Origin of the sequence: Paenibacillus sp. FSL R7-0273, assembly GCF_000758625.1 — a bacterium.
Classification (GTDB): Bacteria; Bacillota; Bacilli; order Paenibacillales; family Paenibacillaceae; genus Paenibacillus_AQ.
The window spans coordinates 6,652,501-6,710,171 of the sequence record NZ_CP009283.1 but is presented as its reverse complement, the minus strand read 5'-3'; the positions used below and the strand labels follow the sequence as shown (position 1 = coordinate 6,710,171).

Annotated in this window: 44 protein-coding genes, 1 rRNA gene and 1 riboswitch (1 of these 46 running past the window's edge); of the genes, 32 read left to right on the top strand and 13 right to left on the bottom strand. The window is 47.3% G+C overall.

The genetic code is table 11. The features are described 5' to 3' along the window. Window positions 1-64: 64 nt before the first annotated feature. The 6 genes from R70723_RS28890 to gcvT form a co-directional block, all read right to left on the bottom strand. On the bottom strand, window positions 65-283 hold the full coding sequence (locus R70723_RS28890; protein ID WP_039877488.1) for a hypothetical protein: 219 nt from the start codon (window positions 281-283) through the stop codon (window positions 65-67). 26 nt (window positions 284-309) lie between these two features. Further along, entirely contained in the window at window positions 310-528 is a 219-nt protein-coding gene (locus tag R70723_RS28885; RefSeq protein ID WP_039877486.1) for a hypothetical protein, read from the bottom strand. A 37-nt stretch (window positions 529-565) separates the two neighbouring features. Then, on the bottom strand, window positions 566-1,042 hold the full coding sequence (locus R70723_RS28880) for a GyrI-like domain-containing protein (RefSeq protein ID WP_039877485.1): 477 nt from the start codon (window positions 1,040-1,042) through the stop codon (window positions 566-568). A 375-nt stretch (window positions 1,043-1,417) separates the two neighbouring features. Beyond that, complete coding sequence (gene gcvPB, locus R70723_RS28875) at window positions 1,418-2,878, bottom strand: aminomethyl-transferring glycine dehydrogenase subunit GcvPB (protein ID WP_039877483.1); 1,461 nt, start codon at window positions 2,876-2,878, stop codon at window positions 1,418-1,420. After that, window positions 2,875-4,227 (bottom strand): aminomethyl-transferring glycine dehydrogenase subunit GcvPA, encoded by a 1,353-nt coding sequence (gene gcvPA / locus R70723_RS28870; RefSeq protein ID WP_039877482.1) that lies wholly within the window; start codon window positions 4,225-4,227, stop codon window positions 2,875-2,877. The genes gcvPB and gcvPA overlap by 4 nt, the downstream gene beginning before the upstream one ends. Further along, entirely contained in the window at window positions 4,224-5,348 is a 1,125-nt protein-coding gene (gcvT, locus tag R70723_RS28865; protein ID WP_039877480.1) for a glycine cleavage system aminomethyltransferase GcvT, read from the bottom strand. The genes gcvPA and gcvT overlap by 4 nt, the downstream gene beginning before the upstream one ends. Before the next feature lie 248 nt (window positions 5,349-5,596). After that, a riboswitch (glycine riboswitch) is annotated at window positions 5,597-5,692 on the bottom strand. Between the two features lie 230 nt (window positions 5,693-5,922). Here gcvT and gcvH point away from each other — a divergent pair. After that, on the top strand, window positions 5,923-6,315 hold the full coding sequence (gene gcvH / locus R70723_RS28860) for a glycine cleavage system protein GcvH (protein ID WP_039877479.1): 393 nt from the start codon (window positions 5,923-5,925) through the stop codon (window positions 6,313-6,315). Between the two features lie 124 nt (window positions 6,316-6,439). Here gcvH and R70723_RS28855 read toward each other — a convergent pair whose 3' ends face one another. Together R70723_RS28855 and R70723_RS28850 are read right to left on the bottom strand one after the other, a co-directional pair. Then, complete coding sequence (locus R70723_RS28855) at window positions 6,440-7,315, bottom strand: OmpA/MotB family protein (RefSeq protein WP_039877478.1); 876 nt, start codon at window positions 7,313-7,315, stop codon at window positions 6,440-6,442. Beyond that, the gene (locus tag R70723_RS28850) at window positions 7,312-8,091 is read right to left on the bottom strand and encodes a flagellar motor protein (protein ID WP_039877476.1); all 780 of its coding nucleotides are present in this window, start codon (window positions 8,089-8,091) and stop codon (window positions 7,312-7,314) included. The genes R70723_RS28855 and R70723_RS28850 overlap by 4 nt, the downstream gene beginning before the upstream one ends. Window positions 8,092-8,271: 180 nt before the next feature. Here R70723_RS28850 and uvrB point away from each other — a divergent pair, with 180 nt between their 5' ends. The 3 genes from uvrB to R70723_RS28835 all read left to right on the top strand — a co-directional run bounded on the left by uvrB (window position 8,272) and on the right by R70723_RS28835 (window position 14,030). Continuing rightward, window positions 8,272-10,263 carry an excinuclease ABC subunit UvrB gene (gene uvrB / locus R70723_RS28845; protein WP_039877475.1) on the top strand — a complete coding sequence of 664 codons (1,992 nt, stop codon included), beginning with the start codon at window positions 8,272-8,274 and terminating at the stop codon, window positions 10,261-10,263. A 353-nt stretch (window positions 10,264-10,616) separates the two neighbouring features. Beyond that, window positions 10,617-13,490 (top strand): excinuclease ABC subunit UvrA, encoded by a 2,874-nt coding sequence (uvrA, locus tag R70723_RS28840; RefSeq protein ID WP_039877473.1) that lies wholly within the window; start codon window positions 10,617-10,619, stop codon window positions 13,488-13,490. 330 nt (window positions 13,491-13,820) lie between these two features. Then, entirely contained in the window at window positions 13,821-14,030 is a 210-nt protein-coding gene (locus tag R70723_RS28835; RefSeq protein ID WP_039877472.1) for a hypothetical protein, read from the top strand. Between the two features lie 178 nt (window positions 14,031-14,208). Here R70723_RS28835 and rfbC read toward each other — a convergent pair whose 3' ends face one another. Both rfbC and rfbA read right to left on the bottom strand, forming a co-directional pair. Further along, entirely contained in the window at window positions 14,209-14,763 is a 555-nt protein-coding gene (gene rfbC, locus R70723_RS28830; RefSeq protein ID WP_039877471.1) for a dTDP-4-dehydrorhamnose 3,5-epimerase, read from the bottom strand. A gap of 20 nt (window positions 14,764-14,783) precedes the next feature. After that, window positions 14,784-15,662 carry a glucose-1-phosphate thymidylyltransferase RfbA gene (gene rfbA, locus R70723_RS28825; RefSeq protein WP_039877470.1) on the bottom strand — a complete coding sequence of 293 codons (879 nt, stop codon included), beginning with the start codon at window positions 15,660-15,662 and terminating at the stop codon, window positions 14,784-14,786. Between the two features lie 264 nt (window positions 15,663-15,926). Here rfbA and R70723_RS28820 point away from each other — a divergent pair, with 264 nt between their 5' ends. Together R70723_RS28820 and galU are read left to right on the top strand one after the other, a co-directional pair. Then, window positions 15,927-18,446 (top strand): U32 family peptidase, encoded by a 2,520-nt coding sequence (locus R70723_RS28820; RefSeq protein WP_039877468.1) that lies wholly within the window; start codon window positions 15,927-15,929, stop codon window positions 18,444-18,446. A 215-nt stretch (window positions 18,447-18,661) separates the two neighbouring features. After that, complete coding sequence (galU, locus tag R70723_RS28815; RefSeq protein ID WP_039877467.1) at window positions 18,662-19,552, top strand: UTP--glucose-1-phosphate uridylyltransferase GalU; 891 nt, start codon at window positions 18,662-18,664, stop codon at window positions 19,550-19,552. An 88-nt stretch (window positions 19,553-19,640) separates the two neighbouring features. Here the strand turns inward: galU and R70723_RS28810 are convergent, their stop codons facing one another. Next, on the bottom strand, window positions 19,641-22,097 hold the full coding sequence (locus R70723_RS28810; protein ID WP_039877466.1) for an O-antigen ligase family protein: 2,457 nt from the start codon (window positions 22,095-22,097) through the stop codon (window positions 19,641-19,643). 222 nt (window positions 22,098-22,319) lie between these two features. Here R70723_RS28810 and R70723_RS28805 point away from each other — a divergent pair, with 222 nt between their 5' ends. From R70723_RS28805 to R70723_RS28685, 25 genes are all read left to right on the top strand, one after another. After that, window positions 22,320-23,117 (top strand): ABC transporter permease, encoded by a 798-nt coding sequence (locus R70723_RS28805; RefSeq protein WP_039877465.1) that lies wholly within the window; start codon window positions 22,320-22,322, stop codon window positions 23,115-23,117. After that, complete coding sequence (locus tag R70723_RS28800; RefSeq protein ID WP_039877464.1) at window positions 23,107-24,450, top strand: ABC transporter ATP-binding protein; 1,344 nt, start codon at window positions 23,107-23,109, stop codon at window positions 24,448-24,450. The genes R70723_RS28805 and R70723_RS28800 overlap by 11 nt, the downstream gene beginning before the upstream one ends. Before the next feature lie 43 nt (window positions 24,451-24,493). Beyond that, window positions 24,494-26,479 (top strand): class I SAM-dependent methyltransferase, encoded by a 1,986-nt coding sequence (locus R70723_RS32645; RefSeq protein ID WP_063837776.1) that lies wholly within the window; start codon window positions 24,494-24,496, stop codon window positions 26,477-26,479. A gap of 18 nt (window positions 26,480-26,497) precedes the next feature. Further along, on the top strand, window positions 26,498-27,511 hold the full coding sequence (locus R70723_RS28790; protein ID WP_039877462.1) for a glycosyltransferase family 2 protein: 1,014 nt from the start codon (window positions 26,498-26,500) through the stop codon (window positions 27,509-27,511). Beyond that, the gene (locus tag R70723_RS28785; protein ID WP_039877460.1) at window positions 27,501-28,547 is read left to right on the top strand and encodes a glycosyltransferase family 2 protein; all 1,047 of its coding nucleotides are present in this window, start codon (window positions 27,501-27,503) and stop codon (window positions 28,545-28,547) included. The genes R70723_RS28790 and R70723_RS28785 overlap by 11 nt, the downstream gene beginning before the upstream one ends. A 12-nt stretch (window positions 28,548-28,559) precedes the next feature. Beyond that, a complete protein-coding gene (locus tag R70723_RS28780; RefSeq protein ID WP_039877459.1) occupies window positions 28,560-31,952 on the top strand; it encodes an acyltransferase family protein in 3,393 nt (1,130 codons plus the stop codon). 25 nt (window positions 31,953-31,977) lie between these two features. Further along, window positions 31,978-32,895: a glycosyltransferase family 2 protein gene (locus R70723_RS28775; RefSeq protein WP_039877458.1), complete on the top strand. Its 918-nt coding sequence runs from the start codon at window positions 31,978-31,980 to the stop codon at window positions 32,893-32,895. A gap of 40 nt (window positions 32,896-32,935) precedes the next feature. Further along, on the top strand, window positions 32,936-33,346 hold the full coding sequence (locus R70723_RS28770; protein WP_039877456.1) for a sugar 3,4-ketoisomerase: 411 nt from the start codon (window positions 32,936-32,938) through the stop codon (window positions 33,344-33,346). Between the two features lie 39 nt (window positions 33,347-33,385). Continuing rightward, entirely contained in the window at window positions 33,386-34,393 is a 1,008-nt protein-coding gene (locus tag R70723_RS28765) for an acyltransferase family protein (RefSeq protein ID WP_039877455.1), read from the top strand. Window positions 34,394-34,428: 35 nt separating this feature from the next. Then, window positions 34,429-35,004, top strand: coding sequence for an acyltransferase (locus R70723_RS28760; protein WP_039877454.1), 576 nt, complete (start codon window positions 34,429-34,431; stop codon window positions 35,002-35,004). Window positions 35,005-35,014: 10 nt separating this feature from the next. Next, complete coding sequence (locus tag R70723_RS28755) at window positions 35,015-36,112, top strand: DegT/DnrJ/EryC1/StrS family aminotransferase (RefSeq protein ID WP_039877453.1); 1,098 nt, start codon at window positions 35,015-35,017, stop codon at window positions 36,110-36,112. Then, entirely contained in the window at window positions 36,093-37,028 is a 936-nt protein-coding gene (locus R70723_RS28750; protein ID WP_039877452.1) for a glycosyltransferase family 2 protein, read from the top strand. The genes R70723_RS28755 and R70723_RS28750 overlap by 20 nt, the downstream gene beginning before the upstream one ends. Continuing rightward, a complete protein-coding gene (locus tag R70723_RS28745; protein ID WP_039877451.1) occupies window positions 36,979-37,383 on the top strand; it encodes a GtrA family protein in 405 nt (134 codons plus the stop codon). The genes R70723_RS28750 and R70723_RS28745 overlap by 50 nt, the downstream gene beginning before the upstream one ends. Window positions 37,384-37,507: 124 nt before the next feature. Continuing rightward, window positions 37,508-38,530 (top strand): dTDP-glucose 4,6-dehydratase, encoded by a 1,023-nt coding sequence (gene rfbB, locus R70723_RS28740; protein ID WP_039877450.1) that lies wholly within the window; start codon window positions 37,508-37,510, stop codon window positions 38,528-38,530. Between the two features lie 8 nt (window positions 38,531-38,538). Next, window positions 38,539-39,402 (top strand): dTDP-4-dehydrorhamnose reductase, encoded by an 864-nt coding sequence (rfbD, locus tag R70723_RS28735; RefSeq protein WP_039879396.1) that lies wholly within the window; start codon window positions 38,539-38,541, stop codon window positions 39,400-39,402. 160 nt (window positions 39,403-39,562) lie between these two features. Next, window positions 39,563-40,516, top strand: coding sequence for a glycosyltransferase family 2 protein (locus tag R70723_RS28730; protein ID WP_039877449.1), 954 nt, complete (start codon window positions 39,563-39,565; stop codon window positions 40,514-40,516). Beyond that, window positions 40,513-41,913: an undecaprenyl-phosphate glucose phosphotransferase gene (locus R70723_RS28725; protein WP_039877448.1), complete on the top strand. Its 1,401-nt coding sequence runs from the start codon at window positions 40,513-40,515 to the stop codon at window positions 41,911-41,913. The genes R70723_RS28730 and R70723_RS28725 overlap by 4 nt, the downstream gene beginning before the upstream one ends. Before the next feature lie 99 nt (window positions 41,914-42,012). Continuing rightward, window positions 42,013-42,879 (top strand): phosphatidylinositol-specific phospholipase C/glycerophosphodiester phosphodiesterase family protein, encoded by an 867-nt coding sequence (locus R70723_RS28720; RefSeq protein ID WP_039877447.1) that lies wholly within the window; start codon window positions 42,013-42,015, stop codon window positions 42,877-42,879. A 133-nt stretch (window positions 42,880-43,012) separates the two neighbouring features. Beyond that, the gene (locus tag R70723_RS28715) at window positions 43,013-43,732 is read left to right on the top strand and encodes a heptaprenylglyceryl phosphate synthase (protein WP_039877446.1); all 720 of its coding nucleotides are present in this window, start codon (window positions 43,013-43,015) and stop codon (window positions 43,730-43,732) included. Window positions 43,733-43,774: 42 nt separating this feature from the next. After that, window positions 43,775-46,138, top strand: coding sequence for a DNA helicase PcrA (gene pcrA / locus R70723_RS28710; protein ID WP_039877444.1), 2,364 nt, complete (start codon window positions 43,775-43,777; stop codon window positions 46,136-46,138). A gap of 98 nt (window positions 46,139-46,236) precedes the next feature. Further along, the gene (ligA, locus tag R70723_RS28705) at window positions 46,237-48,249 is read left to right on the top strand and encodes an NAD-dependent DNA ligase LigA (RefSeq protein WP_039877443.1); all 2,013 of its coding nucleotides are present in this window, start codon (window positions 46,237-46,239) and stop codon (window positions 48,247-48,249) included. A 230-nt stretch (window positions 48,250-48,479) separates the two neighbouring features. Further along, on the top strand, window positions 48,480-50,201 hold the full coding sequence (locus R70723_RS28700; protein WP_039877442.1) for an alkaline phosphatase: 1,722 nt from the start codon (window positions 48,480-48,482) through the stop codon (window positions 50,199-50,201). A 12-nt stretch (window positions 50,202-50,213) separates the two neighbouring features. Beyond that, window positions 50,214-50,933: an ABC transporter ATP-binding protein gene (locus R70723_RS28695; RefSeq protein ID WP_047171258.1), complete on the top strand. Its 720-nt coding sequence runs from the start codon at window positions 50,214-50,216 to the stop codon at window positions 50,931-50,933. Further along, window positions 50,930-52,153: an ABC transporter permease gene (locus R70723_RS28690; RefSeq protein WP_039877440.1), complete on the top strand. Its 1,224-nt coding sequence runs from the start codon at window positions 50,930-50,932 to the stop codon at window positions 52,151-52,153. The genes R70723_RS28695 and R70723_RS28690 overlap by 4 nt, the downstream gene beginning before the upstream one ends. Before the next feature lie 12 nt (window positions 52,154-52,165). Next, entirely contained in the window at window positions 52,166-53,116 is a 951-nt protein-coding gene (locus R70723_RS28685; RefSeq protein ID WP_231574793.1) for a hypothetical protein, read from the top strand. 70 nt (window positions 53,117-53,186) lie between these two features. Here R70723_RS28685 and R70723_RS28680 read toward each other — a convergent pair whose 3' ends face one another. Continuing rightward, window positions 53,187-54,461: a molybdopterin-dependent oxidoreductase gene (locus R70723_RS28680; protein WP_039877439.1), complete on the bottom strand. Its 1,275-nt coding sequence runs from the start codon at window positions 54,459-54,461 to the stop codon at window positions 53,187-53,189. Window positions 54,462-54,657: 196 nt separating this feature from the next. Beyond that, the gene (locus R70723_RS28675) at window positions 54,658-55,914 is read right to left on the bottom strand and encodes an MFS transporter (RefSeq protein ID WP_039877437.1); all 1,257 of its coding nucleotides are present in this window, start codon (window positions 55,912-55,914) and stop codon (window positions 54,658-54,660) included. A 458-nt stretch (window positions 55,915-56,372) separates the two neighbouring features. Between R70723_RS28675 and R70723_RS28670 the strand changes: the two genes are divergently transcribed. Continuing rightward, window positions 56,373-57,671 (top strand): 16S ribosomal RNA (locus R70723_RS28670); it runs 249 nt beyond the window's last position.

The following is a 57,671-nucleotide window of genomic DNA, read 5'->3' as shown; positions in this document are numbered from 1 at the left end:
TATATGAAATATGAATATAAGAGACATTCTTCAGCGTACATAATGGAAGAATGTCTCTTACGGTTTAGAATGAGGAGCCTACAAGATATCCGGAAGCTACAGTACCAGCAATATAAACAATTGCAGCCGGCACAGCAACAGGTGCGGCAGCTACTGCAGACATAATAGTAACCATCCCGAAGATTCCAGCACCAATGTTACCCCAATTGACTTTGGATCCGCCATTAATGTCCAGACTGTTTTCATGAGTCAGTTCAGTAAAGCCAGCAGAATATACAAGCATTAATAATTCTCTCCTTTAAGTTGTAATTATGGCCGTAATCCTGTACCTACTAAGTATCCTGATACTATCGATCCACCTACTGCCATTGCTGCTAAAGGCAGTGTTACGGGGGCCGTAGTTACTGCCGCCACAACAGTTACCATACCTAGAATTCCATAACAAACATCATTCCAATTTTTCCCTCCTACAACATCAAGCATCTCATCATAAGATAAAAGTTCAAATCTGTTCATTCCGAGTTCCATTTCTTCACCTCCCTTCATGATGAAATGTTAACCCTGACTAGAGAATTGAAGGGTTAATTCCTATAAATATATCTATAATTAAATCTTCCGGGGATTGAGAAGGACTCAGTTCATTTACATTCACACTATAGCCTGCAGTGATGGGTTGTAAGTCATTGGAAGTTATAAAAGACATTGCATCCCGATATGTATTTTCTAATGATGCGGGGTTACCTGTATGTCTTGCATAGACAGCATTTACAAGATGGAATTTTTCTTTGAAGGTATACGGCCCTTCAGGTTGGAAACGTTTGTCTGTAGGAATCAAGATCTCTATATCAACTATATTTCCCGTAGATATTTGCTCTACTCCAAAAGTTGCTGTAACAATTGGACCTTGTTTTTGAATATTGACTCTCTCTAGATATTGTCCAATCTGTTTTAATGTCAGTTGTATATCTTCCTGTTTGATTTTTGCTCTCAATGAAAGTACGTTATCCAGCTTCAATTCTTGGCCAACTGCTATTTTTACCATTGGATTCTCCTTTCAGGTTCTGTTGCGGTATCAGATATTTATATAATTAATATTTATCTAACCCGACTTGGTAAGCATAACAGTGCAATAATTATATACAAATATCCCATTCTAGATATTTGATAAAAATCCCAAATATGATATATTATATGTTTGTTTTTTTAATGGAACGATCGTTGACTCAAACGAGTTTCTGAATAAACGCCAATTTGCACGAACAAATTGATACAGATTTATCGGGCTGTATAACTTCGGTTCCATCTTCCTTTATTTTGACTTGTGCGAGAAGGAGACATATAAGAAAAAGCGGCTAACCGCCAAAGACATAGGTTCTTTGGGATTAGCCGCCTTTATTAGTGAATCATTGTTTATAAATTAACCGCAAGAGCAGTTCAGGACCGGCTTGCGCGCAGCCTGGGTTTCATCCAGACGGCTGATTTCGGTCGTGTGCGGAGCGTTGATGACAATCTCCGGCGTCTCCTGGGCTTCCTTGACAATCTGGATCATTGTATCAATGAAGCCGTCGAGCGTTTCCTTGCTTTCGGTCTCGGTCGGCTCAATCATCATGCACTCCTCGACGGTTAGCGGGAAGTAGACAGTTGGCGGGTGGTAGCCGAAGTCAAGCAGCCGCTTGGCTACGTCGAGCGTACGCACCCCGTATTGCTTGAGATTACGGCCGGACATTACGAATTCATGCTTACAGACGCCCGGGTACGGAATTTCGAAATGCGGCGCCAGCCGGTGCATCATATAGTTGGCGTTCAGCACGGCATTTTCGGACACCTCGCGCAGGCCGTCCGGCCCATAGGTGCGGATGTAGGCATAGGCACGGACAAGAATGCCGAAGTTGCCGTAAAAGGCCTTGACCCGGCCGATGGATTCCGGTCCGCCATAGTTCAGCGAGTAGCTGCTGTCTTCATTCTGTACCACGGAAGGCTGCGGCAGGAAAGGAATCAGGATCGACTTCACGCCGACAGGTCCGGCCCCCGGGCCGCCGCCGCCGTGCGGGGTGCTCATGGTTTTGTGCAGATTTAAGTGTACCACGTCGAAGCCCATGTCGCCCGGACGGGTAATGCCCATGATGGCATTGGAATTCGCTCCGTCGTAATAGAGCAGGCCGCCGGCTTCATGAACGATTTCAGCAATCTCGACAATCTGCGTCTCGAACAGGCCGAGTGTGCTCGGATTGGTCAGCATCAGCGCAGCGGTATCGCTGCCGACTGCTGCTCTCAGTGCTTCAAGATCGACCATGCCTTTGGCGTTGGACGGGATCGTTACGGTATCAAGGCCCGCAGCTGCGGCGCTGGCCGGGTTAGTGCCGTGCGAGGAGTCCGGCACGATGACCTTCGTACGCTTCTCACCGCGGCTCTCGTGGTAGGCGCGGATCATCATCAGGCCGGTCCATTCCCCGTGGGCGCCGGCGGCAGGCTGAAGGGAGACGGCATCCATGCCGGTCAGGGCGGCGAGATCTTTTTGCAGAGTATGCATTAATTCAAGCGCGCCCTGAATGCTCTCCTCCGGCTGGTACGGGTGAATCTTGGCCAGACCCGGGAAGCGGGCAACATCCTCATTAATCTTTGGATTGTATTTCATCGTACAGGAGCCGAGCGGGTAGAAGCCGTTATCGACACCGAAGTTACGGCGGGAAAGGGCAGTATAGTGGCGGATCACATCCACTTCAGACACTTCCGGCAAAAGCACAGGCTCACTGCGCAGCAGTCCGGCCGGAATCAGCGAATCGATGGCCTCCTCCTCAGGAACATCGCACACCGGCAGGGAATAGGCTGAGCGGCCGGGACGGCTAAGCTCAAAAATCAGACTTTGTTCCGGTTTCATAAACAGCCCTCCAATAGCTTGGCGAATTGGTCGATTTCCGACTTGCTTCTTTTCTCCGTAACGGCAACCAGCATATGTCCGGCCAGCTCCGGATAATCACGGCCTAGATCGTAGCCGCCAAGGAAGCCTTCCTTGACTAGCCTGGAATTAATTTCACTGACGCTGCTTCCCTCCGGGAGCTTCAGCACGAACTCATTAAAGAACGGTGCGGTAAATGCAGGAGCTGCGCCTGTAAGCTCTCCGAGCTTGCCTGCAGCATAATGGCTCTTGCGGATATTCAGCTCGCCGACCTCGCGCATGCCCTCTTTACCCATAACGGACAGATAGACAGAAGCGCACAGCGCCAGCAGCGCCTGATTGGAGCAGATGTTGGAGGTCGCTTTTTCACGGCGGATATGCTGCTCGCGGGCCTGCAGTGTGAGCACGAATCCGCGTTTGCCGTTACGGTCAACGGTCTGGCCGACAATACGGCCCGGCATACGGCGCATCAGCGGCTCGGCTACAGCGAAGAATCCGCAGGTAGGACCACCAAGCGAAGCCGGAATGCCCAGCGGCTGTGCGTCACCAACTACAATGTCGGCTCCGAGCTTGCCGGGCGTTTCCAGAACGCCCAGTGCCAGCGGGTTGGCGCTGACTACAAGCAATCCTTTGACCGCATGGATCAGCGGTTCGATTGCCCCGAGATCCTCGATCGCTCCGAAGAAGTTCGGTGACTGAACCAGTACAGCTGCAGTATCCGCGTCAATTGCTTTAGCCAGCTTGGCTTGATCGGTTACGCCGTCTTTATAATCAATTTCCACAACCTCCAGTCCCCAGGCTCCGGCCGATGTAGCCAGTACTTGGCGGGCTTCGGGATGGACGGTACGGGAAACAATCAGCTTTTTGCGTTTGGTTGCGCCTGCTGCCAGAACAGCCGCTTCTGCGAAGGCAGTAGCGCCGTCGTACATGCTGGCATTAGCCACCTTCATCCCGGTAAGCTCGCAGATATAGGATTGAAATTCAAAAATCGCCTGCAGCTCGCCCTGGCTGATCTCCGGCTGATACGGGGTGTAAGCTGTATAGAACTCTGAACGGGAGATCACATGGTTGATGACTACCGGGATATGATGATCATAGATCCCGGCGCCGAGGAAGCTGGCGTGAGTATCAAAATTGGCATTCCGGTCGGCCAGTTCCTTCATATGGCGGAGCAAAGCATATTCATCCAAAGCCTCTGACATCGGCATGGTGCCCTGATAGCGTACAGACTGCGGAATATCGATAAACAGCTCCTCCATGGACTGAATCCCGACAGTCTCCATCATCTCCTGGCGGTCCTGCTCAGTCATAGGCAGATAGCGGTGCTTCATTGCGGCTTCACTCCTTGGCTCTTTTTATAAAACGGTGCTTTGACCACAGCGGCCTTAAGCTGCTTGCCGCGGATCTCCACATAAATCTCTGTGCCGATTTCACTGTAGGCTGCATCGATCAGCGCAAGCCCCAGATTGCGCTTCAGCGTCGGGGACTGGGTTCCGGTTGTTACCTCGCCGATTTTGACGCCGTCTGCGTAGACGGGGTAATGGGAACGCGGAATGCCGCGGTCAATCATCTCAAGCCCGACCAGACGGCGGGGCAGCCCGGCTTCCTTCTGCTTCACCAGCGCATCCTTGCCGATGAAGTCTGCCTTATCCAGCTTGACGAAGAATTGCACGCCGGCTTCCAGAGGAGTGATATCTGCCGACAGCTCCTGGCCGTACAGCGGTAGCTTGGCCTCGAAGCGGAGCGTATCGCGTGCGCCAAGACCGGCCGGCGTCAGACCGTGAGGAGCACCGGCCGCAAGCAGGCCGTTCCATAAGGCGGCGGCTGTGTCCGCCGGAGCATAGAGCTCGAAGCCGTCTTCGCCGGTGTAGCCGGTGCGGGAGAGCAGCACCTCTGCGCCGCAGACCTCGGCACGTTCGATGAAGTGGAAGGGCTTCAGCTCGGCGACAGGAGTGGAGGTAACTTTGCGGAGAATGGTTTCCGCCAGCGGACCCTGCAGCGCCAGGAGCAGGGTATTATCCGAGACATTTACCAGACTGACTCCGCAGAATTCGGCAGTGAGATGCTCCTGCAGCCACTGGAAGTCCTTATCGATGTTGGAGGCATTGACAACAAGCATATAACGTTCTTCACCGAGGCGGTAGACGAGCAGGTCATCCACCACTCCGCCGTCCGGATACAGCATCAGGGTGTATTGTGCGGCACCGTCAGCCAGCCGGCTGACATCGTTGGTGGTCATTTTTTGCAGAAAAGCTTCCGAGCCGCTTCCGCTGACCATGAATTCCCCCATATGCGAGACATCGAATAGCCCGGCCTGATGGCGGACCGCTTCATGCTCCTTGACGATTCCTGTAAACTGAACCGGCAGCTCCCAGCCGCCGAAATCAATGCATCTGGCCTCCGCATAAGCGGAATAAAGGCTGTAAAAAGGCGTTCTCTTCAAAGCTTCCATGTGCTCACTCCCCTGATCTGATTACACAAGCCTAAGGCGGCTGTTCCGTGCCTCTCCGGGCGGTGTCTGCCCGTGATAGACAACAAAAAAAGGACAGAACGGTCGCTAAAATACACACTTAACGTGCATAAAAAGCGTTCCGCTCTGTCCTTTGTACCTGAGAGTTACCCCGCACGGACCCATCCGGCAGGTTTCCCCGTTGGTGATCAGTGTGCTGTAGCAGCAGGTACTGATGCTCTCCAGAGATGCGTCCGGCAAAGGTCCTTTTGCCTGAGAGATTCACCCGCCCGGGGCTTACTCCTTCGGCGCTGTCTTCGGGAGGCAGTCTCTCCCTATGCCATCATTCGCAAAGCATATGTGATTGTCCTGAACAAACATGATCTGAGCGGCGCTTATCAGCGCCATGAAATCTGCTGTCTCCATTAAACCGGGTATTCAGCCGTCCGTCAACATAAAAAACGTCAAAAAGATGACAAAATTAATTTTCCTGTCAGTTATATTGACATTGCGTAAGCTGGTATTTTAGTCTATAACTACATTTACAACACCAAATTCGGAAATGAGGCGGCTTGAAATGAGTGAAGTGTTAGACAACCTGCGGTACAGTGAAGAGCACGAATGGGCTCAGCAGGGTGAAGGACGCGTAGTACGGGTCGGAATTACGGATCATGCCCAGCATCTGCTCGGAGATATCGTATTTGTGGAGTTTCCTGAAGTGGGAGCTGCTATTTCCGCCGGCGACAGCGTGGGCAGCATCGAGTCGGTAAAGACAGTTTCCGAATTATATTCACCCGTCTCGGGAAAGGTGACCCGGATCAATGATGCACTGGAGGCCAGCCCGGAGCTGCTTAACGACGAGCCATACAGCGGCGGCTGGATTTTTGAGCTTGAGCTTGACGCTGAATATAGCGAAGCTGTAGCAGGACTGCTGGATGCGGCTGCCTACCGCGAACTGGTCGGGGAATAATATAATATATTCACATAAAAGCGGCTGCCGGCACCTTTTCTTAAGGATGCCGGGCAGCCGCCGTATAAAGGGCAGTCTTCACACATGGTCGATACTAATGTGCGGGGTCTGTCTTTTTGTGCTGTTATTCCTCTTCCTGCAGCTGCCGGAGCACAATCAGCTCCACCCGGCGGTTCCTCTGGCGTCCCTCGGCAGTAGCATTATCGTAGGCGGGCCGGGTGTCGGCATATCCCGCATACTGAAAGGTGCCGGGATCTAGCCCCTCGCTGTCCAGAAAGAAGCGCAGAACCGAGAGCGCGCGTGCCCCTGACAGATCCCAGTTATCATTGTACTGTGAGCCGGCAGATACAGGGGTGTTATCTGTATGGCCTTCGATGCTGACCGATGCGCCTATGCCGCTGAATAACCCTGAGAGCTGGCGGAGTGCCGGAAAGGCGGGCGGCTTCAGCTCAGCCCGGCCGACATCGAACAAAAAGCGGTCGCTGAGCGTAATGGCAATACCCTGCGGCTTGTCCGCCACAAAGATCTGGTCGCCGAGATTATTGTCCTCAACATACGTTGTTATGACGTCCATCAGGGCGTTAAGCTTGGCTTCCTGTTCGCGGAAAGCGAGCTCGCGCGCAGACGGCGGCTCACTTTCGTCCTGTTCTTCTGAGGCCGGTGTATTTCCGGAGCCGCTGCCTGAATTTTCTGTCCCGCCGTTCCCTGAATTACCGGTTCCGTCTGTGTTGCTTCCTCCGGCAGCAGGCGGGTCCTGAATCCCGTCATCCCCATCCAGCACACCGCTTCCGCCTTCAAGAACAGGGTTGCCGCTCCGGAATGTTTCTGACAGGGAGCCTGTTACAATCCTGTACTTCTCGCTATCCAGACTGCTCATCGCATACATGACGACGAAAAAAATCAGCAGCAGCGTAATCAGATCCGCATAGGTAATCATCCAGCGGTCCCGGGGCTCGTGCTGCCCGTCCGCCTTGCGGCTGCGCCGGTTCCTCTGCTTCATGACAGGCCTCTGAAGGATCTCTCAATATCCGATGAATCGGCGATAAAGGAGCCCAGCTTCTTGCGGACCAGATGCGGGGGATCCCCGTTCTGCAGGGACAGTATGCCGACCAGCAGCATCTCCATGCTGCTTAGCTCTGCCTGGGCACGGGATTTGATTTTGGAGGCGATGGGTAAAAAGATTAGATTGGCGCTGGCTACACCATATAATGTCGCTGTAAAGGCGACGGCAATGGAGGAACCGAGACCCGACGGGTCAGAAAGATTGCTGAGGACATGAATAAGTCCCATGACAGTACCGATAATTCCCATGGTCGGGGCGTATCCCCCGGCAGCTTCAAAAATTTTGGCATAGCCTTCATACTTCAGCTCTTTGGCATCCATATCCAGCTCAAGTATCTGGCGGACCTGGTCCGGATCAGTACCGTCGACGATGAGCAGCAGCCCTTCACGCGTGAACGGGTCAGGATGCTCCTCCGCCTGCTTTTCCAGTGCAAGTACACCGCCCCTCCGTGTAATAGCTGCCATCGAGATCAGCTCCTGGACTTTATCCAAGTCTGTATCAGGCTGTCTTCCAAAAGCCAGGCGCAGCGCAGCGGGAACAGAGCGCAGTCTGGAGGCGGGAAAGCTAATCAGCACCGCAGCGAGCGTGCCTCCGAATACAATAAGGGCGGCGTTTGGCTGAAGCAGTCCGGAAAGGTTGCCGCCTTCCCAGAAAAAACCGCCGATAAGCGCGGCCAGACCGGCCAGGAGGCCGATAATTGAGGTAATATCCATAGGATCAGTCTCCTTAGATTTCTATATATTATGGTTTGCATCCATGTAGGCAACGCTGTATAATAAACGGGAACACGCATTCTTATCTTCCATATTTTTATTACCGTATGGGATTAGAGCATTCAGACCACAATTAGTGGTATATTAATATATTTTAGACGATAGAGGGGAGACGGGCAAATGAGTGATATTGTCGTCAGTACGAAGACTTTTAAACTGGAGTCCGAGTATACACCCCAGGGCGATCAGCCTCATGCCATAGAAGAATTAGTGAACGGCATCCGGCAGGGCAAGAGACACCAGACGCTGCTGGGAGCAACAGGTACAGGCAAGACCTTTACCATTGCACAAATGATTTCCAAGCTTAACCGTCCTACACTGGTTATTGCCCATAACAAGACGCTTGCTGCACAGCTGGCCAGTGAATTTAAAGAGTTCTTTCCAAGCAATTCCGTCGATTACTTCGTCAGCTACTACGATTATTATCAGCCTGAAGCCTACATTCCCTCCTCCGACACCTACATCGAGAAAGATTCCAGCATTAATGAAGAGATAGATAAGCTGCGCCACTCGGCAACGAGCTCACTGTTTGAACGGCGTGATGTTATTATTGTGGCGAGCGTATCGTGTATTTACGGCCTCGGATCGCCGCAGGAATACGGCAGCCTTCTGCTCTCTTTACGTGTCGGTATGGAGAAGCCGCGCAACCAGATTTTGAGCCGGCTGGTGGATATCCAGTATCAGCGCAATGATATGAACTTTGTGCGCGGTACCTTCCGCGTACGCGGTGATGTGGTCGAAATCTTCCCGGCCTCCCAGGGAGAGCATGCAATCCGGGTTGAGCTGTTCGGTGATGAGATTGAGCGAATTACCGAAATTGATGTGCTGACCGGAGAGCTGATCGGCGAGCGCGATCATATTGCGATTTTTCCGGCCTCTCACTTTGTTACCCAGGAAGAGACGATGCGAGTCGCTATTGTGAATATTGAGCGTGAACTTGAGGAACGGCTGGCTGTTCTGCGTGATGAAGGCAAGCTGCTCGAAGCACAGCGTCTGGAGCAGCGGACACGCTATGATATTGAGATGATGAAGGAGGTCGGCTTCTGCTCCGGAATCGAGAACTACTCCGGACCGCTGACCTTCCGTGAACCGGGAGCTACTCCGTACACGCTACTGGATTACTTCCCGGACGATATGCTGATTGTAATAGATGAGTCCCATGTAACGCTGCCGCAGATCCGTGCAATGTATAACGGTGACCGGGCGCGCAAGACCGTGCTGGTTGACCACGGCTTCCGCCTTCCGTCTGCACTGGATAACCGGCCGCTGCAGTTCGAGGAGTTCGAAGACAAGGTGAACCAGATTGTCTATGTCTCAGCTACACCGGGACCGTACGAGATGGAGCACTGTGAAACAATGGTGCAGCAGATCATCCGGCCTACCGGCCTGCTCGACCCTATTATTGAGGTGCGGCCGACAGAAGGCCAGATTGATGATCTGATTAATGAAATCCGTGAACGTGTGGCACGGGATGAACGGGTATTAGTGACCACACTGACAAAGAAAATGTCTGAGGATTTGACCGACTACTTTAAGGAAATCGGCATCAAGGTCCGCTATATGCACTCCGACATCAAGACACTGGAGCGTATGGCGATCCTCCGTGATCTCCGTTTGGGTACATTCCATGTCCTTGTGGGTATTAACCTGTTAAGAGAGGGTCTTGACCTTCCGGAAGTATCCCTGGTTACTATTCTGGACGCTGATAAAGAGGGCTTCCTGCGTTCAGAGCGCTCGCTGATCCAGACAATCGGGCGTGCCGCCCGTAACTCGGAGGGGCGGGTCATCATGTATGGCGACCGTATAACGGATTCCATGGAGAAGGCGATCAGCGAAACTGAACGCCGCCGGGCGATTCAGATTGCTTACAACGAGCAGCATGGGATTACACCGACGACAATCAACAAGAAGATCCGCGAAATCATCGAAGCCACTAAGGTGGCCGAGTCCAAAGCCGAGTATCTCACCGGCGCGGGCGGCAAGCTGAGCAAGAAAGACAAGCAGAGCCTGATGCAGCGTCTGGAGGCCGAGATGAAGGACGCCGCCAAGAACCTGCAATTCGAGCGCGCCGCCGAGCTGCGCGACGCTTTGCTGGAGCTGCGGGCCGAGTAGAGCCGCACCACGTAATGAACAGAACGGCTCTTTCCCGGCCGTTCTTTTTAGATAAGCAGATAATATAAAGGCTTAAGGTATTTGCGCATTCCGCAGGAACAGCTCGCAGTTGAAGCTCTTGGCGCATTCCGCAGGAACAGCCCCCGGAGCGCCAAAAGTTCAAGCGGTCCCGCAGGGACAAGCGATCCCGGCACCCAAGTAACTAAGTCCCTCCAACCCTACTCCCACGCCAACCCTTACGGGTGTCCAGAGGGTGCAACCCTTGGGGCCCTCCCTTGGCTAAGGGAGGGTTTGGGAGGGATCGAAAATGTTTTCCCAAAATATTTCCGTATTTGAAATTGGAGGTTTTACCGTTGGCGAACGAAAGTATAGTAATCAAAGGCGCGCGAGCGCATAATCTCAAGAACATCGACGTAACGATCCCGCGGGACCGCTTCGTGGTGCTGACGGGACTTAGCGGCTCCGGCAAATCCTCGCTGGCGTTCGATACGATTTATGCTGAAGGGCAGCGCCGTTATGTGGAGTCCCTTTCCGCCTACGCCCGCCAGTTCCTCGGCCAGATGGAGAAACCCGATGTCGATTCCATCGACGGCTTGTCTCCGGCGATTTCTATCGACCAGAAGACTACGAGCCGCAATCCGCGCTCGACGGTAGGTACGGTAACGGAGATCTATGACTACCTGCGTCTGTTGTTTGCCCGGATCGGCCATCCGCATTGCCCGGATCACGGAATCGAGATTACCTCCCAGACCGTTGAGCAGATGGTGGACCGGATTATGCAGTATCCGGAGAAGACCCGGCTGCAGATTCTCGCACCGGTTATTTCCGGCCGAAAGGGCGAGCACAAGGGCCTGTTCAGCGACATCTCCAAGCAGGGCTTCGTCCGCGTGCGTGTAGATGGAGAGCTGCGTGAGGTTACAGAAGAGATTGAACTTGAAAAAAACAAGAAGCACACCATAGAAGTTGTAGTGGACCGGATTGTTATCAAGGATGATGTGCAGACCCGGCTGACGGACTCGCTGGAAACGGCGCTTAAGCTGTCCGGCGGGCAGATTCTGGTGGATATTATCGGCCAGGAGGAGCTACTGTTCAGCTCGAACTTTGCCTGCCCGGTGTGCGGCTTCAGTATTGAGGAGCTGGCTCCGCGGATGTTCTCCTTCAACAGTCCGTTCGGGGCGTGCACGGAATGTGACGGCCTTGGGGTGAACATGGTTGTCGATCCGGAGCTGCTGATTCCTGACCCGGAGAAATCGGTGGAGGACGGAGCTTTTCTGGCCTGGACAGGCAGTACCTCCAACTACTACCCGCAGTTCCTGAAGTCGGTCTGTGAGCATTTCAAAATTCCGCAGAATGTGCCGGTAAGCACGCTGTCACCGGATCAGATGAACAAGCTGCTGTACGGAACAGGCAGCGAGAAGATCCGCTTCCGCTATGAGAATGACTTTGGCCAGAAGAAGGATGCGCTTGTCGCTTTCGAGGGAATTATTCCTAATCTGGAGCGGAGATACCGGGATACAGCCTCGGAAGGAATCCGTGAATTTATTGAAGGCTTTATGAGTGCCAAGCCTTGTCATGTATGTAAAGGCAAACGTCTGAAAAAGGAAATTCTTGCGGTTACCATCAACGACCGGAATGTGGCGGATGTTACAGACCTGTCCATCGGGGACTGCCAGGAATTCTTCGGAAGCCTTGTGCTGAATGAAAAAGAAACAGCCATCGCCAACCTGATCCTCAAGGAAATCAGCAGCCGGCTCGGCTTCCTGGTTAACGTCGGACTGAACTATCTGACGCTTAGCCGTGCGGCGGGATCACTCTCCGGAGGTGAAGCGCAGCGTATCAGACTGGCAACGCAGATCGGCTCTAGTCTAATGGGCGTCCTCTACATTCTGGATGAGCCGAGTATCGGGCTGCATCAGCGGGATAATGACCGGCTGATCTCAACATTGGCCCATATGCGTGATCTCGGTAATACACTGATTGTGGTTGAGCATGATGAGGATACAATGATGGCTGCTGATTATATCATCGACATCGGCCCGGGTGCGGGTATCCATGGGGGAAGCGTAATTGCCCAGGGTACGCCGCAGGAGATTATGGATGATCCGAAGTCGCTGACCGGAGAGTACCTTAGCGGACGCAAGTTTATTCCGGTAACCTCCAAGCGCCGGGCAACCGATGACCGCTGGATCGAAATCCGCGGAGCCAAAGAGAACAACCTTAAGAACGTTAACGTGAAGATTCCGCTGGGTGTCTTTACAGCAGTAACCGGCGTCTCCGGCTCTGGTAAGTCCTCGCTGGTTAATGAGATTCTGTATAAGAGTCTGGCCCGCCAGCTGAATAGAGCTGTGAAGGTTCGTCCGGGTCTGCATAAGGAAATCCGGGGCCTTGAGAACCTGGACAAGGTTATCGAGATCGACCAGTCGCCGATCGGCCGCACTCCGCGTTCCAATCCGGCAACCTATACCGGCGTATTCGATGATATCCGTGATCTGTTCTCCAAGACCAATGAGGCTAAGGTGCGCGGCTTCCAGAAGGGGCGGTTCAGCTTCAATGTGAAGGGCGGACGCTGTGAGGCTTGCCGCGGGGACGGGATTATCAAGATTGAGATGCACTTCCTACCGGATGTATACGTGCCTTGTGAAGTATGTAAGGGCAAGCGGTACAACCGGGAGACACTAGAGGTCAAATACAAAGGCAAGAGTATTGCCGATGTGCTGGAAATGACTGTGGAGGACGCAACCGAGTTCTTCAAAAACATTCCCAAAATCCACCGCAAGATGCAGACGCTGCTGGATGTCGGCCTCGGTTACATCAACATCGGACAGCCGGGAACAACATTATCCGGCGGTGAAGCCCAGCGTGTGAAGCTGGCTTCCGAGTTGTACCGCCGCAGCACCGGCAAGACGCTCTACATTCTGGATGAGCCGACTACAGGCCTGCATGTGGACGACATCGGCCGTCTGCTGGAGGTACTGCACCGTCTGGTAGACTCCGGTGAATCGGTTCTGGTCATTGAGCATAATCTCGATGTGATCAAGACTGCGGATTACCTCATAGATATGGGACCTGAGGGCGGCAGCGGCGGCGGAACAGTTCTGGCTACCGGAACACCGGAGAAGCTGATTACCGTTGAGGAATCGTACACCGGCAGATACCTGAAGCCAATCCTGATCCGTGATACTGAGCGGACAAAGGCACTGGAGCTGCAGACATCGGAGACGGTATAATAGCAGAGCGGCGGGTTTCTTTTGCCGGATAGTTAAGACAGGCTGTGATTTCGAGCGCTGCAGGCGGGTATCCGTTTGCAGCGTTCTTTTTCGTATCTGAATGCGGAAATAGCGGCTTAAAAGTGCACTGATAAATCGGCTATTCGCATGTGCGTGTCAATGTGAAAAATCATATTTATCATTGGATAACACTCTGTAATAATAATTTTTTACAACAATTACAGCTTTTTTAACCAATAGCTATTGCACTGCTTAAATGGTAGCGATAACATAAGGGTAGATATGAATGAGATGAACCTGCTTGTCCAACCTTTTCGGGGAGGTAATGCCATGCTGCTGGCAGAGGCTGCTGTGCAAGAAACGTCTACCTTTCATACCTTCGACCTCTTTATGATTGCTTTCACCGTGCTGATTTTTATCGGCGTCATCCGGCTGCTCCGTGCTCCGCAGAAGAACAAGTTTGCCATTGCTTTTGGTGTAGTCAGTCTGCTTGTCTTTCTTGTTTCGGATTATGCGATGGTTATGAATTGGTTAAGCTGAGGGTAACCTAGCCGAAGACAAAATGTATTTGTAATAACTGTAAATAGACACGGATTATTCTGAACTTTAGTCAATAAATAACGTCCCAAGCCTGAAGTGGCCTGGGACGTTATTTATTAAAATTGACTTTTATTAAATAGGTTGAAATCAGCTGGAAATCATTAATACTACTGTCCCTTTAATAGACGAAGTTAACCGAGATTTCCTTAAGCAACGGGGCATTCTCATCTTTGGCAGACAGTACCGGAGAAACATTAATCGGCCACTCAATACCAATGTCTGGATCATTCCACAAAATACCACCGTCACATTCAGGTGCATACAATTCATCGCACTTATACTGGACTTCCACATCCTCTGTCAGCGTCATGAATCCGTGGGCAAAACCCTTAGGGATTAACAATTGCTTCTTATTCTCAGCCGTTAGCTCAATACCGAACCATTTACCGTAAGAAGGGCTCCCTTGACGGATATCTACTGCTACATCATAGATGGACCCTCGTGTACAGCGGACAAGCTTGGTTTGAGCTTTTGGATTTAATTGATAATGAAGACCGCGCAATGTTCCTTTTTCGGCTGAGTAAGACTGATTGTCCTGAACGAACTTGTAATTAAGATTTTGTTCCTGGAATTTTGCTTCACTATATGTCTCCATAAACCAGCCGCGGTGGTCTCCAAAAACTTCGGGTTCGACAACGAGAACGCCTTCCAAATTAGTCTTGGTAAAATTCATTTTTTTCACTCTCTCAGATATTAAAATTGGATTTTTCCGTTAGCCACCTTAATCAGGTATTGACCGTATCCGGTTTTACTCAGCTTATGCCCACACTCCAGCAGATGTTCCTTTGTAATCCAGCCGTTTATATAAGCGATCTCTTCAGGAGCAGAAATTTTAATGCCTTGATGATCTTCAATCGTTCTGACAAAGTTAGTAGCATCGACCAGACTTTGGTGTGTTCCCGTATCCAACCATGTGAAGCCTCGTCCCAGCAGAGCGACATCCAGCTCGCCCATTTTTAAATAGGCTTCATTAATGGACGTGATCTCCAATTCGCCCCGGTGTGATGGCTTCACCTCTTTAGCCAAAGAAACAACACGATTGTCATAGAAATAAAGACCTGTTACCGCATAATTAGACTTGGGGCTTACTGGTTTCTCTTCCACACTGAGAACTTTGCCATCTTTATCAAATTCGACCACGCCAAAGCGTTCGGGATCGGGCACATGATATCCGAATACGGTGGCGCCGCTTTCTTTACTAGCAGCCTGCTTTAAAATCTTGGTCATACCATTTCCGTAATAGATATTGTCTCCGAGTATCATCGCAACGGAATCTTCCCCGATGAATGATTCACCGAGAATAAAAGCCTGCGCAAGTCCGTCTGGACTGGGCTGAACAATGTATTGAAGCGAAATGCCAAACTGGGACCCATCGCCGAGCAGATTTTCGAAACGGGGTGTGTCCTCAGTAGTGGAGATAATTAAAATATCTTTGATGCCTGCCAGCATCAGGGTAGATAGAGGGTAATAAATCATTGGTTTATCATAGACTGGCAATAACTGTTTGCTGGTCACCATTGTGAGAGGGTAAAGGCGAGTGCCGCTTCCTCCCGCAAGAATTATACCTTTCATAACTGTTGTCAGCTCTCCTTGCAGTATATTAATTTTGGAAACAGTATCAACTTTTGTGTAATTATCACTTCAATATATATTTTACGCTCTATGTTCTTGGTTTGTCTATCTAGACAAAAATACATGTGTATATTAGGTTCTACCTGAGATGAAAAATAAATCCAAGTGTTTCTATTTTTGTGGCGGATAGCTGTGATATTTGATACAATTAATAAGTTAAAGGTTTGGAAATGACCCGCCAGACGGCGGTTTGGGAGGATATAAATGAACGAGCAAGGAATACGCAGAGAAGACGTAGAGCTGCTGGCTCCGGCCGGTGACTGGGAGTGTATGCGTGCAGCAGTGGCGAACGGTGCGGATGCGGTCTTTTTTGGCGTAGAAAAGTTTAATGCGCGGGCGAGAGCCAACAACTTCCGCATGGACGAGCTGCCGGAGATTATGGCGTTTCTTCATAGCTATGGAGTGAAGGGCTTTTTGACGTTTAATATACTGGTGTTTGAGAATGAGCTGGCAGATGCCAAGGAACTGATCGATGCTTGTATTGATGCAGGTGTGGATGCGGTAATTGTCCAGGATTTGGGGCTGGTGCGTATGATCCGCGAAATCTCCCCCGACTTCCCGATTCACGGCTCGACGCAAATGACGATTACTTCACCGGAAGCGGTGGAATTTACCAAGCCCTGGGGTATGGAACGTGTCGTACTTGGACGTGAAAATAACCTAAAGCAGATCAAGACGATTGGTGATCAGGCCCGCCTGCCAATGGAGGTGTTTGTGCACGGTGCGCTGTGTGTTTCCTATTCGGGTCAGTGTCTGACCTCGGAAATGTGGGGCGGACGGTCTGCGAACCGTGGTGAATGCGCCCAGGCCTGCCGTCTTCCGTATGATCTGATGGTAGATGGTGTTATTCAACCGATGGGTGATGTGACGTATCTGTTGTCTCCGAAGGATCTGGCGGCGATTGACCTGATGCCTGAGCTGATTGAGGCGGGCGTGACCTCCTTCAAAATCGAAGGCCGGCTCAAGACCCCGGAATACGTGGCGAACGTGGTCAGCAAATACCGTAAAGCGATTGACCGTTACTTTGACGGGAACTGGTCGCCGACCTCCAAGGAGGATATGCGTGAGCTGCAGCAGAGCTTTTCGCGCGGCTTTACGCATGGTTTCCTCGAAGGGACGAATAACAAGAAGCTGGTAGATGGAACATTTCCAAAAAGCCGCGGTGTTTACATGGGCACCGTGGAGCAGATCCTGCGCGATGGCGTAGTCTGCCGCATCCATGCTCCGCTTAAGCGCGGGGACGGGATTGTTTTTGACGCCGGTGATCCTACGAAGAAGGAAGAGGGCGGACGCGTCTATGACCTGCGCCGTAAAGGCGTGAAGCTTGAGGGCGAGGCCGGCGAGGGCTGGATCGTTGACATCGTGCCCGGCCGTAACGATGTAGACCTGCGCAGACTGCACGTCGGCGACCGCATCTGGAAGACTAATGACCCGGCGCTCGATAAGTCGCTGCGTCAGTCCTACGAAACCGAGAAGCCGTACCGTGTCTTCCCGGTACAAGTGAAGGTCGAGGGCCGCGTTGGCGAGCCGCTTGCCACCTGGTGGACCGACGTTCAGAAGAACGTTACGGTTCAAGTGAACTCGGAGCTGCTGCTGGAAGCCGCGCAGAAGCGCCCGATGGACACCGCCCTGCTGGAAGAGCAATTCGGCCGCCTTGGCGGGACCGTGTTCCAGCTTGAGGCGCTTGAGTCGCAGCTGGAAGGCGACGTGATCGTGCCTATGCGCGAGCTGAACAGCATCCGCCGTCAGGCGGTGGAGCTGCTTGCCGGCGAGCGCCCGAAGCCGCCCGTCTACGTGAAACGGGCGGTAGAGGTCTATGGCGACGCTGCCCGCAGGGGCGGCGCCGGGCTGCGCGGTGAAGCGGAGCTCACCGCGCTGTGCCGCAGCCTGCCGCAGGTGCAGGCTGCACTCGAAGCCGGCGTAACGAACATATACGCCGATTTCGAGTTCATCAAGCAGTTCCCGGCAGCGGTAGACGCTGTACGGGCTGCGGGAGCCAGTATTGCGCTGGCTACGCCGCGCATCCATATGCCGGGCGAAAACGGCTACCACGCCAATATTCTGCGCCTGCAGCCGGATGCTGTGCTGGTGCGCAACACCGGTGCGCTGTATTACTATCTCAAGCACCGGATGGAGCATCCGGATGCACAGCATCCGCGCCTGATCGGTGACTTCTCACTGAACATCGCTAACCACAAAGCAGTTGACCTGTTCCTGGAATCCGGTCTGGATGCAGTAACGCCATCCTATGACCTGAATATTCAGCAGATGGTCGATCTACTGGGACGTAGTGATACCTCGCGTATGGAGGTAGTGATTCATCAGCATCTGCCGATGTTTCATACAGAGCACTGTGTGTACTGTACCTTCATGAGTGAAGGCACCAACTACACCAACTGCGGCCGTCCATGTGAAGAGCAGCGCGCTTCACTGCAGGACCGTATCGGTATGTCACATCCGGTCCGTGTTGACGAAGGCTGCCGCAATACTGTATATAATGCAGTAGAGCAGTCCGGTGCAGAATACCTGAACAATTTCCGCGATCTGGGCGTCTCTTCCTTCCGGGTAGAATTCCTGGAGGAAACACCGGAGCAGGTTGAAGAAGTTATCAGCCTCTATACGCGCGCTCTGCGTGGTGAAATCTCCGGTACCCAAGTCTGGAAGAGCCTTAAGGCAACCAATCAGCTTGGTGTAACGCGGGGACAGCTGGTTAACGCTAAGTAAGTCCGGATTATTATATAGAGCCAGGGCCACTCAAGAGCATATTGTGCCGAACTTGAGTGTGCCTTGGCTATTTTTGCATAAACAGCCTTTGTTCCTAACATATAACAATTTAACTGCCAAAAAGCCTCCTAAACTGCTATAATTAAATCTAATATGCCCAGTTTCGCCGAAATTCGGGCCATTTCATAAGAACCAAAATCAGAAGGAGCTAATTCATGAAAATCCGTAAAGCGATTATTCCCGCGGCTGGTCTGGGTACACGCTTCCTGCCTGCTACCAAAGCGATGCCCAAAGAAATGCTGCCGATTGTAGACAAGCCAACGATTCAATATATTGTCGAAGAAGCTGTTGCCTCTGGTATTGAAGACATTATCATCGTCACGGGTAAGGGCAAACGGGCGATTGAGGACCATTTTGACAATTCATTTGAGCTGGAGTTTAATCTCGCCGAGAAGCAGAAGTGGGAACTTCTTGAGTCTGTGCGCAAATCCTCTGAGATGGCCGACATCCATTATATCCGGCAAAAGGAGCCGCGCGGCCTGGGACATGCCATCTGGTGTGCCCGCAAATTTATCGGTAATGAGCCGTTTGCAGTATTGCTAGGCGACGATATCGTCGAAGCAGATAAACCTTGTCTCAAGCAGATGATCGAGGTCTACGAAGAATATAAATCCTCCATTGTCGGGGTACAGCCTGTACCATGGGAAGAGGTATCCCGCTACGGTCTTGTAGACGGCACCCAACTGGCAGATCGTGTCTACAAAGCTAACCGGCTGGTGGAAAAGCCAAAGCGTGAAGATGCGCCATCTAACCTGGCTATTCTGGGGCGTTATATCCTGACTCCGCGCATCTTTGATATGCTGGGCGAACAGCAGGTGGGGGTAGGCGGAGAAATCCAGCTTACAGATGCGATCGCACGTCTGAGTGATGTGGAACGGATCATTGCCTATGATTTCGAAGGCAGACGGCATGACGTCGGCGAGAAGATGGGTTTTATCCAGACGACGATTCATTATGCGCTGCAGCATGAGGAGCTTAAGGAAGGGCTGCTGGAGTACCTTAAAGAGGTTATTGACAGTGAGGCTGCGAAGACAGGTAAGCTGTAAATGAATTCTGTATGATACAAAAGCATACGTTTTTAATAAAAAAGGGACGAGCTGTATTTAACAGCCCTGTCCCTTTTTTTGTGTTCAATTAGAACTGCTGTCCGGCAATCGCATCAATCTGCGCCGCTTCCGCTGCATCAGCAGCAATCAGCAGGTCATAGACAGCCTGATCCTGTCCGCCGCTGCGCTTCAACGCAGCCAGGTACCAGCGGGCGATGTCACGGTTAGTAGCATCTGCGTAATCTTCGCTAAGACCTGATTTAAGGGTTGCAGCCGCAAGCTCATTATCCCCGGACATCAGCTGCAGCTTACCGGCATTCAATGCGATGTTAGGCGTAACGGAGAATGGACGTCCCTGCAGCTGTTCAGGCGGCAGTGTCTTTAAATGCTCCACTCCATCAACCACATGCTTATAAGCATTAAGACCGGTAGTAATATATTCCTGTTTCTTGGCAGTATCCTGCAGCTCATGAGCCGTGTAGCTCAAAGAGAACGAGCGGCTAATAATGGCATCGTACCATTCAATATCCCAGTAGAATTTATAAGCATTATCCTGGTATACAGTAAAGGCAAGATCGGCTTGTCCTTTCAGATCGTAAATACCGGCAAGCTGCTTCAGCAATTCCTTATTATTAGGCTCATCTTCCAGCGCCCGGGTTACAGTGTTATAGGCTTCATCAATGTACTGAGAATCCTGGGTCTGGGTAAAGACCTGCTGATCTACGGATGAAAGATATATGACCGATTCAGGATGGAAGGGACGCTTGTCCAGTGCCTTCACCAGAGGTGCCTTGATCTCTTCATAGGACTGGCTGACACCAACAAGATTCTTGGCGTTCATCGCTGAATTGCTGGAGCTCAAGTAATTAATGGACAGGAACAGAAGAAAGACGGTTCCGACAGCAACTGCTGACAGGTAACCTATCCGCAGGCCAGCCTTGTTCCAGTTACCGCGCAGCACCTTATTATCCATTGAAATGCCCATGCCGGCAAGACTGAGGAAGACCAGGAGGCCCATAAAAGCATAACTTAAGTTGAAATCCAGTAAGCTGTGCACGAGTATGGATAGTGCAATGATATAGAAGAAGTAGCCATTAGCAAAGTCATCCTGGTCACGCTTGAGATAGCCACGGATATATTTGTAGAAAACATACCCGATAAATCCAATAAACACGATAAATCCGACAATCCCAACCTCAATCAGATACTGCAGGAAGAAGTTGTGTGCCTGACGGCTGGTATAAGGGTTGTTCTGATATTGCTCATAAAGAGATGCCCAGCCGCCGCCGCCGGCTCCGATAATGGGATGATCCTTAACAACCTTCATAGCATCTTTATAAAAAGTGAACCGTTCCAATACACTGTGCTGCTTAAAGTTAATATTCTCCAGACGGGTTTCGATGTTCGCAGGCAGGATGCTGCGTACGCTTGTTCCGATCAGCAGAAAGGCGACAATTCCTACAAGAACAAGTGAGCCGAGCGGAAGCCAGAGGCCGGTTCCTTTGCGTGATCCCCAGGCACCAAGCTTACTCTCCAGCCAAGGTGCTACATAATGTTGTATAACCCATCCTAGCCCGGCTACTACCAGAGAAGCAATGATCAGGTAAGCCCAACCCTTTAATGCAGCCCCGGAAGTGAATGCTGCATTCAGCTCGGTTCCGAGAGAGGTCAGCGGGTTCGTTACCGCCAGTGCAGCAATACCTGCAATCGCCAGATGAATAATCCAGAGGATCTGCTGGGCTGGTTTTAGCAGCACTAGCAGCAGGATAAACACGACAGGCAACATAACAAGTCCGCCGCGGGATAAGGTAAGCAGCAATGAAACGATAATGGGCACCAGCATAAAACCGTGTGTCAGCGTCCCATACCACTTTTTAGAGCGGATCAGGGCAAATACCGCTACAAACAGAAACGCCATCAAAAAGGCGGCATAAGTATTCGCATATTGGAAAACGGAGGTTAAACGCAGACCGTTAGAGTCGGTCATGACCGCATCCAGATAAATACCATTAATTACTGTATTCGAAAACCATCCAATCAGACCTCCGGCAAATTTCGCGCCGCCAAGCCAGTTAATCAGGCCAAACATTACGATAAAATAGGAGATAGCAAGAATCGCATTCTGTATGACAACATTTAGTCGCTTTTGCTTGAGCAGATATAACGCTATAATGAATATTGCAATGTACATGCTCTGAATAAGCAGCATATTCATCGCCATATAATGCGAAGCTGCACCAAAAAGCGACAACGCATATGTTATAGGAAGCAGCAATGCAGCAACTACGACCAAGTCACGCTGCTCCTCAATCTTGAACTTTGTAAAGTACAAGCCTATCCAGACCAGCAGCAGGAAACTGCTAAGTACTGAGGCTATGTAGATCGGCTTCTCAAAATCTAACGACTGCCCGTTGAACAAGCCAACCTGGAACGGGGTCCAGATCAGAAACAAAATAAAAGCAACCGCCAATGCCCACACCTGGCTGGATATCTTTTCTACATTTCTCGACTGGGCTGCATTTTTACCGTATACTGGTTTCGACACGTTTTAATCTCCTTTTCCTGTAGGTACGACAATATTTTAGCATATCATTATACTTAGAGTCAGTAATATTTCGATTTTATAAACATGCATAAATATGAGTTGGGAGAGAATCAAAGGTATGGGAGACTGATGTGCTTGATGATAACAAATCTGTAAAAATCTATTAATACATAGATTTTATTTTAAGTTTATTTTATTTATGAATCAAGGAGAGAGAAAATAATGTCTGTTTTTTCATCGATTTGCAGAAATAAAAATTTAATTATGCAACTGGCAAAAAGGGATATATTAGTTAAATACCGAGGTTCTATTTTGGGGAAAATTTGGGCGATTCTGAATCCTTTGATTATGCTGATCATCTATACTATTGTCTTCGGTGAGATATTTAAGTCCAAATGGGGAAATACCGAAAATGAGAGTACATTTATTTTTGGCCTGACTCTTTTTACGGGGATGATTGTATATAACTTGTTTTCAGAGGTGTTAAGCCGGTCAGCCACAATCATTCAATCTAATGTTAATTATGTGAAAAAAATAATATTCCCTCTTGAAATATTAGTTGTTGTTTTAATGCTAACCGCTTTATTTAATGGACTTATTAGCCTGATTGTACTGATTATAATGAATGTTTTTTTAGGACAAGCCTTATCTTGGACGATTTTCCTCATTCCCGTGGTTTTATTTCCAATTATTTTATTATCTATGGGCTTAGCCTGGTTTTTGGCTGCATTGGGAGTCTTCTTTAAAGACACAAATTATATTGTGACATTGATTCTTCAAATTGTACTTTTTCTTTCCCCGGTTTTTTATTCAATAGAAAATGTTCCTGACTATTTGAAGGGTATTTATAATTTTAATCCTCTTGGAATTGTAATACAGCAGATGAGGGAAATTGTATTATGGGGTGAAATTCCGGACTGGATACAATGGGCCAATATTACCTCGATATCCATTTTAATTTTTGTGGCTGGTTATTATTTCTTTATAAAGTTGAAGGGAGCCTTTGCAGATGTTATCTGAGGATAATGCAATTGAAATAAAAAATATAAGTAAAAAGTATTATTTGTACAACAGCCCTGCTGACAGAATGGTTTCCTCACTGTTTAAAAACTGGAAGAAGTTTAATGAAGTCAATGCTTTGAATAATATCACAATAAATATTCCTAAAGGGAAAACAATTGGTTTAATAGGGCAAAACGGTTCGGGAAAAAGTACTCTGCTGCAGATCATTACAGGTATTCTAAAATCTACAAGCGGTGAGATTGAAGTCAACGGCAGAATTGCTGCACTACTAGAGCTGGGATCGGGTTTTAATCCGGAGTTTACCGGAAGAGAAAATGTATATATGAATGCAACAATATTAGGCTTAACCAGAGAAGAGATTAATGAAAGATTTAGTGATATTGAACAATTTGCAGAGATTGGTCACTTTATTGATCAACCGGTTAAAACATACTCAAGCGGAATGTTCCTTAGATTGGCGTTCGCTACAGCAGTTCATACCGATCCCGATATTCTTATTGTTGATGAAGCACTAGCTGTGGGGGATGTACGCTTTCAAAGTAAGTGTTTTCGAAAATTTAAAGAGTTTCAGGAACGTGGTAAAACGATTTTGTTTGTTACGCATGCGACTGAGTTACTTATAAGGCATTGTGATTATGCATATCTGATTAATAAAGGTGAATTAATCCAAGAGGGGCTTCCTAAAGAGGTTGTTAATACTTATTTGGATCTGATTTATGGTAAACAGAAAAAACTTAGTGATACGGCGCAAATCCCGGAAACGAAAGCTCAAGACAGAGAATTAGATGCGGAAATGCAACAGAAATATTCTCAAGAAACAATTGAATTTATAACGAGTCAAAATTTTGAGGCCAATTGCGAAAATAGAAGGAGTTATAATCAAAATGAATTTAGATGGGGAGATAAAAGAGCCGAAATTATAGATTATCTGGTGTTGTCAAATGATATGGTAGATCCGATCGATTGTAGTTCAACCGAATTGCTTCAAATTATTATGAAAGTTAAGTTTAATGATAATGTGACTTCGCCTATCTACGGCTTAACTATTAAAACGGTGGATGGCGTTACTGTATATGGGAATAATTCTAGAGATGATTCAATTGAGGTCTCTTCACAAACTGAGGCTAATATTTCCTGCGTTAAATTTGCTTTCATTCCTCAGCTTGTTGAAGGGGATTATTTTATTTCGTTGGGTATAGCCGAAGATGTCCCAGGATTAGAGGCTCCGCCGCTAGATAGAAGGTACGATCTTATACATCTGAAGTTCCATCACGAAACTTTAGGTTTTGGTATTGTAGATCTCGGGATGAAAATAGAACAATTGATTTAATTGGAGTTAAGTTTCTGAGTTTAATTTGTAATGAGGTGAGAGTATGACGGTCAGTGGAGACGAATATCAAGCACATTCTAAATTATTAAATTTAAATTATTACAATGGAAATGACAATTATAGTGATGGCGAAATCGAAGATGAAATTATTAATTATCTAAAAAATTCACAAGATGATCCTACTATAATAGAGAGCATTTACGAAAAGGATACACGCTGGCCTATTGTGTATCATTTATCTCATATTAGAAAAAATATTATCAATTGGTATCCATTTAAAGAAGGGGCTAGGATTTTAGAGATTGGTGCAGGGATGGGGGCTATTACTGGTACACTTTGTGATCATGCAAGTCAAGTGACAGCGATAGAATTATCTAAACGAAGAGCAGAGGCTATTGCGATTAGAAACTCCGATAGAGAAAATCTTGAAATTGTAGTAGGGAATTTAAATGATATTGAATTGCCCGATAAATACGATTATATTACATTAATTGGTGTTCTGGAATATGCCGAGTCATTTACTCATGAAGAACAACCATATAACAAATTTTTGGAGAAAGTCAGTAAATTTCTTGCTCCTGACGGGAAAGTTTTAATCGCTATTGAAAATAGGATGGGACTCAAATATTGGTGTGGCGCTAAAGAAGATCACACTAATGTGCAATATGATGGAATTGCTGGATACCCTCTTTCAAAGGGTGTCAGAACATTTGGACGAAATGAACTTGAAGCGTTATTGGCCTCTGCGGGGTTTGAAAACAATCAATTTTATTATCCGCTTCCAGATTATAAACTTCCTCAGGTTATATTCTCTGACGATTATTTACCCACAATTAAAAACTCGAAAAGGTATAGACCGTTCTATTCTGAAACCGAAAATCTTAATATGAGTGAACATACCGCAATTGATGCGCTTATCGATGATAACTCGTTCCCTATGATGGCCAATTCTTTTTTTGTTGAAGCGGCCATTAATTATAGTGAAGATTCAAAGGTTTCTTTTGTTACTTTTAACAACGATAGGTATGAACATTTAAGAGTGCATACAAGAATAATAGATAATAAGAAGGTAGAGAAATTCTGTAATGAGAAGGCATTAAAGCATTTAGAGAAGATTGAAGATAATAATCATCTGCTCTCTGAAATAGGTATACCAATGAACAGAGAGGTTTTAATTAATAACCGGCTTGTAAGTGAGTATATGCCTCATGAAACAGTTGAAGATAGAATTCTTGATTTCTTTAAGCACAGAAATAAAGAGGGAGCTATCGATGTAATTGATCAATTTTGGAATATGCTTCTAACCTGTTCCACTAATAAATCTGAAGACCAAAGCTCATTTTCTTTTTTTATGGATGGTTACATTGATTTAATCTTTTCTAATTGCTTCATAAAAGAAAGGGAATTTTGTTTTTTTGATCAAGAGTGGAAGTTTGGAGTTCTGCCAACGGAATTTGTTATGTTTAGAGCCATAACTAATTTATATCGTTTTAATAGTTTTATTGAAACAATAATCTCCCAAAATGAGCTTTTTTTAAGATACGGCATAGATGAATCCAAAACTGATTATTTTAATGATGTAGAAGAACAATTAATGAATGAAATATTGGATAAGCATATTGTAGAATATCTGGAAATGCGTAGTCGTTATAACGATGATACAAGCATTGCAGAATCCTACGCTGATCAAATAAATAAAATTTGTAATGACTACGAAAGAGAAATAGAACGAATTCATAATGAACAATCAAATGAGCTTGAAGATAAGAATAAGCAAATAAAAACAGTTGTTGAAGATTATGAAAGAGAAATAGCAAGACTTCAAAGAGCCAATGATACTCGTATAAATGAGATATGCAATGATTATGAGATCGAAGTGGCCCGGCTTAATGCAATAATTAAAGAACATAGTATTGAATTGTCTGCGATAAAAGAAAGTAATAAGGAACTTGAGTTATATAAGGATGACATACAACAAAACTATATATTGGTCCGGAAAAATTTGAAGGATTATTTCAAAAAGAATTGATTGTGAGGGGGAATGATTTTGAATATTAAACAAGGGGTTAGGAAAATAGCAAAACGGATGTATCATTTGTTGCCTATACGACACAAGACTAAGAAAAAAATGAGCTATTTTGTTAAACGTAATTTCTTCCGTGAGTATACCGGGGCTGGGATTATTAATATTTACAGTAATTCCTATAATGCAGACTTTTCAAATAAAAGTATAAAAAAAGTTTCAGTGGTGATTCCAAATTATAATTATGCAGAATATATAGTCGAACGAATTGATTCGGTGTTGTTACAGACTTATCCTATTCATGAGCTGATTATAATTGATGATTGTTCCCGGGACAATAGTGTAGAAGTGATAGAAAAACATTTAAAAAAATTAGGATCGCCTCAGAATATAAAGTTTATTATTAACGAAAAAAACAGCGGAAACGTATTTGCTCAATGGCAGTACGGATTTAAACATGCTTCAGGAGATTATGTGTGGATTGCAGAGGCTGATGACAGCTGCCACCCGAGGTTTCTTGAAAGTATTATGGAAGGGTTTGACGACGACAGGGTTGTAATTTCGTATTGTGAGTCTCTCACAATGAATGAACATAACCAAGTTTTAATGAAAGATTTACGGCCTTGGATTGATATCTACAAAACCGGAAAATGGGATAAAAGCTATATTATTGATGGAGTCGAGGAAATTACTTCAACAATGTGCATTAACAATACCATAGCAAATGCCTCTAGCGTTGTCTTTAAAAATGGAGATTACCATGAGATACTGGAAGTTTCTAAGGGATATAGATTAGCCGGGGATTGGTACGCTTATATGAAAATTCTTGAACTTGGAAAAGTAGCATATCTGGATGAATCATTGAATTACCATAGAATGCAAGAAAAGAGCGTAACTCTAAGTATTGATAAAAAAATGGAGTTTGATGAAATATGCAGAATGCAAGATTATGCATTAAATAATTATGCTTTAAAAGAAGATGTTAAGCAAAGAGTGCTGGAAAGAAGAGAAAGGGAGCGACTCAGATTTGGACTATAATAAAACACTTTCAGTAATTATACCTGTATATAATACTGAAAGGTATCTTAAACGTTGTTTAGATTCAGCACTGGCTGCACTCCCTGATAATTCGGAAATACTTATAGTTAATGATGGCTCTCCGGATCAATCTGAAAAAATTGCTATGGAGTATTTTGAGGAATTTCCGGAAATCATTCGCTATTTCTACAAGACTAATGGTGGATTGTCTGATGCTAAAAATTATGGCCTTAATCATGCTGAAGGTGAGTATATAATATTTTTAGATTCAGACGATTACATAGACCCAGATATGTATAACGAAATTTTGAATGAAATGAAGCAGAGCGGTGCACAACTGGGGATTTGTGATATTGATTGTGAGTACGAGACGGACGGATCAAGTGTAATTAGCCATTGTTATAACCCTAATAGGGGAAGCGTTTTTTTTCAGATTATAGACACTCCTTTGGTGGCTGCCTCTTGGAATAAAATTATTCATAGAAGCTTGTTTAATGGGTTGGATTACCCTACAGGGCTTAACAACGAAGATGTAGCGGTTACACCTATAATTTTGGCTCGTGCTAATCATTGTGTAATTGTTAAAAAACCTATGTATAAATACGTGCAGCGCCCTGGATCTATACAAAATTCAAAATTTAGCAATAAGAGATTTGTTATTATTGAAACAACAAATATTGCGATTGAACGTGCTGCTGAACTGCCAATTCATATTCAAAGACAAATTAAAGGCTCATTATATATTCATCAAATTCTTGGGGTAGCGCTTTATCCAATCAGAAATCAACAATTCTTCAAAAGATATTCTATGATTAAGGAATACATGAGGAAAGTTAATAGTTGTTTTGATGACTTTTTTCAAAATAGATATGTCTTGGACAACGGTTTAATGGATAATCGCAAACACAGGATATTTAAGAGACTAAGTGTAATATTGCTAAAAAGAAAGTTATATTTAGCAACTTCCATTTTTTTTGAGTTTATAAATGTAGCGGAAAAAATAAACGCACAAATGGTTAAGAAGGGACATAAGTAGGTGGGTATTCCATTGGAAACAAATAAAAGAATTGATTGGATTGATATTTTCAAAGGGTTAATCATACTATTTGTAGTTATCGGGCATGAGAATGGATTTCTGGTTAAATATGTTTATTTATTCCACATGCCTGCCTTCTTTTTTATATCCGGATTTACTGCGAATTTAGACAAACAAGGGTTTTATTCGTTTACCCGAGATAGGTTCTTGAGACTAATAATACCTGTATATTGCATTAATATTCTTTTTTTCTTATTTAGATGGATAATGAATTTGTTGGGAATGGGTTTGTTGTTTTATAACGAACCGATGAATGCACAGGGCTTTATCGAAAGTGTATATAATTTATTTGCGTTTAACATAGGTTCAGATTTAGCAGGGGTATCTTGGTTTTTTACTGTTTTATTTTTAAGTTCCGTAATTCATAAGATTTTATATGATGTTTTTCAAAAAAGAAAGATTGCATTACTAATTGCTTCAGTAGTGTTATTCATTATCGGATACTGGTATGTAAGACATAATATTGTTTTTCATAGAACGCTATTTGATCTGGTTTTGATAGCTCAATTTTATTTTATGTGCGGTTTTCTTTTATCCAAGAGTAAATTCAAGACAGCGCAAATAAAAATTAATAGCGATATTCTCATATGTGCGCTGGTACTGCTTCTTTATCCCTTATACTACTTTGCTAATATTAAATGGGGAGGTACGGATTATCCCAGCAGAGGTTTTGGTAATCCCGTAATCAATGTAATTTCCGCTTTTATTGGTATAGCTATTACCTTTATAATTAGTTGTCTAATTAGGAATATCAATACATTAAAGAAAATCTCTACTAAAATAGGCGGAAATACACTAACTATAGCACTGTTTCATTTTTTGGCTTTTAGAATTTGCTTTGGTTTTCTTTATATGCTTCATATCGTTGACCGTTCCCAAGTACAGCAACTTATACCTGGTAAGAATCCGAATTATGAGGTTGTACTTCTTGTGTTTACTATCGGTTTTTGTTTAATTGTGAATATAGTTTTGCGTAAAAATAGTATTTCAGCCACGCTAATCCTTGGTGAAAAAACGGAATTTCAAAAAAGATTATCATTAATATTAGATTATTGCTTTAAACCAATTATCAAATTAGGTGAGAAAATGAAATCCTTGATTTATGCTAAAATAAAAGGCGTTATTCCCCATATTAAAGAAAGGCCAATATTGTCTTTTTTTATGCTGGTTATAATTGGGTACAAAATAACATATTTTATGCGACCGTGGATAAATGTAAATGATGAGTTAATAACGCTGATAAGTTCACAGAAAGGTATCGGATCCATTTATGAATCTATCGCCAATATTACATTAGGTCAAGGCAGGGCTTATTTTTTTGGGAACGTAATTGCTATGCTAATGTTCGCAATTAAAAGTACGCTTGTTTTTCGTGCGCTGAGTTTAATAATACTGCTCTCCAACATATATTCCTTTGTCTTATTGTGTAAAGAAATCAGGAAATCCAGTGTACTTTGCTGGATGGTATGCTTTGCTTATTTCGTATGTTTAACGTTCTCCTGGGAACCAACAATCCCTAATGCGTATACAACGTTTTACGGGCTAAGTATTACTATTTTATTTTTATCGTTGAGAAGCTTTTATCTGTACCTTGAAAGAAAACAAACAAGACATATCATTTTTAGTACTATAGGGTATATTATCTGTCTCTTTACTTACGAGTTGTTCATTTTATTCGCCCCTCTGTATTTATTAATAGTACTTAGCAGAGAGAAGGAATTAAAAAAGTCTTTCCTGAAAGTACTTCCAATAATAATTGCTACTGCAGGATATCTGGTATTCTATCTGATTTGGCGCAGCCTTTTCGGTGCAGGGTATCAAGGAGCAACTGTTGATATTGCAAGCTTTTCTATTCGTGATTGCATTTATGCTATCGTAGTGTTAAGTCTTAGTGCTATACCTGGCTTATTATTCTTCAGTGACAAGTACCGGTATATATTATTTAGTTTATATGGGGATCAACAGTTTGATAACCGATATTTAAATATGGCAACCCAAGTGTTTACGGTGGAAAATATCCTGTTAGGGATATTATCTTTCTACGTATTTTATCAATTATTGAAAGAATCTAAAGAAACGTTACCCCTGAAGAAAATGCTCATCTTATTGTGCGTGACGGCAGCTTATGGTTTTTTGCCAAGTACCTTACTGTCAGTGACTCCACTGTATCAAAATGCAGTAAAAACAAGTTCGTTTTTGACTGTTACTGCTTCGTATATCTCATTGTTTGCCTTTATATTGTTTTTTTGTTTGTTAATAACCTGGTTATTGCCTAAAATAACCTCTCAAAAAAATCGGAAAATCTTACTTTGTTTAGCTTCTAGTATGATTGCCTTGGCATGTATTTTTAGCAATTTTCAGAGTAATACCATTACTAAACATCAAGAATATTTAAAGCATCGGTTATCATTTATAAACTCATTTATTAATAGTGATGCATTTAGCAATATTGAAGACGGTGCAACGGTATATTCTCCTTCTATATTTAAATCGGAAATGAGTCTTGCCATACATGATTCGTTCTGGGATGAGTATACAAAAATTCAACTGGGCAAAACTGTCCACTTTACAAAAGAGTTACCCAATTCAAGTGTTAATTCACCGGTATATTATCTGAAAGAGACCGAACTTGACTCAAGAGAAGAACGATACATTGTATTTGGGAAATTTAATGAAAGTGTAGAGCTTGCTGATTTCACGAGTAATGAAGCCTTAGTGATATACAGTGGCAAACAAAAACAACACATTATTGAAGGCAAATTAAATGCTAACGGCGAGAACAGTATCACGCTTAACAATCAAAGTGCTGTTTCTGTAAATGGTATATTCCAAATTAATGTTCAAGGTCAAGATGCTTATACAAATGGTAGACTTCCCGGGTCGCTGATTTTTGACCTTAAAGGAGAAACATTGAATTTAAATAGTATCGGATTAGTTACTGGTCAATTTGAAAGTTATGAGTTGTATAAAAGCAAGGCTGGAAATACATTAGCCACAGGAACCAATCAGACAGGCTGGTATGCTCCAGAGAGTAATGGAAGTGGAAGATGGATGGGGAAAGAGGCAAGCGTCAAAGTATCATCCGGACATTCCGGCACATTAATTATTAACGGCTATATGACAAATTATATAGAATCAAATGAAATTGAGGTTTTAATAGATGGAGAAGAAGTGGGCCGGCAGATAGTAAGAGAAGGGAATTTCATTTTTAATGTCAAAACTCCTACCGATAAAGTGATTCAAGTTACCTTAAGGGCAGCAAGAACTATGATTCCAGCTGATTTAAATATTAACAATGATACCAGGGAGCTTTCTGTTCTAATTAACTCGATTGAATCGAAGTAACCAGAGTATTTGCTAGAGGTGACAAATGGATAAAGTTCAAGTTCTAATGTCAACATACAATGGTGAAAAATATATTGAAGAACAACTGCAAAGCATATTGCAACAAAGCTATCATAATATAGAGATTCTTATTCGTGACGATGGTTCAAATGATAATACAGTAAACATTATTCGGAAATATGCGGATATGTATTCTGATAAGATTCGTTTTATTAAAGGGAGTAATGCAGGAATTATACCAAGTTTTTTTAAATTGCTAGGTGCCGTTGACTTAAACGCGTCGTATTATTGCTTCTGTGATCAAGATGATGTTTGGATGAACGATAAGGTTGAACGGGCAGTAAATGTTTTGCAGTTATGTGATAGGGCTGGGATGTATTTCTCATCAACAATGTTGGCAGATCAAGATCTCCGCCCGATTAAAGTTTGGCCGGCTCCGTCTCAAAAGGCTCCACACTTCTACAATGCTCTAATTCAAAATGTTGCTGTAGGTGCAACCGTAGTTATCAATAAAGCAGCAAGAGACCTATTGATCTCTAAAACGGTTAATCACGAAAATCTTCAAATGCATGACTGGTGGGCGTATCTGTGTGTATCTGCTTTCGGGAGAGTATATTATGATGAGCAGCCAACAATATATTATAGGCAGCATAATAATAACGTTGTAGGCGGCCACAGAACTATTTTTCATGAGCTGTGGAATAAGTGGAGAAGCTTTCGAAAGCATTCAGGTCATAAGCTTTTGAAAAAACAAGCAATAGAATTTAATAAACTTTATGCGGATTCATTAGATACTGAAAAGCTCAATCAGCTAAAACTTTTTATCCAGGATCGAAAATCTGTGAAACATAAACTCCTGTTTCTGAGAAGCTCGAAGCTATACCGGCATTCTTTTTTAGAAAATCAATTATTTAAATTTCTCATTATAATTGACTACGTGTAGGACTGGTTAAGATATTGAGCGAATTACAAGGAGGATTAAAGTGCAGACACCATCAAGTAAAATAGTACAAATAGAATCTTTAGGTGACGAACGAGGTCAACTAACGGTACTGGAAGAGAACAAATTCATTCCGTTTGAGTTTAAGCGAGTATTTTATATTTACGGTACTATAGCAGGTATTCGCAGAGGATTCCATGCCCATTATAAAACCAGACAGGCCTTAATCTGTGTTACGGGGAACTGCAAAGTACATTTGGACAATACTAAAAGAACAGAAGAAGTACAATTAGATTCCCCTAATACAGTTCTCATCCTAGAGCCAAATGATTGGCATGAGATGTATGACTTTTCGGCGGATTGTGTATTGTTGGTGCTTGCTTCACACCTATATGATCCGGAAGATTATATTCGTGATTATAATAAATTTATAGAGGTTTACTCAAATAAATAGTATGTTATTAAATAGTTTTGTAAGAGGGAGAGGTCAAGCATGAAGTTGAGATGGATCAACTTTTTAAAGGGCGCAGCTATGCTTGCAGTTGTTTTTGATCATTTATATGGATTGGTTTATGTGAATGCGTTTATTCATAGTTTAACGATATATTCAGTCACTCTGTTTATCATTTTGGCTGGATTTACATCATCCATATCTATAGGAAGAACAAAGATGCCAATTAGAGCCTATATAGTTAAAAGAATAACTCCAATTGTTGTTCCATATTTGGTGGCAACTTTGGTTTACCATCTGTATTGGAATAACCTTCGTTTTGATTTTAATGTTTTTAAAAACCAGGTAATAATGTTTAATGCTTCTGCTCCATTTTATTTTGTTCTATTTTTTCTTCAACTAATAGTTGTCTCCCCACTACTGTATAGGGTGTTTCATGGGCGTGTATTTTATCAACAATTATTAGGATTGTTTTTTATATATCTAATGAGTTTTTATTTGACTCATTTTACAAGTGTGGCAAATTACTACGGAGGAGCTAGCAGGGTTTTAGGGGGATCGTATTTATTTTGTTTTTCTCTTGGGATTTTTCTGCAGTTACTCTCAAGCAATCCGCCTATTTTTTTAAAAAAAGTGTTTCAATCTGATATAAAGATACTTGTAGTTGGACTAGTGACAGCATTGATTGCAATGTTTATTTACATAAATGCTCATCTTTTAGACAAGAGTTGGGCGAACCCTCCTAATAAAAATACGTTATTCTATACAATTATAATAGCGTCAATTTTATTTTTTGCTTTTCAAATCGCTGAAAAAAGAATAAAACAGCTTGCTTTAATTTTCACACCCATAGAATTAATTGGAAGTAATTCTCTTTATGTGTTCTTATATCACTCTTTATTTATATACATTGGGCAAAGAATCGGACTACTGACGATTAATTCAGGAAAGATATTATTTCCAATATTTTGTCTGGTGTTTAGTGTGTTGATTGGCATAATTACTACTAAAAGTAAGGCGTTAATAAAATTTCGTGGTTTGAACTTATAAAGTGCGTGCGTCTAACATTTGGAGGTGTAATGTGAATGAAACAATATTATAGTCATCCTCAAGCCATTGTTGAGTCCGAGAATATTGGAGCCAATACTCGTGTCTGGGCATTTGCACATATTCTTCCGGGTGCTGTTCTAGGTGAGGATTGTAACGTGAATGATCATACATTTATTGAAAATGATGTAGTAATAGGGAATAAAGTTACAGTTAAATCTGGCGTCTATATTTGGGACGGTGTAACAATACATGATAATGTCTTTATTGGTCCAAATGTTACTTTTACTAATGATCTAAGACCTCGTTCCAAGCAGTATCCAAGTGAATTTCTGAAAACCGTTCTTGAAGAGTGGGTGTCTATAGGAGCTAATGCAACAATAATCGCAGGCAACACTATAGGTAAATATGCTATGGTAGGGGCAGGCTCCCTAGTAACTAAAAATATTCCCAATAACACACTTTGGTATGGTAATCCGGCAAAGTTTAAGAGCTATATTTGTAACTGCGGCGAAAAGTTAAATACTCAATTATCTTGCCCGGCATGCGGTAAGAATTATTCTTTGAAGGACGGGAATATTATTGAGAGCGATACACTACTTGAATTAGAATAGGTGGACTAATATGATTCCTTTCCTTGATCTAAAAAAAATTAACTTACGTCATGAAAAAGAGATATTAGATTGTGTTCATAAAGTTATGCACTCCGGGTGGTATATTCTGGGCGAGGAAGTCAAGGCGTTTGAGGAAGAATTTGCCCATTATTGCGGGACCAGATTTGCTCTGGGAGTAGCGAACGGACTAGATGCCTTGGAGTTAATTATGAGAGCCTACAATATTGGTCCTGGTGATGAAGTAATTGTGCCATCTAATACTTATATTGCATCAATATTATCTATATCTGCCAATGGGGCAAAACCGGTGTTAGTGGAGCCTAACTTACTGACCTATAATTTGGATCCGGATAAAATAGAAGTGAGTATCACTCCTAACACTAAGGCTATTCTGGTGGTTCATCTTTATGGACAAGCATGTAATATGGAGCCTATTAAAAACATTGCAGAAAAATATGATTTGAAGATAATTGAAGATTGTGCCCAAGCTCACGGTGCTGTTTATGCTGAACGGAGAGTCGGGAATTTAGGAAATGCTGCAGCTTTTAGTTTTTATCCCGGAAAAAATCTGGGAGCCTTGGGTGATGCTGGAGCTATTACGACAAATGATGAAAACTTGTATAGAAATCTGCATGCTTTAAGGAACTATGGATCACAAAAGAAATACGAGAATCTCTTTAAAGGATACAATAGCAGATTAGATGAATTTCAAGCTCCAATATTGAGCTTGAAATTAAAATATCTGGATCAGGATAATGAGTATAGAAGAATGATAGCAACTTATTATTTGAATAATATAAAAAATGAGCATATTGTACTACCAAGTGTCGAAGAAGAGCCATTCTCACATGTTTGGCATGTTTTCGTAATCAGAACTTCGTCAAGAAATCATTTCATTAATTATATGACTGATAATGGAATACAGACTATGATTCATTATCCGATTCCCCCTCATAAGCAGGAAGCATATAAAGAATGGAATGAACTTGTTTTTCCTATTTCGGAAAAAATTCATTCGGAGATTCTGAGCCTCCCAATAAGTCCAGTGATGGATATGGTTGATGTGAAAAGAATTGTGGAGGTAGTAAATGAGTATAAACCGGATTAAATTATCGATTGTTGTACCTGTGTATTATAACGAATTGAATATTCCGCATACTGTTCCAAGATTGCAAAACTTAGAGAATATTATCCCTGATTGTGATTTTGAGTTTGTTTTTGTAGATGATGGTTCCAAGGATAATTCATTTTCGTTGTTGCTTGAAGCCAAACGGCAGGATCCGCGGATTAAAGTCATTAAGTTAAGCCGTAATTTTGGTTCAATGTCTGCTATACAAGCGGGTTTGAAATTTACTACTGGCGATTGTGTAGGTATTATTGCAGCTGATTTACAAGACCCTCCGGAAATGTTTAAGGGAATGATTGAACACTGGAAATCGGGTAAAAAGGTTGTTCTTGCTACACGAGAAGACAGGGAGGAGTCCCTTTCCCAAAAAATGTTCTCTAATACTTATTATTATTTGCTGGAGAGGTTTGCTCTCAAGGGCTACCCTAAGGGCGGATTTGACTTTTTATTAATAGATAGACAAGTTGTTAATGAAGTTATCGATATCCAGGAGAAAAACACTAACATAATGAGTCTTATATATTGGCTCGGCCATGACCAAGTGCAAATCCCATATGTACGACAGGAAAGAAAACTGGGCAAATCCCGGTGGACGCTTTCTAAAAAAATAAAGCTTTTTATTGATTCTTTTGTAAGCTTCTCATACTCTCCAATTCGGTTTATGTCATTAATAGGTGTCATAACAGCAATTATAAGCTTTTTATATGGTGTTTTTGTAATAATTGGAACCTTATCCGGGTTTATTGAACTTCAAGGCTGGACGACAATTATTGCTTTAATTACTTTTTTATTGGGAATCATTATGATTATGCTGGGTATTATAGGTGAATATCTGTGGAGGATTTTAGATGAAAGCAGAGAGCGGCCATCCTACGTTGTTGACCAAACTTTTGAGTAAAGAATTCCTGAAATTTGTGATAAGCGGGGGGATCAATACGCTTACCACTTATCTAATGTATTTACTTTTGCTAGCATTTTTTGATTATTCTCTGTCGTATACACTTTCTTATGTTTCAGGAATATTTCTTTCCTATTACCTAAATACTGTGTTTGTATTTAAGGAAAAAGTAGCACTGGGGAAATTCCTTAAATTCCCTATTGTTTATCTTGTTCAGTATTTAGTGAATATCATGATGTTGTATGTTCTAGTGGAACATTTACATTTATCTACCGGAATTGTACCTTTAATTGTTATTGTAATAACAATTCCAATAACCTATGTACTTTCGAGGCTTATTATTAAAAGCAAATAAATAATGGTAGTTAGGTATTCTGAATATAATAAACAAAGTGGACGAATATTATTCCCCTGAGATTAATCAAGGCATATATTATGGGATCAAAGCAATAATCACTTCTTGAAAAGGTGGTCTAACAATGAAACTCCTCGTAACCGGCGGAGCCGGCTTTATCGGCAGCAACTTTGTAATATACATGCTGCAGCAGCACCCGGATTATCAGATTGTTAATGTGGATGCGTTGACGTATGCAGGAAACCTGGAAAACCTGAAATCTGTTGAGGGTAATCCGAACTACACTTTTGTCAAAGCAGACATTACGGATGTTGCGGCGATGGATGCGCTGATTAGCCAGGGGGTTGATGTTGTAGTCAACTTTGCGGCGGAATCACATGTAGACCGGAGTATTTTAGAGCCGGATGTGTTTGTGAAGACGAATGTGCTGGGCACGCAGGTGCTGCTGGACGCAGCGAAGAAATACAGTGTAACGAAGTTCGTACAGGTGTCTACGGATGAAGTGTACGGAACACTGGGCGCTACGGGTCTGTTTACTGAGGAAACTCCGCTTACCCCGAATAGCCCGTATTCAGCAAGTAAAGCCGGCGGAGATTTGCTGGTGCGTGCTTACCATGAGACCTTCGGGCTGCCGGTTAACATCACCCGCTGCTCCAATAACTATGGTCCTTACCAGTTCCCGGAGAAGCTGATTCCGCTGATGATCTCCCGTGCGCTGAATGATGGAGCACTGCCGATTTACGGAGATGGGCTTAATATCCGTGACTGGCTGTATGTTGAGGATCACTGCAGTGCGATTGACCTTGTTATCCATAATGGTGTCATCGGCGAGGTTTACAACATCGGCGGCAACAATGAGCGGACGAACATGCACATTGTGAAGACAATTCTTGAGGAGCTGGGCAAGCCGGAATCCTTGATTACTTACGTGCAGGACCGTCCGGGCCATGACCGCCGTTATGGTATTGACCCGGCCAAGATTACGAATGAACTGGGCTGGAAGCCGAAGCACACCTTTGAAACGGGTATTAAAGAAACGATCCAGTGGTACCTGGACAACAAGGAATGGTGGACCCGCATCCAGTCGGGAGAATACCAGAAATATGCCGCGCTTCAGTACGGCAGCCGTCTGGGGGATTCCCTGTAATGTCTACACTGAAGGTGCTTGTCACCGGATCTGCGGGACAGCTGGGCCAGGATCTTGTACTGCTGCTGCAAAATCAGGGCCATGAGGTACTGGGCTGCGACCGCCAGGAGATGGATATCACGAATCTGGAGCAGTGTGTGGAAGTAATCAGCGGGTTCGGCCCGGATGCTGTCATTCACTGTGCTGCCCACACGGCAGTAGATGCGGCTGAGACCGATATTGATGCAGCTTATCTGATCAATGTCACCGGCAGCCGGAATGTGGCACTTGCCGCAGAACGGACTGGGGCGAAACTGGTGTATATCAGTACGGATTATGTTTTTGACGGAATGGGCAGCAAGCCTTATCACGAATACGACAATACCGATCCGCAGAGCATCTATGGTAAATCTAAGCGTGCAGGGGAGATACTGGTTCAATCCCTTTCGTCCAAGTTTTTTATTGTCCGTACCTCCTGGGTGTATGGCAAATACGGCAATAACTTTGTAAAAACGATGTTGAAGCTTGGACAGGAGAAACCTCTGCTGCAGGTTGTAGACGACCAAAAGGGCTCCCCGACCTACACAGTGGATTTGGCCCGGTTCCTGCTGGAACTGATTCAGACGGAGAAGTATGGCGTTTACCACGCATCTAACTCTGAAGCTTGTACATGGTATGAGTTTACCCAAGCGATCTTCGCTGAGGCGGAAGAGATCCTCGGTCTGAAGTTCACAGCTAAGCTTGAGCCTTGCGGAACTGAGCAATTTCCCCGTCCGGCACCGCGTCCGCGTTACTCTGTGATGGAGCACCTGTCCATCCGGACGAACGGATTCGGGGACATCCGGCCATGGCGCGAAGGACTTAAGGATTTTTTACTGGAGCTAAAAGAGTAGCTGCAGTTGTCCTATTAAGAAATTTGCAGTAACAAACAGTGTAATGTACCTTTTCTATAATTTCTGTAAAAACCTCCCTAACCGGCCACTGCCTATCAGGGAGGTTTTTGTGTTATAATAATTGTCGATAGATTACTATATTTGTCAGGAGCGTAGTGAAGTGAATGTAGATGTAAGTATTTTAATTCTCAATTACAACACCTGCCGCCTGACGATGGACTGTATCAGGTCGGTGTATGAGTCGGATACGAACTTTTCCTATGAGATTATTTTGATAGATAACAACTCGCATGATGATTCCGTTGCGAAGATCAGCGCAGAATTTCCGGATGTAACGCTGATTGCAAATAGAGAGAATGTCGGCTTTGCCCGCGGTAATAACCAGGGGATGGAGGTCGCCTCCGGACGTTACGTGCTGCTGCTGAATTCCGATACGGTGATCCGCCGGGACACGCTGGAGACAATGATTGCTTTTATGGATACCCGCCCGGATCTTGGGGCTTCGGGCTGCAAGGTGATTCTGCCGGATGGCTCGCTGGATAAGGCCTGCAAGAGAGGGTTCCCGACACCTGCGGCGTCTTTTTACTATGCGTTTGGCTTTAGCAGGCTGTTCCCGGACAACCCGAGATTTAACGGATACCAGCTGGGATACCTGGACCCGGATAAGGCGTATCCTGTGGACTGCCTTGTCGGGGCTTTTATGCTGGTCCGGCGTGAAACGATTGATAGAGTAGGCGGACTGGATGAGGAATTCTTTATGTATGGTGAGGATCTGGACTGGTGCTACCGGATTAAGGAAGCCGGCTGGGGCATTTATTATCATCCGCAGACGAGCATCATTCATCTGAAGGGCGGCAGCGCGCGGCGCAGGCCGTTCAAGATTGTATATGAGTTTCATAGAGCGATGATCTTATTTCACCGCAAGCATTATAGCAGGCAGTACAACAGTATAATTAATGGAACGGTATATGCCGGTGTTGCCGTTAAGTTTATGCTGTCCCTTGCAGTCAATGCCCTGAGAGCACCCCGTCCGGTGTCAACTCCGGCACAGAGTCTTACAGCTTCCGCTGAAGCGGGACCACAGATTGAATCGAAGGCCGAGGTGAGATTATGATCCGCCGTAATCAGAAGTTTTTGACCCAGCTCTATATGGTTGCTGACTTTCTTGTGATCCAGCTGTCCTTTCTGGCTGCCTGGTGGCTGAAGTTCCGCAGCGGCTGGCTGGAGTCCTATAATACGCTCCCGGTCGAGTCTTACGCATATTGGAGCATTATGTACGGGGCAATAGCAGTGCTGATTGGGATTGTGCTCTCACTCTATCTGCCGAAGCGCAAGAAGCGTTTTGTAGATGAATTTCTGAAGATTTTCCAGGTGCACATTATGGCCATCTTTATCCTGCTCGGCGTAATGTTCTTCCTGAAGGAAATAGACGTTTCCCGCCAGTATCTGGCTATTTACATGGGCTTTAATATTTTGTCCATTATGCTGTACCGCTATGTATTGAAGACGATGCTGAAATCCCTGCGTGAAAAAGGCTACAACCGCCAGTTCGTACTAATTATCGGGGCAGGTTCTCTGGGTAAGAGATTCTACAATAACCTGGTCCAGTACCCTGAGCTGGGCTATGAAACGATCGGATTTCTGGATGACTTCCATAAGTGGGACGGAATTGAGGAGCAGCGTTACAAGCCCATTCTGGGAACAGTCGATGAGCTGTCCGGGATCCTGGAAATGCTGCCGGTGGATGAAGTCATTCTGGCGCTGCCGCTGGATGCCCACTCCAAATATCCTGCCATTATTGCGGCCTGCGAAAAAGCCGGTATGCGGACGCTGATCATCCCCGACTTCTTTGATTACCTGCCTGCGCGACCGTACTTCGATAATTTTGCCGGAATGCCGATGATTAACGTTCGCGATATTCCGCTGGATATGGCCGGCAATAAGCTGGCGAAGCGGTTGTTTGATATTGTGTTTTCCCTGTTCGCCATCCTTATGCTGTCGCCGGTCATGCTTATTGTGGCACTGGGTGTGCGGCTCACTTCAAGGGGGCCGGTCATCTTTAAGCAGGAGCGTGTAGGGCTGAACCGCCGCAATTTTATGATGTATAAGTTCCGGTCTATGAAAATGCAGACGGATACCGGGGTAGATACAGGCTGGAGTACAAAGGATGATCCCCGGCGTACACGGTTTGGCACCTTTATCCGCAGAACGAGTCTGGATGAGCTGCCGCAGTTTTTTAATGTGCTGTTTGGCCAGATGAGTGTCGTGGGACCCCGGCCGGAGCGCCCGTATTATGTGGAGCAGTTCCGCGGCGAGGTGCCGAAATATATGGTTAAGCATCATGTGCGTCCCGGGATAACAGGCTGGGCACAGAGCAACGGGCTGCGCGGCGACACCTCAATTGAGGACCGGATCAAGCATGACATTTTTTACATCGAGAACTGGTCGCTGCTGTTCGATATCCGCATTATTTTCAGAACTATCCGTAACGGCTTCAAAAATGCCTATTAATTTTATACCAATCCTTTAAAAACGGTTGACTTCCTTGTTATAAGGCTCCAGCCGTTTTTGTTTTTTCTACTCCAACCTTTGTAAAGGAATTCCTCTATTATGGATAAAAGAAAGCTAAATGCAACGATCATCATGGCTGCCGCACTTACCCTGTTACTTGTAATCACCCTATGGCCGCAGACAAAAGAGCCTGCTGCCGGTTTTACCGCACATAAGGTTATAGCCCATGCGATGGGCGGGATTAACAATCATACGTATACGAATACGCTCGATGCTTTTGTTGCCAACTATGAGCAGGGTACACGCGTGTTTGAGACTGATTTGCTGCTTACTACAGACGATAAGCTGGTCGCCCGCCATGAATGGACCGGGAATATGAGCCGGCTGCTTGGTCAGCTGGACGTGCTGCCTGCTGCAAGGCAGGGTGCTGTACTCAGCTACGGGGAAGTGATGGACAGCCCGATTCTAACGCTGTATTCCCCGCTTGATATTGATAGAATTATGGAGCTGATGACGGCCTACCCCGATGCCTATATTGTGACAGATACCAAAGAGCTCGAGCCGGAGCTCGTAACCAGACAGTTTGAACACATCGTGGAGGCGGCTAAACGCAAGGACCCTGCACTCCTATCGCGGATTGTTCCGCAGATTTACAGCCGTGACATGCTGGAGGTTGTCAATAGGGTGTATGCCTTCCCGGAAGTCATTTTCACGTTATATCAGTCACACGACAGCGACGAGCAGGTCATAGCGTTTGCCCGGGAGACCGGTGTGGAGATCACAATGCCGGTAACCAGAGCAACCAAGGGCTTTGTTCAAAAGCTAAAGCAGGCCGGAGCCCGCGTCTATGTGCACACCGTTAACGACGAGGAAGAAATTACGAAGCTGTCCCGGATGGGCGTAGATGGCTTTTATACGGATTTTGTCTCTGAGGAGGACCTGGGACGGATGCGGGGCGTGCGCTAATAAACCGCTGCTGTAAAAAGGTGGCCGTTCTGTCCGGATTTTTTCTAATTCAGCTTGGTGAACAGGCGGTTATATACTATAATAAAAAAGCGAAAAAACGTTCGTATTTTTGAAGGGTAAGGATGGACGACGGATGAATGAATTGCGGCAATTAATACAGCCGTGGCGGCATGTATTTAAGCTGGACCCGGACCGTGAACTCGGGGATAACGAGCTGGATGAAATCTGCCGTTCCGGAACGGATGCTATTCTGGTAGGAGGCTCCACCGGTGTCACTTACGAGAACACTACAGGACTGCTTTCCAGGCTGCGCCGCTATGAGCTCCCCTGTGCGCTTGAGGTTTCTGAGCTTGAGGCTGCTGTTCCGGGCTTTGACTTGTACATGATTCCTATGGTGCTGAACACGTCGCATACGGACTGGATTCTCGGCCATCACCGTAAGGCGATAGAGCGGTTTGGCAGTCTGATTCCATGGGAAGCGCTGCTGACAGAAGGGTACATTGTTTTAAATGAGAACTCCTCAGTAGCCCGTCTTACCGGCGCCGATACCGGATTAAGCGGCCGTGCAGCCGCTGCGTATGCGGAGATTGCGGACAAGCTGATGCGTCTGCCGGTCGTTTATCTTGAATACAGCGGGACGTTTGGCAGCATGGAGGTTGTCCGGGAAGTGAGAGAGTCGGTAGAGCACAGCCAGCTGTTTTATGGCGGCGGCATTACCGGCGAGGCGGAGGCGGAACAGGCTGCAGCGCTATGTGATACTGTCGTTGTGGGAAATATTATATACCGTGATGTGCAGCAGGCGCTGCTTACTATACAGGCGGTTAAGAGAACTCCGAAGCTTGTACTGGAGTAGCACTGATTACTTAAGCTTATATTGGAAAGGAGCATGTCACACATGCAACTTATTAACATACAGGATGCCGTAAGCCGGCTGAATCCTCCGCAGCGTAAGGCTGTAGAAACGACGGAAGGGCCTCTTTTGATAATGGCCGGAGCGGGCAGCGGCAAGACCCGTGTGCTTACCCACCGGATTGCCTGGCTGATTGCGAACCGTATGGCACCGCCTTGGGCGATTCTGGCGATTACCTTTACGAATAAGGCAGCCCGTGAGATGCAGGAGCGTGTCTCCAAGCTGGTCGGGGATGAAGGACGGGATATCTGGGTATCCACCTTCCACTCCATGTGCGTGCGGATTCTGCGCAAGGATATTGAACGGATCGGCTTCACCTCGAATTTCTCCATTCTTGATTCTTCCGACCAGCTGTCTGTTATCCGCAACTGCATGAAGGATTTGAACATTGATACCAAGAAGTTTGAGCCAAAAGCGGTGCAGGCGGTAATCAGTACGGCGAAGAATGAACTGGTAACACCGGCGCAGTATGAGCAGAAGATCGGCGATTATTTTGAAGGCCTTGTGGCAAAAGTATATGCCAAGTACCAGCAGCGGCTCAGAAGCAACAACTCGCTGGATTTCGATGACCTCATTATGAAGACGATTCAGCTGTTCCAGGATGTTCCTGAGGTGCTGGATTTCTATCAGAAGAAATTCAAGTACATTCATGTCGATGAGTATCAGGATACGAACCGGGCACAGTACATGCTCTGCCGGATGCTGGCTGAGGGCCATCACCGGATTTGCGTAGTCGGCGACAGTGACCAGTCCATTTACCGCTGGCGCGGAGCGGATATTTCGAACATTCTGAATTTTGAAGAGGACTATCCGGAAGCGACAACCATTCTGCTGGAGCAGAACTACCGCTCGACCTCGAACATTCTGAATGCGGCCAACGGCGTTATCGCCCTGAATACAGGCCGTAAACCGAAGAAGCTGTGGACGGATTCGGATGAGGGCGCCAAGATCAAGGTGTTCCGCGGTGATTCCGAGCATGATGAGGGGTACTTCGTCACCGGAGAGATCAGCAAGAACGTTAAGCAGGGGCAGGCTTATCAGAATCATGCCATCCTGTACCGTACCAATGCGCAGTCCCGTGTAATAGAAGAAATTTTGATTAAATCGGATATTCCGTACCAGATTGTCGGCGGGATTAAGTTCTATGACCGTAAAGAAATTAAAGATATTCTTGCTTACCTGCGTCTCTTGTCCAATCCGGATGATGACATCAGTCTGGCGCGGATCATTAATGTGCCTAAGCGCGGCCTGGGGGATACTACGATCGGCAAGCTGGCTGTAGCAGCGGCTGAGCGGGGAATCTCGATTTTCCGGGTGCTGCAGACGGTGGATGATCTTGGCTTTGCCGGCCGGACGCGCAATGCGCTGGTTGAATTCTATGACATGATCGAAGCGCTGCACCGCATGGTGGAATTCCTGTCCGTAACCGAGCTTACCGAGAAGATATTGGAGCTGTCCCAGTACCGGCTGGAGCTGCAAAATGAGAATACGCTGGAGTCCCGTGCCCGGCTGGAGAACATTGACGAGTTCCTGTCCGTAACGATGGAGTTTGAAAAGAATAATGAAGACAAGTCGCTGGTCTCCTTCCTGACCGATCTGGCGCTGATCGCGGATATTGACAGCATGAACAACGACGAAGAGGACCGCAGCGATGCGGTTGTGCTGATGACGATGCACAGTGCCAAGGGTCTGGAATTCCCGACGGTATTCATCATCGGCATGGAGGAGGGCGTGTTCCCGCACAGCCGTGCGTTCCAGGACAATGATGAGCTGGAAGAGGAGCGCCGGCTGGCGTATGTAGGCATTACGCGCGCAGAGAAGCAGCTGTTCCTCAGCTGTGCAAGAATGCGCACGCTGTTCGGGCGGACGACGGCCAACCCGCCGTCCCGCTTCCTGGAGGAGATTCCGGAGGAGCTGAAGGAAGACACCGTCCGTGAATCGGACCGCTTCCGGCGCGGCGGCGCGGAGGTAGGCGGTGCCTATGGCGGCCGCGGCTTCGGCGGCGGCAGCCGGGGGAACTTCGGCGGCCGTGCCACAGGCGGCGCCGGCACCTCGCCGGCTGGCGGGCAAAGCGCCAGCCTGGGCGGCAGTACCGCGTCCGCTGTCCCGGGGGCAGGACGCGTGAGCGTGACGACCGGCAGCGGCGCGCAGCGCGCTACGGGAGGGGCTGCGGCGCCGGCCGGCGAGTTCAAGGCCGGCGACAAGGTGGCCCACGGCAAATGGGGCACCGGCACCATTGTGTCCGTGAAGGGCACCGGCAACGATACGGAGCTGCAGATTGCTTTTCCGGCGCCGGTTGGCGTGAAGCGGCTGCTGGCCGGGTTTGCACCGATTACCAAAGTCGAGTAAACGGCAGGGGTTACCGCAGGTGATTTTTGAAAATAAAGAGATATAGAAGTGTCGTTCTCTTGCTAGATACAATCCTTATAACGGAGGGATATGCCCGGATGGACGTTATGCATACCATGGAAGAGCTTGTTGCTGAGCTGAATAAATACAATTATCACTATTACACCCTGGATGCCCCGTTAGTCAGCGACAAGGAGTATGATGTGCTTTACGACAAGCTTGTTCAGCTTGAGGCAGAGAGCGGGCTTGTGCTTCCCGATTCCCCGACTCAGCGGGTTGGAGGCGAATTGCTGAAGGGCTTCACCCCGCACCGGCACCTTGCTCCCCTCTGGAGCCTGGATAAGGCGCAGAATATCGAGCAGCTGCGGAGCTGGAATGCCCGTGTGCTGAAGCTGGTGAATGACTACAACACCAAGAATCCGGATAACCCGCTGCCTGAGCCCTGCTATGCGGTGGAGCTGAAATTCGACGGATTGACGCTTAATCTGACTTATCAGGACGGCAGGCTGGTCCAGGCTGCGACCCGGGGTAACGGGGTAACGGGTGAAGGTATCCTTGCCCAGGTCAAGACGATCAAGTCTGTGCCGCTCACCATTCCGTTTAAGGAAGGACTGATTGAAGTCCAGGGTGAGGGAATTATGAATCTGTCCGTACTGGCTGATTACAATACCCGTGCAGCCGAGCCTCTGAAGAATGCGCGCAACGGGGCTGCGGGTGCCCTGCGCAACCTGAATCCGAAGACGACGGCTGAACGCAGGCTGAACTCTTTCTTTTATAACGTAGGTTATGCGCAAGGGGTGCAGTTCGCCGATCATCAGCAGATGATGGATTTCCTGCGGACCAACCAGTTTAAGGTGAATCCTTATCTTACCTATTACGATAAATTTGATGATGTGACCGAGCAACTGGCGGAGATTGAGGAGAAGCGTGCCGGATTGGATTATCTGATTGACGGTGCGGTTATCAAGGTCACCGACTTCCGCATCCGCGAAACGCTGGGCTACACCGATAAGTTCCCGCGCTGGGCAGTAGCCTACAAGTTCGAGGCGGAAGAAACAACGACCATTCTGGAATCGGTGAGCTGGAACGTAGGGCGTACAGGCAAAGTGACGCCTCTGGCGCGGGTAGAAGCAGTGGAGCTTGCCGGTGTTACCGTGCAGAACTGCACACTTAATAACGTTGGCGACATCGAACGCAAAAATCTGAAGCATGCGCTGGGGACCCGCGTCTTCATCCGCCGCTCCAATGATGTCATTCCCGAGATCCTCGGCAAGGTAACGGAGGAGAGTGACGGCGGGGAGATTATTTTCCCGGACAACTGCCCTTCCTGCGGCTTCCCGCTGGAAATGCGCGGTGCGCATCTGTTCTGCAACAACAAGCTGGACTGCAAGCCGCAGATTGTCAGCCGGATTACTCATTTCGCTTCCCGGGATGCGATGGATATCGAGACCTTCAGCGAAAAGACCGCCGGCCAGCTGCATGAAGAGCTGAATGTGCGTGAGCCTGCGGACTTGTATGAGCTGACCTTTGAGCAGCTGGTCAAGCTGGACCGCTTCGGTGAGAAGAAGGCTGCCAATCTGCTTAAAGCACTGGAGGAGAGCAAGGCGCGCGATCTCGCTTCCTTCCTGTATGCGCTCGGCATTCCGAACACAGGCAAGGCAACCACCCGGATGCTGGCCGAGCATTACCGCAGCCTGGAGGCTGTTATGAACGCAACTGCAGAAGAGCTGTCCGGTCTGCCGGATATCGGGGGAATCGTGGCGGAGAGCATCGTGAGCTTCTTCGCGGATCCTTTTGTAGTGGTCAGCATTAACCGTATGCTGGAGCTGGGTGTGCAGGCCAAAGCGCCGGAAGCGCCGCTCCAGGTCAGTACCGATTCCTTCTTCAGCGGCAAAACGGTTGTCCTGACCGGCTCCCTGCAGAAGCTTACCCGCGAGGCGGCGGCGGAGCGCCTGGAGGCACTGGGGGCCAAGGTGTCGGGCAGCGTCTCCAAGAAGACAGATCTGGTCATAGCCGGGGAAAAAGCCGGCAGCAAGCTGGCCAAAGCCCAGCAGCTCGGCATTCAGGTCATCGAGGATGAAGATGAGCTTATCCGGCTACTGGAGCTGTAAGCGGCTCTAAACCAATTGCATAACAGCGGAACTGTAGAGTCCTGTAATCTCACTGCGCAGCAGCGAAGATGCAGGGCTCTTTTTCATATCCATTCAACTGGCTGCTTATTGCATTAAGAAATATATGAACAACTGATAATTTAATACAACCAATTACTTATTTTGACATATGGTTAACTTTTCCAAGCTAATCTAGAGGAAGAATCACCATAAGGAGGAAGAGGTAAACAATGAACAAGCTGATGAAGGGCATTATCTTTGGGGGACTGGCAGCAGCTGTGGTTTCAGGGGCAACACTCGCCGGAGCGGCGCAGGGTACAACAAATGCAGGGGGGACGGCAAAAGCCCAGTCCAAAAACCTGATTGTGCTGATTGGCGACGGTATGGGCCCGGCCCAGATTTCGGCGGCAAGATATTTTCAGCAATACACCAAGGGTGTCAATCATCTGAATATCGATCCTTATTACGTAGGACAGGCTACTACATATGCAGACCGCGGTGAAGACGGCGGGAAGATTGTATCCGGTATCGTTACGGACTCTGCTTCAGCAGGTACTGCCTTTGCTACAGGACACAAAACCTACAATGCAGGCATTAGCGTGTCTAACGAGGACGTATCCAAGCCATTCGCTTCTATTATTGAGGCTGCCGAGAGTACCGGCAAAGCAACAGGACTCGTGACCACGGCCCGTATCACCCATGCCACACCAGCTGTTTACGCATCCCATGTGCGCAGCCGTGATAATGAAGCAGCCATTGCCTCGCAGTATCTGGAGAGCGGTGTAGATGTGCTGATGGGCGGCGGGAAGCAGTTTTTTGTAACGAAGGAAGAGAAGGGCAAACGGACGGATAAGAGCCTCCTCCCTGACTTCAAGGCCAAGGGCTATACTGTGGTTGAAAATGCGTCTGCCCTAAATGCGCTCACCTCCAAAAATACCAAGGTGCTCGGCCTGTTCGGCAGCTCCCATGTTGCCTATGTTCCGGACCGGACGGCAGAGACGCCGAGTCTTGCCGCCATGACCTCCAAGGCGCTGAATATCCTATCCGCTGATAAGGACGGCTTTGTTATGATGATTGAGGGCGGACGCATAGACCATGCTGGTCATGCTAACGATCTGCCGACGCTTGTTCAGGAGGCGCTTGATTTCGACGCTGCATTTAAGACAGCCATTGATTTTGCGAAGAAAAACGGCAACACCTCCGTCGTAGTCACAGCGGACCATGAAACAGGCGGCCTGTCCCTCTCGCGCGATAACATTTATGAGATCAATATTGATCTGTGGAACAAGCAGAAGCATTCCTCCGAAAGCCTGGCGGCAGACCTTGAAGCGGCACAGACACCGGAAGAGATCCGCAGCATCGTAACGGCCAACACCTGGATCACAGATCTTAGCGATGAAGAGGTTACCCAGATTATGAACGGGGACGGGTCCTCATATAAACGTGAAGGTGCGTATAATGCGGTTATATCCAAACGGCTGCTCGTCGGCTGGTCCGGTCACGGGCACTCGGCGGTTGATGTCGGAGTCTGGGCATACGGGCCGATTGCGGACAAGGTAAAGGGACAGGTGGATAACACGCAGATTGCTACGGCAGGGGCGGGTATTCTGGGGCTGGATCTCAACAAGCGTTCTGCTGAGCTGCAGTCCAAATATCTTTATCCGAAGTTTAAAATCAGCCGCGACAACGAGGTGCTCTACCCGGCCGAAGCATTGGCGAAGGCGCTTGGCGGTACGTACAAAGGGGATGCTTCTGCCGCGAAGCTGACGCTGAAGAACAATACCATTGATGTCAGCCTGACAGGTAAAACAGCCAAGCTGAACAATAAGGCGGCTGCTTACACAGTAGATGTGGATAATGGCGTGCTATACCTCCCGCTCACTGCATTCAATCAGCTTACAGGCACAACCCTGAAGTGGGATGCCCTGTCCGAACGGCTTATCCTGAGATAGGAGTGAGGTTAGGTGCTTCAGATCCGGGATGTAAAAAAACAGTTCAAGGTTGACGGAAGACAAGTACCGATTCTGGATATTCCTGAGTGGAAGGTTGAAAAAGGAGAGCGTGTAGCGATTACCGGGCCCAGCGGGTCCGGTAAAAGCACGCTTTTACATCTGGTCAGCGGAATCCTCCGGGCGGACAGCGGCAGCATTGTAGTGGACGGCCAGCCGCTTCACGAGCTGGCAGAGGCCAAACGTGATGCCTTTCGCGCTTCCCGCATCGGTTATGTGCTGCAGGACTTTCATCTGATTCCGTCCCTGACGGCCCGGCAGAATATCGAGATTGCGATGACAGCAAGGCTTACAGCCAGGGAACGTAAACGGGTTGTGGACGGCTGGCTGGAGCAGGTGGGACTCGCCGGCCGCAGCCAGCACCGGCCTTCCCAGCTGTCGCGCGGCCAGCAGCAGCGGATAGCGATTGTCCGGGCGCTGGTGAATCAGCCTCCGCTTCTGCTCGCGGATGAGCCTACAGGCAGCCTGGACTGGGAGACCGCGGATGAAATCTCTGCTCTTTTGCTTGATCTTAGTATTACTCATGGTCACACGCTCATCGTTGTTACTCATGACCTGAATATGGCAGGACGTTTTCCGCATTGTCTGAATATTCAGGATGTAAATACAGTCCGCCGGGAAGTTATGCCGTTGCAGCGTCACAGCCGCGGGATCAGGGAGGGGGCAACAGTATGAGCCTGTTCCGGCTAACATTGCGTAATGTGCTGCACCGGCGTTTTTTGTCTCTGCTTACGGTCTGCGCGGTTGCGGTTACCGTTGCTTTTATTGTACTGCTTACCCTTTCGCGGGAGAGTGTAGAGCAGGGCGCCAAAAAAGGCTACGGCCCCTTTGACCTCGTCCTCGGAGCAGCGGGCAGTGAGACCCAGCTGGTGCTAAATACTTTTTATCATATTGGTGCCCCGACCGGGAACATTCCGCTCGCTGTACTGGATCAGGCCAGGCAGGACCAGTCTGTTGCTGAAGCCTATGCGATGACTACAGGGGATAACTATAAGGGGTTTCCGATAGTCGGGCTGGAGTCAGGTTACTTCTATACAAGGTATGGGGACACCAGGCTGCAGGAAGGCTCCATGTATGCCCATACGGGTGAGACCATTGTTGGGTCGTATGTGGCTAAATCACTGGGACTGAAGATAGGGGATACCTTTTCAGGTGCGCACGGGCTTGTACAGGAGGAAGCACACGGGGAAGAACATGTTGAAGAGCAGGATGATGAGGATGGGGAAGATCACGCCCACGGAAGCTTCCGGTACACCGTAACCGGTATCCTTCCTGAGCTTCATACCCCGGATGACCGTGCCGTATTTACAACCGTGGACTATGCCTGGGCCGTGCACGGGCTTGCGCCTGAGGACAGGGAGATTACCGCAGTATTGGTCAAGCCGGCAAGTCTGCTCGGAGCCCACGATTTGAGGCAGGAGCTGGATGGCTCTAATGGAGTTCAGGCGGCTTACACAAGCAAGGCTGTATCCGATGTATTGAACGCAGTAGATCAGGGCTCCAGGCTGCTCAGTATGCTGACGGCAATATGTGTGCTGCTGGCCGGGATATCGATTTTGCTATCGCTGATTGCCGCGGCCGGTGAACGTACCAAGGATGTCGGACTATTGCGTCTTCTGGGTAAGTCCAGGGCATATGTGTGGCTGACGCTGACCTGTGAAGGCCTGCTGGTTACGGCAACCGGGCTGATCGCCGGTCTGCTGCTCGGTCATCTGGGTGCGTTTCTGCTGAAGGATGCGCTGTTCGCTCAGGCAGGAATTCAGATTCAGCCGTATCACTGGACACAGGAGCACTGGCTGATTGCTATAGGCGCAATTACTATTGGTCTGCTGTCCTCGCTCGGCCCGGCATTCCGGATGTACCGGATGCATCCGCTCGCTCTGTTCAAATCCTAGGAGGTACACCACTTGAGACGATTATCCAAAAAGCGGCTTTCAGCGCTTGCAGCACTGCTGGGTATGCTGCTGCTGCAGGCCTGCGGCCAAAATTCGGCGGCTGAAGGTCGGGGGGAAGCCTTTGCTGCGGTGGCGGAAGCTCAGGTTGAAACGGGCTTGCTGGGAGACGCACAAGCGACTCCGGTTGCGCAGGCGCCGGCTGAAACGACGCAAGCTTCAACTGCACAGCCGGCCTTGGCTACGGCCCTGCCGGCTGTTAGCAGTACCCCGGCCGGCGGTAAGTCCGCCGGAGGGGACGTCCGGCCGCAGGGGGCGGTAAACCCGGCCGCAGAATCAACCGGTCCCGCAGCAGACCGGCAGAGCGGCAAGCCTGGAGCGATAGCGACGGATGCCACTGCCCCCGGAACACCGAAGCCGGCAGCTACGCCTTCTTCGGCTGCAGCTGTTACGCAAAGGCCAGCCGGACAGACAGGAACTTCTGTTGCAGGCAAGGCTGCTATATCGCCGACGCCAGGCCCTGGTCAGCAGGCTGTTAGTCCCGCTGCACTTCCGGCAGCAAGCCCTGCCCAGTCAGCGGCAGCTGTTATACCCGCTCACGACGGGTTTACCTCCATTGACTGGAACGGCTTTTTCGATGGCAGCGACCAGACCCGGCCCTCAGAGCATTTCTGGGACCTTAGCGGCAGCACAGTGAAAATAAAAGGCTTCATGGGCGAGGTTCTCTCCTTTGAGAAGAACTGGTTTCTGCTTATTCCCGAGCCGGGGGCGGAGTGCCCTTTTGATAACGGGGATGAAACCTACTGGAACAAGATCATGATTGTTTTTGTTCCGGGAGGCGATAAGCTTCGTTATACTTCCGGCCCCCTGGAGATCACAGGGCGCCTGGATGTAGGCATCAAGATTGACGAGTCAGGCTACAAAACAATGTTCCGGCTGTATGATGCTTCCTTTAAGAGTCTTTGAGACGATAAAAATGCCTCTGCTTTCCATAAGGGGAGCAGAGGCATTTGATGTCCAGCCTATGAACCCTGCATCATACCCGCTTGGCACCCGGCAGCCAGGCGTCTTTATCGTATCCGCGCTGCTCCCAGTATCCGACGTGATCTTCGGCAATCAACTCGATCCGGTTAAGCCATTTTACTGCTTTGTAGGCATACATCTGGGGAGTGACCAGACGTACAGGGCCTCCAAGCTGATTCGGAATCGGTATGCCGTCATGCATTACAGCGACCATGACATCTTCCATGCGGGCCTGGGGGAGAGTCAGGGAGTCGGTGTAGACACCGTCGCCGGAATACAGCTTAACCATTACCGCCTCCTGCTTCACACCTGCCATATCCAGCAGCTTGTAAAGCGGGAGGCCTTCCCATGTGTTTTTATAAACGGACCAGCCGGTTACGCAGTGAAAATCACTGACCTGCACCTCGCGCTGAAGCTTAACGAACTCTTCCCAAGTCCAGGTGAACGGCTTATCTACCAGCCCGTCGATCGTAAACGACCAGTTCGAGTTATCGAATGCCGGAATATCCGTTACCGTATATACCCGGAAGCTGCCCTCCGCACCCCCGCCGATTGGCGGAGAAGAATCTGCCAGCGGTACGGGATCGGGAATAAGGGCGTTAGCGTTATTGGCGGCATAATTTGCAGTGCCGGGTATCTGAAGAGACTTGCCAACCCACCGTATAAAGGTCGGGCCAACGGTTACTGCAAGCCCGGCTCCGACAGCCAGCTTAATGAAGCCGCGCCGCGTGTATACAGGCTGAGGAGAACTGCCGGCTGCGGGGCGCTCTAAGTCTGCGGAAGCACCTGTACCTTCAGTAGCCCCTGTACCGGCAATGACTGAACGTTTTTTTGGCTCCTTAAGCCACTTCACGCGGGTAACGGAGTGATAGATAATGACAGGAAGTCCGATCCAGGTGAGCAGGTCATGAATGAAGAGTGCCGCATTGGCTGCTCTTGGTCCGGCAAGCCGGAACTGCCAGAGTACAACTCCTGATAAAAGCCAGCCGATAAGCAGAACCAGCACGAAGATGACATTTGCCTTCTGGGCGGGCTTCCCGTTCAGCCTCTTCCAGTGCCTGGCAGCAAGCAACAGATAATAAATAACCGGGATTAGCAGGAGCAGCCCGAAGGCAATATGCGCCCATTTGAGCCATACCCTTCCCTCGCCCAGTATTTCGCGCCAAAAGCCGCCAACCAGCAACAACCCGCTCACAGCCAGAAACAGTACAAGCCAGGCATTCCAGCGGTGAATGGAGACGAGCTTCTTACCATAGCCTTGCCGGATGCCTGCCAAAATCTTTTTCAATTGCTATCCCTCCCTCAGCCTCCGGCCATTACCGGTTATTTCAAGTTTGAATTAATTGTACCGCAAAAAAGTGACGTTGAATAATTTACCGTACGGTTACAGAAATATCAGTTTTTACATACTGAAAAAGCCCATCCTGCTCCAGGCTGGAGATGGATGGACCTGATAAACTAACGCAGCTATTGAAAGAGAATAACTATTCAGCCGACCACTTCTCCAGCTGCCTGTCACCTGGAAGCAGGAGAGCGAGCAGTCCGAGCAGCGGAAGAAAGCCGCAGGCTACAAATACCGAGGTGATGTCAAAATGGTCAATCAGTCTGCCGATGATTAAGGAACCGATTCCGCCCAGGCCAAAAGCAAGACCGGTAATCAGGCCGGACACTGTGCCGATATTACCCGGGAACAGCATCTGTGCATACACAACGGTCACCGAGAAGCTGGAGAGCAGCACAAACCCGGAGATAATAAGCAGGACGGCAGCCCAAAATTGGCTCACAAACGGAAGGGCCAGGGCAAGCGGTACTGTACCTAGCATAGAAACCAGAATAAGATTCCGCCGTCCGAAGCGGTCGGCAAGCGGTCCGCCAAAGAAGGTGCCTACAGCTCCGGCCGCCAGATACATAAAAATGTAGATCTGCGCGTTCTCAAGCTTCATGCCATAATGGTCCATTAAATAGAAGGCATAATATCCGCCGATAGAGGCTCCGTACCAGGAGCGGACAAATACGATAAAGACCAGAATAACAGCAGCTGTAACAATCGCTTTGCGCTGTGCTGGATCAATTACGCCGCCTGAAGACTTTTTGCGGAATGTATAACCGGCATTTAGCATGCCGCTGTACCACTTGGCTACATACGTCTGGACGGCGATACCAGCTGCGGCGAAAACAGTGAATCCAAGTGCCCCAATCTGTCCGAAGGGAATGAATACCCAGTTGATCAGCAAAGGGCCTAAGGACTGGCCGGCATTGCCGCCGACTTGAAAAATAGACTGGGACAAGCCCTTGCGCTGCCCTGCCGCCATGTGAGCGACACGCATTCCTTCGGGATGAAAGGCGGCTGACCCGAATCCGACGAGTATAACCGAGAAGATAACCAGCGCATAGCTGTCAGCAAAGGCTAACAGAAGCACTCCGGCAAAGGTGCAGCACATGCCAAGCGGGAGAAGAATAGGCCGGGGCTTGCGGTCAGCGGCGAACCCGATTACCGGCTGAATCAGTGACGAGGTCATATTCAGGGCGAACGCAAGCCAGCCGATCTGGGTAAAGGACAGCAGCAGGTTATCCCTGAGTGTAGGGAACATCGCCGGAATCAGTGCCTGAATAGAATCATTGAATAGATGGACAAAGCTGACCGCGAGTAGAATCCTGTAGATCGTAGCCTGCTGCTGATCGCGTTGTACAGGGGTCTTGAGAGCAGGTGCAGGACTATCCTGCGAGACATTAGTGTTCATTGATACTCCTTTCCAATCTAAATAAATACAGTCCATATGTTAAAAAACCTCAACAGCTTCTATTGTAGCTACTGATGAGCATCCAGGGAATAATTTATTGTCCGGGAGTTGTCTGAGTTAAGCAGAAAATTGATTTTCAAAAAAAGCTTGCAATGATACGATCGGCATGATATATTATCTCTTGTGCTTATGAGACATCAACGCCGAGTAAACGGGCTGAGAAAAAAATAAGTTGACAAGAAACATTGAAAAATGATACAATCTAATTCCGGTCGTGAAACGAAATGTTGAAACGATGGAGCAAGTTCTTTGAAAACTGAACAAATGGAACGCGTTAAATTTTTACAAGATTCATTTAATGAATCGTCAGTTTCAAAATGAGCAATCGCTCTTTTCGATAGTTTTCGGATGGTTATTTCCTCGGAGTAATTCGGGTGAAGTAATCGCTCGGAAAAACCTTATTGGAGAGTTTGATCCTGGCTCAGGACGAACGCTGGCGGCGTGCCTAATACATGCAAGTCGAGCGGAGCTTATCCTTCGGGGTGAGCTTAGCGGCGGACGGGTGAGTAACACGTAGGCAACCTGCCCCTTAGCCTGGGATAACTACCGGAAACGGTAGCTAATACCGGATAATTTCTTTTTTCTCATGAAGGGAGAATGAAAGGCGGAGCAATCTGTCATTAAGGGATGGGCCTGCGGCGCATTAGCTAGTTGGTGGGGTAACGGCTCACCAAGGCGACGATGCGTAGCCGACCTGAGAGGGTGAACGGCCACACTGGGACTGAGACACGGCCCAGACTCCTACGGGAGGCAGCAGTAGGGAATCTTCCGCAATGGGCGAAAGCCTGACGGAGCAACGCCGCGTGAGTGATGAAGGTTTTCGGATCGTAAAGCTCTGTTGCCAGGGAAGAACGTCCGGTAGAGTAACTGCTACCGGAGTGACGGTACCTGAGAAGAAAGCCCCGGCTAACTACGTGCCAGCAGCCGCGGTAATACGTAGGGGGCAAGCGTTGTCCGGAATTATTGGGCGTAAAGCGCGCGCAGGCGGCTATTTAAGTCTGGTGTTTAAACCTTGGGCTCAACCTGAGGTCGCACTGGAAACTGGGTGGCTTGAGTACAGAAGAGGAAAGTGGAATTCCACGTGTAGCGGTGAAATGCGTAGAGATGTGGAGGAACACCAGTGGCGAAGGCGACTTTCTGGGCTGTAACTGACGCTGAGGCGCGAAAGCGTGGGGAGCAAACAGGATTAGATACCCTGGTAGTCCACGCCGTAAACGATGAGTGCTAGGTGTTAGGGGTTTCGATACCCTTGGTGCCGAAGTTAACACAGTAAGCACTCCGCCTGGGGAGTACGGTCGCAAGACTGAAACTCAAAGGAATTGACGGGGACCCGCACAAGCAGTGGAGTATGTGGTTTAATTCGAAGCAACGCGAAGAACCTTACCAGGTCTTGACATCCCGATGAAAGCATTAGAGATAGTGCCCCTCTTCGGAGCATTGGAGACAGGTGGTGCATGGTTGTCGTCAGCTCGTGTCGTGAGATGTTGGGTTAAGTCCCGCAACGAGCGCAACCCTTGACTTTAGTTGCCAGCAGGTTAAGCTGGGCACTCTAGAGTGACTGCCGGTGACAAACCGGAGGAAGGTGGGGATGACGTCAAATCATCATGCCCCTTATGACCTGGGCTACACACGTACTACAATGGCCAGTACAACGGGAAGCGAAGCCGCGAGGTGGAGCCAATCCCAGCAAAGCTGGT

Bases quoted from the DNA above. Each gene is read 5' to 3' on its own strand.
- gcvPB (WP_039877483.1), bottom strand. From the start codon at position 2,878: ATGAAACCGGAACAAAGTCTGATTTTTGAGCTTAGCCGTCCCGGCCGC.
- R70723_RS28850 (WP_039877476.1), bottom strand. From the start codon at position 8,091: ATGGATATTACCTCAATTATCGGCCTCCTGGCCGGTCTGGCCGCGCTT.
- R70723_RS28700 (WP_039877442.1), top strand. From the start codon at position 48,480: ATGAACAAGCTGATGAAGGGCATTATCTTTGGGGGACTGGCAGCAGCT.
- R70723_RS28760 (WP_039877454.1), top strand. From the start codon at position 34,429: ATGAAACAATATTATAGTCATCCTCAAGCCATTGTTGAGTCCGAGAAT.
- R70723_RS28800 (WP_039877464.1), top strand. From the start codon at position 23,107: ATGTTATCTGAGGATAATGCAATTGAAATAAAAAATATAAGTAAAAAG.
- rfbA (WP_039877470.1), bottom strand. From the start codon at position 15,662: ATGAAAGGTATAATTCTTGCGGGAGGAAGCGGCACTCGCCTTTACCCT.
- gcvPA (WP_039877482.1), bottom strand. From the start codon at position 4,227: ATGAAGCACCGCTATCTGCCTATGACTGAGCAGGACCGCCAGGAGATG.
- R70723_RS28775 (WP_039877458.1), top strand. From the start codon at position 31,978: ATGGATAAAGTTCAAGTTCTAATGTCAACATACAATGGTGAAAAATAT.
- R70723_RS28675 (WP_039877437.1), bottom strand. From the start codon at position 55,914: ATGAACACTAATGTCTCGCAGGATAGTCCTGCACCTGCTCTCAAGACC.
- R70723_RS32645 (WP_063837776.1), top strand. From the start codon at position 24,494: ATGACGGTCAGTGGAGACGAATATCAAGCACATTCTAAATTATTAAAT.
- pcrA (WP_039877444.1), top strand. From the start codon at position 43,775: ATGCAACTTATTAACATACAGGATGCCGTAAGCCGGCTGAATCCTCCG.
- R70723_RS28745 (WP_039877451.1), top strand. From the start codon at position 36,979: ATGAAAGCAGAGAGCGGCCATCCTACGTTGTTGACCAAACTTTTGAGT.
- R70723_RS28720 (WP_039877447.1), top strand. From the start codon at position 42,013: ATGGATAAAAGAAAGCTAAATGCAACGATCATCATGGCTGCCGCACTT.
- R70723_RS28715 (WP_039877446.1), top strand. From the start codon at position 43,013: ATGAATGAATTGCGGCAATTAATACAGCCGTGGCGGCATGTATTTAAG.
- rfbC (WP_039877471.1), bottom strand. From the start codon at position 14,763: ATGAATTTTACCAAGACTAATTTGGAAGGCGTTCTCGTTGTCGAACCC.
- R70723_RS28690 (WP_039877440.1), top strand. From the start codon at position 50,930: ATGAGCCTGTTCCGGCTAACATTGCGTAATGTGCTGCACCGGCGTTTT.
- R70723_RS28755 (WP_039877453.1), top strand. From the start codon at position 35,015: ATGATTCCTTTCCTTGATCTAAAAAAAATTAACTTACGTCATGAAAAA.
- uvrB (WP_039877475.1), top strand. From the start codon at position 8,272: ATGAGTGATATTGTCGTCAGTACGAAGACTTTTAAACTGGAGTCCGAG.
- R70723_RS28885 (WP_039877486.1), bottom strand. From the start codon at position 528: ATGGAACTCGGAATGAACAGATTTGAACTTTTATCTTATGATGAGATG.
- R70723_RS28765 (WP_039877455.1), top strand. From the start codon at position 33,386: ATGAAGTTGAGATGGATCAACTTTTTAAAGGGCGCAGCTATGCTTGCA.
- gcvH (WP_039877479.1), top strand. From the start codon at position 5,923: ATGAGTGAAGTGTTAGACAACCTGCGGTACAGTGAAGAGCACGAATGG.
- R70723_RS28725 (WP_039877448.1), top strand. From the start codon at position 40,513: ATGATCCGCCGTAATCAGAAGTTTTTGACCCAGCTCTATATGGTTGCT.
- R70723_RS28820 (WP_039877468.1), top strand. From the start codon at position 15,927: ATGAACGAGCAAGGAATACGCAGAGAAGACGTAGAGCTGCTGGCTCCG.
- R70723_RS28890 (WP_039877488.1), bottom strand. From the start codon at position 283: ATGCTTGTATATTCTGCTGGCTTTACTGAACTGACTCATGAAAACAGT.
- R70723_RS28835 (WP_039877472.1), top strand. From the start codon at position 13,821: ATGCTGCTGGCAGAGGCTGCTGTGCAAGAAACGTCTACCTTTCATACC.
- R70723_RS28880 (WP_039877485.1), bottom strand. From the start codon at position 1,042: ATGGTAAAAATAGCAGTTGGCCAAGAATTGAAGCTGGATAACGTACTT.
- R70723_RS28750 (WP_039877452.1), top strand. From the start codon at position 36,093: ATGAGTATAAACCGGATTAAATTATCGATTGTTGTACCTGTGTATTAT.
- gcvT (WP_039877480.1), bottom strand. From the start codon at position 5,348: ATGGAAGCTTTGAAGAGAACGCCTTTTTACAGCCTTTATTCCGCTTAT.
- ligA (WP_039877443.1), top strand. From the start codon at position 46,237: ATGGACGTTATGCATACCATGGAAGAGCTTGTTGCTGAGCTGAATAAA.
- galU (WP_039877467.1), top strand. From the start codon at position 18,662: ATGAAAATCCGTAAAGCGATTATTCCCGCGGCTGGTCTGGGTACACGC.
- R70723_RS28855 (WP_039877478.1), bottom strand. From the start codon at position 7,315: ATGAAGCAGAGGAACCGGCGCAGCCGCAAGGCGGACGGGCAGCACGAG.
- rfbB (WP_039877450.1), top strand. From the start codon at position 37,508: ATGAAACTCCTCGTAACCGGCGGAGCCGGCTTTATCGGCAGCAACTTT.
- R70723_RS28805 (WP_039877465.1), top strand. From the start codon at position 22,320: ATGTCTGTTTTTTCATCGATTTGCAGAAATAAAAATTTAATTATGCAA.